Below are 57,671 nucleotides of genomic sequence, written 5' to 3' on the forward strand. Positions count from 1 at the left end.
TTCGCGGCCATGGCGTTTTTCCAGGCGCTGCCCGCGCAGAAGGGGGTCGAACTGCTCGACGGGACGCGCGGCACCTATCGCTTCGTCGGGACGAGCGGCGGATCGTCGATGGTGCGCGACTATCTGTGCCAAACATCGTCCGTGATCCTGCGCAGGTCGGCGGTGGGATCGCTCCGGTTCGAGGAGAGCCTGCGCTATGCCGGGGAAGACTGGCTGATGTGGGCGCGGATCGCGCATCGGGCGCGGGGCATCTGCTTCTCGCTTTCCGCCAACAGCCTGCGCGGCGAAGGCATCAACCTGTATCGCGACGCGCATGAGCGGCTGGGCGGGCGCAACCTGCGGCGCATCCTTTCCATGATCCGGGCGAACGAGCTGATGGGGGCGATCGACGGCATCGATGCGCAAAGCCTGATGCTGACGCAGCAGCGGCGACGCAGCTTCCAGATGGAACTGGCGGCGATCCTGATGCATCCGCGGCTTTACCTGGGCCTGATGGACCGGCTGCAGCGGGCGATGATCGCAAGGGCCTACCGGCACCTCTGGCGTGACCTGCCCGGCTGTTGGACGGAAATCCTGCGCCGCAAGCTGCGCCCGGCGGCCCTGCGGGAGATGCCTGCGTGAAGCTTTATTATTACCGGGCGCCGCAGGGGAATTTCGGCGACGACCTGAACGGCTGGCTATGGGAAGAACTCGCGCCGGGCCGCTGGTCGGACGAGGATGATGGCGAGCTGTTCTGCGGCATCGGCACGATCATCGGCAACGACATGCCGCAGGCGAAACGGATCAGGGTGTTTTCCAGCGGCATCGGCTATCGTCCCGTGCCCGCCGATTTCGACAGCGGGCGGTGGAAGGTGACGGCGCTGCGCGGGCCGCTGACGGCGCAGGTGGTCGGGCGGCCAGAACGGGCGGTTGCGGATGGTGCGCTGCTGCTGTCGACCCTGCCGCGGCTGAAGCCCCTGGCAGAGGAAGAACGACACGGGACGATCTTCATTCCCCATTATGAGGCGATGGACGAAGGCCCCTGGGAAAGGGCGTGCAGGCTGGCGGGCGTGGAACTGGTCGATCCCCGGCAATGCGCGCATCGGGTGATAGAGCGCATCCGATCGGCGCGGCTGGTGATCGCGGATTCCATGCATGCCGCGATCATCGCGGATACGATGCGGGTGCCCTGGGTGCCCGTTGCGTCGTCCCGGCGGATCAACAGCTTCAAATGGCTGGACTGGACCCTGTCGCTGGACCTGCCCTATGAGCCGGTGGCGCTGCCTTCGATCAGCCTGCGGGCCTATTATGAGGGGCAGGTGCAGCGCTGCATCGGACAGGATTTCCGCCTGCCGCGGCCGGACAGGGATAGCGCCATGGCGCATTATCGGCGGATGATGCGGCGGGAGGGCAATGCGCTATGGCAATCGGTGCGCCCCAAGGTGAAGCATCACCTGCGCGCGCTGCCGGGGCGCCTGCCGGCGCAGCGTGCCGCGCGGGGCGCGATGGCGCGGTGGGACAGGCGGCGGACGGAGCGCATGGCGACGGTTTTGCATCGGCTGGTGGGCGCGCCCGCTTTCCTGAGCGGCGATGCGATTTTCGCGCAGAGGGTCGAACAGTTGAGCCGTGCGCTGGATGGCATTGCGGGGGGCCGTGAAGGCTGAATATTGCCTGCGGGGGCCTTAACGCGCCAGCGTCCGCGCCCTGTGCCGCCGGACCAGGTGACGGGCCAGCATCGGCCAACTGCGCCGGTCGCGCAGCATTTCCATCAGCAGCGCCCCCGGCCGGCGGGCGCGCAGGTGCGGATAGGCGCGGTTCCAGATCGCCTGGTCGCGGATCGCGTCCGCCCGTTTCGACAACAGCCCCGCCAATGCCCTGTCCGCCCGGATGCGCGGGCGGGCGAGCAGGCCCAGCGTATGGTCCCGCATGGCCTGGAGGTTGAGGATGGTGCGCGACTGGCCCGAACTGTCCGAGGAGATCGAACCGATGCGCTGCGTGAAGAGGTAAAGCCCCTCCCCCATCAGCATGAAGCGCGCGCCGGCCAGCAGCCAGTCCAGAACGAAGGCGAAATCCTCGCCATGGCGGAGGTGAGGCGGATAGTGCAGTCCGCGCGCATGGAGGAAACGGCGGCGGAAGATCGGCTTTAGCTGGCCATAGTCGAAGGGGGAACGGCCGGTCATGCACTGGCCGACGAAATCCGCCGCGCCGACCTGCTGCACATGATCGTCCGCCAGCCTGAGCGCCCGGCCCGCCACGGCCTGTGCCTGCCAGTCGAAGAACAGCAGATTGTCGGCCACCAGATCGGCCTCATGCCGCCTCGCCACCCCGGTCATGCGTTGCAGCCGCCCCGGCAGGAACGCATCGTCGGCGTCGAGTATCGCGATCCACTCGCCCTGCGCCGCGGCCAGCCCCCTGTTGCGCGCGACCGAAGGTCCGCCATTTTCCGCGCTGACGATCAGGCGGACATTGTCGTGCATGCGCGTCAGGCCCCGCGCCACCCGCAGCGTGTCGTCGCTCGACGCATCGTCGATGATCAGCACTTCGACCGGCACCTGCTGCGCCAGCGCCGAATTGACCGCGCGAACCAGCGTATCCTGCGCATTATAGGCGGCAATTATCACCGAGACACAAGGGGTTAGGTTCCGCTGCATAGGTGTTATGCCTTACTCGAAACAGGGGTGGGCTTTGGATATAACAGCCGCACAAGCAGCAGCGAATTGAGGGAATACCCCTAGGATATGTCCCAAGGGTCCGAACCCGATCTTCCCAGTGCGGACAGACAATATGCCGATGGTCGCCATTTACAGACGCGGTTTCCTGCCCTTGTCGGAGACCTTCATTGCGGACCATATCCGGTCGCTGCGCCGATACCGCCCCTTCGTCATGGCCGACGACATTGTCGGCGGCCATTATCGGGACGGACAGCAACTGCATCTGCTTCATGAACCCGGCGCCGGAAAGTGGAAAAGGATCAGCAGTCGGCTGACCGGACATTACGACCATCTGGACGGACAACTGTCCTCACGCTCCGCCGGCCTGATCCACGCGCATTTCCTTCAGGACGGCGCGGGCATCCTGCCGCTTGCCCTGCGGCGGCGCATGCCGCTGGTGGTGACGGCCCATGGCTATGACGCGACCGTCACCGCCCGCGAACATGCGCGGCGCACGGAAGGGCTCTGGTACCTGATGCTGAAGCCCGTCCTGATGCGCTATGTCGACGGCATCATCTGCGTGTCGAACTGGATCAGGCAGTGTCTGCTGGAGGCCGGCTATCCCGAAGGCAAGCTGCGGGTCATCCGCCTGGGCATCGACCCCGCCGCATTGCCGCAGGTGGATTCCCCCTCGCTGCGCCGGGGCGCGCTGTTCGTGGGCAGGCTGGTCGAGAAGAAGGGCGTCAACTTCCTGCTCGACGCCTGGGCGAAGCTGCCGCCCCGCCTGCGCGAGGAGCCGCTGACCATCATCGGGGACGGCCCGATGAAGCCGGCGCTGATGGATCAGGCACGAAAACTGGGCATCCAGCCGGTATTTGCCGGCCCGCAGCCGCGAGAGGCGGTGTTCGCCGCCATGGCCCGGCACAGGATCTTCGCCATGCCCAGCATCCGCGCCGCGAATGGCGACAGCGAAGGGCTGCCCATCGTGCTGATGGAGGCGCAGGCCCTGGGCATGGCTGTGGTCGCCTTCGACGACGGGCCGATGCGCGAAGCCATCCGGCCGGGGCAGAGCGGCCTGCTGGCGGAGCGGCGCGACACCGGCAGCTATGCCGCGCATCTGGAACGGCTGCTGCTGTCGGCGGACCTGTGCGAAAGCTTCGGCCGGGCGGGACGGGAATGGGTCAACAACAGTTTCCACATCCGGTCCAACATGGCGGAACTGGAAGATTATTACGACGAAATCATCGGCCGCAGGGAGAGACGCCATTGAACATCCCCATTTCGGCCGCCCTCGCACCCCATGGCGTCACCAACGCCCGCATCCTCATCCTGTCGCGCCACGATTATCGCACGGCGCGCCGCGCCAGCGTGCATTTCATCGCCCAGAAACTGGCCGAACGGGGTCATGACGTCGCCTTCCTGTCCATCGGCTACAGCTGGCTGTCGCGGCTGCGCGGCGACAGCCGGGCGGCGCTGGACCCGCGCGCCAACCGCTGGGAAACGGTGGACGGCCTGCGCGCCTATCTGTGGCGGACCCGCTGGCATCCGGTCAAGATGCCGGTGCCCGATGCGCTGACCGGCTGGCTGTTCCACCGCTGGGCGGGCATGGCCTGCCCCGCCCTGGACGAGGCGGCGGCGACGGCGGACCTCATCCTCATCGAATCCGGCATCGCCCCCGCGCTGATCCGGCGGGTGCGGGCCATCGCCCCGCATGCGCGGATCGTCTATCGCGCGACCGACCTGCTGGCGACCGCCGGCGTGCCGCCATGCATCGAAACGACGCTGCACAGGCAGGCGCGCGACATCGACATGGTCGTGGTCGTCGCCCGCAGCATGCTGCCGCATTTCGACAGCTTCGACTGTCCGCGCATCTTCATTCCCCATGGCGTCGACCTGCGAAACCTGCGCCGGCCGACCGTCAGCCCCTATGACCGGCCGCATAATGCGGTGGCGGTCGGATCGATGCTGTTCGACGAGGGCGCGATCCGCACGCTGGCGCAGGCGGTTCCCCATTTCACCTTCCACATGATCGGAACGCCCAGGCACGCCTTCCCGTCCAATGTGGTGCTGCACGATGAGATGCCCTTCGAACGGACGCTGCCCTATATCCAGCATGCCGATGTCGGGATCGCGGCCTATCTGCCGGCGGAAGCATCGGCCTATCTGGCGGATTCCAGCCTGAAGCTGATGCAATATGGCGCCATCGGCCTGCCCGCCGTCTGCCCGGATTTCGCGGTGGGCGAACATGGGCTGCGTTTCGGCTATCGGCCGGGCGACGCCGATGGGATGGTGCAGGCCTTCGCCAGGGCCGCCCAGACGCGCCGGCGGCCAGCGCCGACGCAGGATTGGGGCGATGTGGCCGACCGGCTGGTGGAGGTCGCCCTTGGCTGAGCTTGTCCTGCAAAGAGACGTCCGGATGCAAGGCGCCGGGGACATGCTGCGCGCGGTCGTGCCGGTGGCGGCCATGGCGCTGCTGGCGGCGACGGTCCTGTTCAACCCGTTCCTCGCCTGGGTGAACAGCCATGTCGCGCCGATGAACGGGTCGATCGTGTCCGTGATGCAGGGCGGCATCGTCATCTCTGCATTGCTGCTGGGCCTGTTCCAGCCGGTCGCGCTGGCGGCGCGATGGTGGACGCTGGCCGCGCTGCTGGTGATGGCCGTGCTGCTGACCAGCGCGATCCGGGCGCAGTTCAATCCCAAGATATTGGGCGACGTGCTGCTGATCCCGGCCTTCATCCTGCTGGGCACGGCGCTGCGCGCCGACCTGTTCCGCCGGTCGGTCCTCGTCATGCAGGCGTGCATCCTGCTGGTGGGCATGTGGGAACTGGCGCGGCCGGACCAATATGGCGCCTTCTTCAACGTGGTCGATTATTATGTGAACACGCGCGGATATGACGCCGACGCCTTCTGGGCGGGCGGATCGCTGTTCCTGAGTTCGGAACGGCCGGGCGGGCGGCTGTTGCTCAACGGCTTCGGTTTCCATCGCGGGTCGTCGCTGTTCCTGGAGCCGGTGTCGCTCGGCAACTGGGCGGTCGTCGTCACCATCTTCACGGCGGCCTGCTGGCGCGAACTGTCGCGCTGGGGCCGGGCCTTCATGGTGGCGTCCACCTTCGCGCTGCTGGTGATCTGCGACGGGCGGCTCGCGATGACGGTCATCCTGCTCTTCTGCCTCTATCTGCCGCTCTGCCGCTATCTGCCCGACCGCTGGAGCGCGATCTACCTGCCTGTCATGCTGGGCCTGCTTTGGCTGGGGGATGCGTTCGGCCTGCTGATGCCCAATGGCGACAATTTCGCCGGGCGGCTGGGCATCGGCCTGCATGCGCTGGGGACGATGGATGCCGCCGCATTGCTGGGGGTCAGCCCCGAATTCGCGCGGCTGGACGATGCGGGATGGGCCGATTTCATCCAGTCCCAATCCGTGCTCATCGCGCTCGGCCTCTGGCTGGCGCTGTCGCTCACCGGGTTCGGCAGGGCGCCGGGCGACCGCATGGCGAAACATGGCACCATGCTGTTCCTCATCCTGTGCCTGCCGATCAGCAATTCGCTGCTCTCGATCAAGACGGCGGCGTTGATGTGGGCGCTCTACGGCTTCTGCTTCGCACGCGGGCGGAGGGCAGCGGACAGCACGCCCCCGGCATGAGCGGGCGGCATATTCCAGCGCTGGACGGGTTGCGCGGCTTTGCGGCGCTGATCGTGATGCTGTCGCATTTTCCCGATGTCGGGCTGCCGCCCTGGGTCAATCACCGCCTGGGCGATTATGGCGTGATGCTGTTCTTCGTGCTGAGCGGTTTCCTGATGGGCCATCTCTATCTGGGGCAGAAGCCCGACGTCGCGGCGCTGCTGCGCTATGGCGCGGCGCGGGCGGGGCGAATCCTGCCGCTTTATCTGGCGGTGTCGCTGCTGTCCTTCTTCCTCTTCAGCTATGCCGATCCGGCCTTCATCTATCGCATAGACGGCCAGCAGCTCCTGCGGTTGCTCAGCTTCACCAGCGCGCAGCCGATCTTCTGGTCCATCGGCCCGGAATTCCAGTTCTATTTCCTCTTTCCGCTGATCTGGATGGCGTTCCACAGCAGCCGCCCGAACAGGCCGGTCGCCTTCCTGGCGCTGGCGACCGCGATCTGCCTGAGCTATGCGATCAGCAGTTGGACGCCGGGCTTCTCCGTCTTCGCAAAGCTGCACATCTTCATCGCCGGGATCGGCACGGCATTGCTGATGAAGGCGGCGCCGCCGCGCCCGCCGCTCGCCATGCTCGTGCTGGGAAGCGCCCTGGCCTTCCTGGCCGCCATCCTGCTGTCGCCGGCGTGGGCCGAACCCTTCCTCTTCCCGTCGACGCGCGGCGACCCCAAGCATATCGGCTATTATGGCGATCTGGCGAAGGTCCTGCTCTGCGCCTGCGTCATCCACAGCGCGACCATCGACCATCGGCTGAACGACTGGCTGTGGGGCAATGGCGCGATGCGGCGGCTGGGGGCGTGGAGCTTCTCGCTCTATCTGCTGCACATGCCCGCTTTCTATCTGGCGGGATATCTGCCGGTGCCGCCGGCGCCGCGCGCCGTGGCATCGCTGCTGCTGGCGGTCGGCATCGCGGCGCTGTCCCATCGCTTCGTCGAAGGGCCGGCCAACCATTGTTTGCGCCGCCTGCTTGCAAGGCTGTTCGACCGGCAGCCCAAGGTCATCCTATTGCCCGATCTCAGCCGGGCGGAGGTTCGAAGGTGAGACGATAAGGATAAAGCCAGATGCGCAAGGAAAACAGGGTCGCGCACGGGTCGGTGAAGGAGGATGAGGGACGCATAGACTGGCTGGACGTGGCCAAGGGCCTGTCGATCCTGCTGGTCGTCTTCCATCATGCCGCGCTGACGGGTGCTTCCATCGGCCATGGCTGGGCGGTCTTTTCCACGCTCGATGCGTTGGCGAAGCCGGTCCGCATGCCGCTGTTCTTCGCCATAGCGGGGCTGTTCGCCGCCGGGGCGCTCAGCCGGTCCTGGGGCCGGCTGCTGACCGGCCGGGTGGCCAATCTCGTCTGGCTCTACAGCCTGTGGACCGTGATCTACTGGCTGTTCTTCCGCTATTTCGACCCGACCGACGGGCTGAAGCCGCTGGGCCTTTCCAAATGGCAGCTCATCTATATGTGGATCATCCCGCCCAGCGGACAATGGTTCCTGTGGCTGATGGCGATCTATCTGGTCCTTGCCAAGGCGATTGCCCGCTTCCGAAGTCCCGTCCATCTGTCGGCGATCTTCCTGCTTTGCGTCCTGTCGGCCGGGCCGGTGGCGGAACTGCCCCATTATCCGTGGCGCAACGGCCTGCTCTATGCGCCCTTCTTCATCGGCGGGGCATGGTATGGCCGGGCGCTGGCGGAGCGGGCGCCGCGCCATGCCGCGACGCTGATCGTGGGCGGAACGGCAGGCTTTGCGGCCCTTTCGATGCTGACGTGCCATCCCGGCGCGCAGATCGGCCTGTCCATGGCGGGCCTGATGGCGGCAGTCGGCGTCGCCCTGTTGCTCAGCCGGATTTCGTGGCTGAAGGGGCCGCTGATCTTCTTCGGGCGGCGAACGCTCAGCATCTACCTCGGCCATGGGCTGGTCATCGCCGCGCTGTCCATGCCGCTGTCCGTCCTGCCGCTGGGGGATCATGCCTTTCTATGGGTCACGCCCTTCCTGATGCTGTTCTCCCTGTTCGGATCGCTGGTCCTTCACGACCGGGCGGGAAGTCTGGGCCGGATGTGGCTCTATAGCGACGAAGGCATGCGGCAGTCCTTGCCGAAGCGGTTCAGCATCTGACTCAGATGCCGGATGCGCGGCCATGCTGCTTGTCCAGGGCAATCTGGTTGGAAAGCTTCGCCGCGGTCAGAAACTGCCGCTCATTATGGATGGAACCGACGGCGATGAAGAGGATCAGCGCGCCGACGACTGCCTTGCGATAGGGGGAGAACCATCCCAGCGCCGCGAAAGCCAGCGCGGCAACCGCGATGTCCGCCGCGTAAAGGAAGGTGATTTCTCCATAGACGCTGTGGAAGAGTATCTTCGAAGCCAGGAACAGGCCCAGCGCCAGGCCGATGGGCCGCCTCTGCCGGTCGGCCAGCGTTCCCGCGACGCCTCCGGCCAGCAGGACCAGCCAGGCGGCGGCGGCGATGCCGCCCGCGACGCCCCACTGGCCGAGCGGCGCGAACTGGTTGGTCACGACCGTCGAGGAGCCGATCTCCGTCTGCATGTCGGCCCGCTGCGGCGATGGCACGACGCCCGGCATCAGCAGGGCGTTGCGCGCGCTGATGGACGGGTGCCATGCCATGCCGGCGGCGTGCATCTTCGGTCCGGCATAGGTCTTTTCCTTGACGATGATGCGCGGGTCGAGCCAGAAGGCGGCGCGGTGCAACAGCTTCATCTGGACCGCGGAGACCGCCGACACCAGCAGGAAGGCGCCCCCGCTGACCAGCAGGAACTGGCGGAACGGCAGGCGGAAGAAGGCGGCCGCCAGCCCCAGGCCCCAATTGGTGATCAGCATCGCGACGCTTGCCGCCGAAGCGACGATCCAGCCGGCGCGGGGCAGGCTCCGCATCGAACAGGTGAAGATCAGCATCAGCACGATGCCGGTCGCGCTGAATGCATAGGTTTCGATAAAGGCATACCAGTGGAGGAAACCGGCGCTGGCGAGCAATGCGAGGGTGAAGCCGGCGGCCGCCGCGGGGGCAAGGCCCATCAGCCGCATCGCCACATGGAAACCCCCCGCGCTGACCGCGGCGGCGAGCATCAGCAGCAGGCCGATCGCCTGCATCGGCGGCAGGCCCAGCAAGGCCAGCGCCTTGACCGATGACAATGCGGTTATGGAAAAGAGCGGATGGGCGACGGTGCGGTTCTGGTACGGGCTCCAGCGCTCCGTCATGTTGGAGATGACGCGGGGCGGATCGGCCTGGAAATAGATGTTGAACGTGTCATAGACCTGCGGCGACAGCGCCTTGCCGTTGAACAGGCAGATCGCCATGGCCGTCATGCTGAGCAGGATGACCAGCACCAGGTCGACGCGGCCGACGCCGATCGGCCAGATGCGGCGGGCGGGCGCGCCAAGCGCGGTCGCGGCCATCTCAGCTCAGCCCCGTCACGAGCACGCCCGCCACGATCAGCCCGATGCCCCCGAGACGCGCCGGCGAAATCGCCTCCCCCAGCAGCCAGAAGCCGCAAATGGCGGTGACCACGATGCCGAGCGCGACGCAGGGATAGGCCTGCGACAGGTTCATGCGGGACAGGACCATCAGCCACGCCCCGGCGCTGAGGCCGAACATCGCCATGCCGACGATCACCAGGGGGGTGGTCGCGATGGTGGTCGCGATCTCGATCGCCGATCCGCGCGCCAGCGCATTCTGCACCGGGACGCCGTTCATGCCGATCTTCATCAGCACCTGCGATCCGGAGGACAGCAGCACGCAGGTCAGGACCAGAAGCGGCCACAGCAGGCCGGCGGCCGCGCGATGTTCAGCCAGGGCTTGGGCAGGCAAGGTTTTCCTCCGGGGATGGGATCAGTGCGCCGCGAACATGATGAGCAGGACCAGGCAGACCATGCCCGAACTCATGCGGTCGCGCAGGGCGAAGACGACCGGATCGTCGTGGATCAGGCGGCGATGCGCCAGCATCAGCATCCGCCCCACCCAATAGAGCATGATCGGGCAGATGATCCACAACAGGTCGGGATGGCGATAGGAGCCGTTGACGGCCGGCGAGGTGAAATAAAGCGCCAGCACGGTGATGGAGACATAGGCGGAAGCCACCGCCATCGACATCACCATGGTCATGTCGCTGACCTTGTAATTGCGGTTGCTGGCGTCGCCCAGATCGGCGTCCTTGCGCTTGGCGAGTTCGGTGTAGCGCTTGATCAGCGCCAGGCTGGTGAAGAACATGACCGCGAAGGCGAGCAGCCAGTCGGACATGACGATCCCCGTCGCCGCGCTGCCGCCGATCACCCGCACGGCGTAGAGCAGGGATAGCGCCAGGACATCGATCAGGAATTTCCGCTTGAGCACGAAGCTGTAGGCGCTGGTAAGCGCGAAATAGCCGAACAGCACGCCCAGCAGCGGCAGCGACACCATCGCCCCCGTCAGCAGGCCGAGAGTCAGCAGCAGGCCCGACACGATCAGCGACGCCCCGATCGGCAACTGCCCGCTGGCGAGCGGACGGCCGCGCTTGCTGGGGTGCCGCCGGTCGGCATGCAGGTCGACGATGTCGTTGACGATATAGATGGACGACGCGATCAGGGAGAAGGCGACGAAGGCGCAGAGGCTTTGCAGCAGGGCCAGCCGGGTGATCTCATTGCCGATCAGCGGCGGCACGAAGACCAACGCATTCTTCACATATTGGTGGACGCGCAACTGACGCAGCCAGAGCCCGGGGCTGGCCCCTTCCTCCGCCAGGGCCTTGAGCGGGCGGCCCCTGCGCTGCATATGGCGGAAGGCGGCGGTGGGCGCGCGCACGGCATAGCCTTGCGCGGCATGCTCCCAGACCGGGACGTCGACCATGGCATTGCCGATATAGTCGAAGCCGCCCTCCCCGAATTCCGCGACCAGCCGGTCCCGCTTGGCCCTGCCCGACAGGTTGGTCGTCCCGTCGGACGCGAACCAACCGTCGAACAGGCAGAGATGATCCGCGATCTGCGACACCAGCCGGGCATCGGCCGCCGAGGCGAGGTAGGTCGGCCTTCCCTCCGCCCGCGCCGCGCGGATCAGGGAGAGCACCTGATCGTCATAGGGCAGGTAATGGGGATCGAAATCGGGGCTGTCCGCCAGTTCCGCCTTGATCGCCGCCTTGTTCCATCCCATGCGCAGAAAGGACGAGAGGATGGTGCGGGGTCTGTCGTTGAAGGCCGAGATCAGGCATTCGACCAGCAAGTCCCCCTTGATCAGCGTGCCGTCCAGATCGACGACAAGCGGACGGCATTGGGTATTCACCTGCGGCTTCGACTGGACAGCAACTTGCATGGCTTCCCCTTCACTTCATCCAAACTGATTAGATGTGAGGCGAGGAAGCGAATCAATTAAGGGGAAATTGCTAAGGGTTTTCGCGGTGCGCGGGAAGGAACAGCCTTTCCTGTCACTCCGCGCTTCGGCCGGGCCTGGCGATGCGTTTCACGTCCGCTTCCGTGACGGGTTGGGGATAGGCGTTGCCGAAATGGGTCCGCACATAGGTGATGACCGCCGCCACCTGCGCTGGCGAGAGCATGTCGCTCATCGGCGGCATCGCGCCCTTGCCCTTCGTCACGATGGTGACCGGATAGGCGGGATCGGCCAGCTTCCTGTTCTTCGCCAGAGCCGGAATGGCGCCGCCGCCGCTGCCCATGGCATTGGGCATGTGGCAGGCGGCGCAGATCTGCCTGTAGACCTTCTCCCCATCCACCGCCTTGTTCTTCGCCTGCACGCCGCCGGGCGTGTCGGCATGGCCCGGCGCGGCGAGAAGGGCCAATAGCGGCGGGACGAGGATCAGGGCGCGGCGCGGGCTCATGCCGCCTGCGTCCGCTGGTGGATGCGCGTGATCGCGTCGAGGCCGGAGAGCAGCGATCCTTCCATCCAGCCACCATAATAGCTGGCATGTTCGCCCGCCAGCACCACGCGCCCGTCAATGGCGACCAGATTCTGGTAATGCGCCTCCCGGTTCTCCTCGCTCCAGCGCGATGTGCATCCCAATATCCAGGGCACGCGGCTCCAGGGCACGGAAACGCCGTTCAGGAATTCCTTGCGATATTGCGGATGGAAGATTTCGCCCTGCGCCAGCGCCGCCTCTATCCGTTCCTGCGGCGTCATGCCGGTCAGTTCGAACGCACCCGCATCGCGGGCGAACGCGCCCAGCAGCACCGCCGGTCCCGGCGCGAAGAAGCGGTCGTTGGGATAGGATAGCTGCGCGATCGGCTGGTCGGTGAAGCTGTGGCCGCCATAGATATTGTCGTCCTCTTCCCAGAAGCGGCGCTTGAATTCCATTCCCATCTTGAGTTGGCCGGCATAGGGCACCGCCTTCATAGCCGCCGCCAGTTTCGGCCCCACTTGCATCTCGACCTGGCTGATGATCGACAGCGGGATGGTGCACACGCACCAGTCGGCGCTGACGCTGTTCATCCTGCCGCTCGGCACGTCCCTGTAGCTGACGGTCACGCCCTTGCCGTTCTGGGCGACCTTCGTGACCTTGGCATTATAGGTGATGAGCTTGCCGACCTGCTTGGCGAAGGCCTTGCCGATCATGTCCATGCCGCCCACCGGCTGGAACATGGTCGTCTGCATCACATAGTTGAAATAGAAGCTCATCGCCGTCCAGACCTGCGGGTCGAGCACGTCGCCCAGCTTCGCGATCTGGGAGGGCGTGGGAGCACCGCCGACGCCGCCGCCGGGCGGGCGGTCATAGCCCCGCTGGGCGGAGACGGCCACGCTGCTGGTATAGGCCATATTGTCGTCGAGCACGCCCCAATGGCGCAGCGCCTCCAGCAGCTTCTCCTTGTCCTCCGCGCTCACGCTGCCGTCCAGCGCCTTGGCGTTCGCGGCCTTGGCCAGCAGTTCCGATGTGTGGCCCCGGAAGTCGGTCGCCACCGCCTTGTAGCGCTGCGGCTTGCCGTCAAAGGCTTCGCTGGAATGGATGAAGCCATTATGGTTGAGCTGGATGAACGGCTCCAGCGCCACGCCGAACTGCCGGCAATAATGCAGCAGGCAGTTGTGATGATGCGGGATGCGCCAGGGGCCGGGATTGATGTAGTTGCCCGGCGCGAACTGCACCTTCTGCACAGTGCCGTCGCTTTCGGTGAAGGTGTCGCCGCCGCGCAGCGTATAGTTGCGGCCGCCCGGACGGTCCTGAAACTCCAGGACTTTGACCTGATAGCCGGCCTTTTCCAGTTCATAGGCGGCGACCATGCCGGCCAGGCCCGCGCCCAGCACGACGACCGACGCGCCCGGCTTCGCGCCGGAGAGGACGGGGGGACCGTCGAACTGGGTTTCGGCGGCATGGCCCAGCGCGGTCATCGCCTGGTACATGGCCGCCGCGCCACCCGCCTTGCCGATCAGGCCCAGAAGCTGGCGGCGGCTCGGCTGCATGCTATTCTCCATAATACCCCCTGTGCGCGGCGGCGGAAGTTCAGTTACCCCTGGCAGCGATCGCCTCGATCTCGATCAATTGCTGCGGCCGGGCGAGGCCCGCGATCTGGAAGGCCGAGCGCGTCGGCAGGTTGGGCTGCTCCGCCGTGCCGAAGAATTTCTTGTAGGCCCGCGTCATGCCGTCGCGGTCCATCTTACCGCCCAGCTTGGGGTCTCCCACCAGGAAGACGGTCAGCTTGACCACATCGCCCATGGTGAGACCCATTTCCGCAAGCTGCGCCTTCATCCTGGTGAAGATCGACATTGCCTGCGCCTCGGTATCGCCAAAGGCGCCGGGGCTTTCCGTATCCTTGGGGTCGATGGGCGCGCCGGTCGCGCCGGAGAGGAAATAGAGCGTGCTGCCGGGCGGGACCACGGCGGCGCTGGCGATCATCGCGCCGGGGGCCTGTTTATGCTCCACCGGCGCGGCATGGGCCGTCGATGACAAGGAAGCGGCGGCAATGATGCCGACAAGAGAAAGCCTGAACGCCGACGGATTTGCCATGAACGCCCCCATTCCCATATTGCTGATGCCTGTATCCCGATGAACGAGGCGGGAAGGAAAATCCTCCATGCCTATGTTGCGGTATCATTGCCCGCCGGAAACAAGTTCTGCGACGTCATAATATTTTCCGTTGGCGATCACCTTCCTCACATTGAAAGTGTTCGCGATATTCTCCCGCGGATCGCCCGCGAGGAGGGTAATGTCCGCCAGCTTGCCAGCCTCCAGCGTCCCCGCGTCCAGGTTGAGCGACTTGGCCGAATTGACCGTCGCCGTCTGCAAGGCCTGGAAGGGCGTCAGCCCCGCATCCACATAGGAGGAAAGCTCCGCATGCAGGTTGGTCGCGATCATCGTGTCGGTGCCCGCCGCGACCAGCGTGCCGGCATCGAACATCTTCTTCAGGCTGGTCAGGCTGCCCGCCATCATCGGCCGCAACAGCGCCGCCATCGGATCGCTTTCCGTCACCGTCTTGCGCGCCCAGAGCGGATAGAGGTTGATGCGCGGATCGTCGCGATAGGACGGGTTCTTCTCCAGATAATTGGTCAGGGCGCCGAAATTGGTGGGTGTCAGCGTCCGGCCGCTCCTGCCGAAAAGCTGGATCACATCTTCATAGGCCATGCCCATCGGCCCCTGCTTGGGCGAATAACCGCGGCGGCTGGTGGCGCCCAGATGCTCGGTCGCGTCGACGCCTGTATAGGCGGCGGGGAAGATTTCATGGCCGGTGACCGGCACGCCCATCTGGTGCGCCGCCTCCACGATGCGCCGCTGGTAGATGTCGGGCATGCGGACATAGCTTTTCAATATGTCATATTTCAGGATGCGGGCGCGCTCCAGCTCCCGCTCCAGATGGGCCGGGCCGGAAACGGCGACGCCCATCTTGTAATAGACGCGCTGCCATTCGAACAGCGGCCCGTTGACATAGAGGCGCGGGCTGATGCGCACGCCCGCTTCGGCTGCCTCCCGGTCCTCTATCGCGTCATAGACCTGATTGCCCGGATCGCGCACGGTGGTGATGCCGTAGGCGAGCCATGCGCGTTCCAGATTGGAGCCGAAATCCTTTTGCAGATGGGCGTGATGCTCGATCAGGCCGGGAATGGCGGTCAGGCCGGTGCCGTCGACAAAATGCTCCGCCTGATGCAGCGCCGGATCATGATCGCGGATCGCGGCGATGCGGTTGCCCTCGATCACGATGTCCTTGTCATGCTGGGTCTCGTCGCGGACGGAGTCGACCAGATTGCTGACGTGGATCACCATCCGCCCGGTCGGATTGGCGAGGCGGTAGCTGAGGTCGACCGGAATCTCCCGGATCACGCCGGTTTCGGTATCGATCGCCTTCAGCTTGTCCGACGACTGGTAGAGGATGGTGCGGCTGTCAGCGGTCCAGGTCGGGAAATAGGAGATTTCGGAGGTGTAGCTGCGCGGCGGACCCATCGGCTTGCCGTCGGCGGCGACGGGCCAGATCTTGAGCAGGCCTTCGTAGATCGCCGCCATCTTCGTGCCGTCAGGCGACCAGGCGGGACCGCCGCCGCCCCGCGTGTCGGTTCCGGCATTGTCCTGCGGCACCTGCCAGAAGGGCTCGCCCTTGCCATCGGCGGGGATGACGTAGATCTGGTTGGTGCCCTCACGGAAGCTGTTCGAATATTTGTAGGAGAGCGCGATGGCGACATATTTGCCGTCCGCCGACCAGGTGGGGCTGCCCGGCTGGCCGAGCGATGCCTGAAGCCGCGTCACCTTCCCGCTCGCCACGTCGACGACGCAGACGCCCGCGACGCCCCAGCGCCCGTCGACGTCGAGGAAGGCGATGCGCCCGCCGTCATGCGACCAGGTTGCGCCAAGCGGCTGGGTGTCCATGTCGGTGAGCTTGCGGTCCTTGCCGGTCCTGAGATCGCGTATCCACAGTTGCGGCAAGCCGCCGCCCTTGTCGGAGGTATAGACGATGCTCTGCCCGTCAGGCGACCATGCGGGATCGGCGTCCAGCGCGGCGTCCTTGGTGAGGTTCTCCGGCACGCCGCCCTTGGAGGACATAAGGTAGAGATCGCCCAGCGCCACGAAGGCGATGCGGCTGCCGTCGGGCGAAATGGTGGGATGGACGATGCCCAGCGCCTTGCGCGGCGCGGTGGAATCCCAGTCGCGCTTCGCCCGCGCATAGCTGGGCTTCACCACCTCCAGCGTGGCGGCGAAATCGACGGTGGAGAGGCGTCCGCCGCTCCGGTGCCTGATCTTGCCGTCCGAGACGTAATAATAGCCGCCCCTCCCCCAGCTTATGCGGAAGGGAAAGACATTCTCGGTCCCGCTGACGGCCTTGCCATCGACCTCCAGGTGGCTGCCCTTCGCGTCCTGCACTACATAGGCGAGTTCGCCGCCGGGGCCGAAGGAGGGCGCATCCACCCTGCCCTCGACCTGCTTGAGCAGGCTTTCCTTGCCGTCCGTCAAGGCGGTCGAATAGAGCGCCGTCCTGCTGCCCTCTATCCCCGCATAGGCGATCCTCGCGCCATCGGGCGACCAGCTCGGCATCCGGTCCTCGCGCGGACTGCTGCTGATCTGCTTCACCGCCCCGCTGGCGACGTCCAGCGTCCAGATGTCGTAATTGCCGCTGCGGTCGGAGGAGAAGGCGATGGTCTTCCCATCGGGCGACCAGGCCGGTTCGCGATCATCCCACGCGCCCAGCGTCAGCTTGCGCATGTCGCTGCCGTCGGGCTTGATCGTCCAGAGATCGTAGCCGCCGTCGCGATAGGCGAAATAGGCGAGGCGCGATCCGTCGGGCGACCAGACCGGCTGGCGCGCATCGTTGAAATAGTCGGTGATGCGCTTCGCCTTGCCACCCCTGGCGGGGATGATCCAGAGGCTTCCCTGAAGGTCCACCGCCAGCCATTTGCCGTCCGGCGATACGGAGACGGCCATGGAGGTGCCCTCATGCACGTCGAAGGCGATGGGCTTTTCCCCACCCGGCGGGGGCAGATTGGCGGGCTGGGCATAGGCCTGCACGGCGCAGGCCGAAAGCAGGGCGATGGAAAACAGCTTCAGCGGAGACTTCATGTACGCGCCCTCTTACCAACCAAAGACATAGCGTTCGCGGCGCACGTCCGCCCCGCCGCGCAAGGTGCCGCTGCCAGGCACGACGCCCGCCGCGACGATGCCGGTGGAGACGGCGAACGGCCCTAGCACGTCGAGCTTGTGCCCGCGCGCGGCCAGATCGTCGCGGACCGATTGCGGCACGCGATTCTCGATCTCCAGCACGCCCGGTTCATCCTTCTTGATCGCGAAGGAGGCGTGGAAATGGTTGCTGTTGATGCGCGGCGCCTCGATCGCGGCCTGGAGCGGCTGGTCGAAGGCCAGCACGCGCAGCAGCACGTTCATGATCTGCTGGTCCTGATTGTCGCCGCCCGGCGTGCCGATGGCCAGATAGGGCGCGCCGTTCTTCAGCACCATGGAGGGCGAGAGCGTCGTGCGCGGACGCTTGCCAGGGACGAGCACATTGGGGCTTTCGGGGTCGAGGTCGAAGACGGTCAAGCGGTTGCTCATCGGCACGCCAGTGTCACCCGCGATATAGGCGCCGCCCAGCAACCAGCCCGAACTGGGCGTGGCGCTGAACAGATTGCCGTCCTTGTCGACCACTTCGATGGCGGTGGTGTCGGCGGTCGGGCGCGGCGGGGCCTTCAGCATATGCGGCGTAAAGGCGGGCGTTGTCCGAGCCTTGCCCTCGAACGCCCAGGGGTCACCATAGCGATGCTCCAGCGAAGCCTTCGGCCCGATCTGCTTCGCGCGCTCTGCGGCATAGGCCTTGGACAAGAGGCCCTTCATCGGCACGGTCGCGAAATCCGGGTCTCCGAAAAAGGCGTTGCGGTCGTCGAAGGCGAGCTTGATCGATTCCGCGACGATGTGGAGATAGGGCGCGGACCCCGGCTCCATCGACGCGATGCCCGCCGCCTCCGCAATGTTGAGCGCCATCAGCATGGCCGGGCCCTGGCTCCAGAAACCGCCCTTATAGACTTCATAGCCGAAGACGCTGGTCATCGTCGGGGTTTCGACCTTGCCCTTATAGGCGGCGAGGTCTTCATAGCGCATCAGTCCGCCGTCGCGCTCCATCGCCGCGCCGATCCGCCGGGCGATGTCGCCCTTGTAGAAGGCGTCGCGCCCGGCCTGGATCGCGGCCTTGCGGTCCTTCGTCTTCTTATAGGCCGCCCGGTCCGCTTCCGCGATGATGCGAATGGTCTTCGCCAGATTGGGCTGGCGGAATATCTCGCCCACTTTCGGCAAGGCCCCACCCGGATAATAGGTGTCATAGGCGTCCTTCCACTTGGACGTCGCCTTCTTCTGGCTGGCGAAGACTTCGGCCAGGAAGTTATACATGACGAAACCGTCGGCCAGTTCGATGGCGGGTTGCAGAACCTGATCGAGCGTCATCGTGCCGTTGAGCTGCAAGGCCAGTGCCATGGCGTCGACCATGGCGGGCACCGTGCCGCCATTGGGGCCGTTGCCGGGGATGACGCCCGCCCTGGCGAACCTGTCCGGCGTGGCGAGCATGGGCGCGACGCCCTGCCCGTTCACCAGCGAAACCTTCTTCGCCTTCGCGTCGTAGATGATGGTCGGCGCTTCGCCGCCGAAGCCGAAATGCGAAATCTCCGTCACGGCGGCCGCGAACACCGCCGCGACGCCCGCGTCCGTCGCATTGCCGCCCGCCATCAATATGCGCGTCCCCGCCGCCACCGCATAATGACGCCCGGCGGCGACGATGCCGAAATTGCCGACGATCTCCGGCCGCAGCGTTTCGCCGGCGCTCACCAGCCGGGTCGGCTCCAGCGGCGCCCTGGCGGCGGGCGCCGCGTCCTGCGCGGAGGCTCCCGTCTGGGCCAGGGCGACGCCCCCCACAGCCAATGCCGCGAAGTCGCGACGGCTCAATCCCTGCCCTGCAGTATCGGTCATGAACGAAGATCCCCTGTAATCGGCATAGTCAGCGCTACCCGAGGGAAAGCAGGCATCTGCCTTGCCGGTCGTTTCCCTGTAACGAGAATGATCCCGCTTTCCACTATGCTTCAGGAAATTTCATGGAATTTTAAAAATATTCATCCGGCCATGGCGGAAATCATGTTCTGATCAGTTCTACTCTCCCGAACGGATGCGATAGTGGGCGTTTCGTCCGTCAATGCATGCTGCCGGCGTGGGGCCGGAAACAACATGGTCCACAGGGGATGATGCCGGAACTCCAGCTATCGGGGGATCCGCGAATGCACAGTCTGGGCCAATTCCCAATATATAAGAACAACCGCCTGTCGTGCACGGGATTCATCGGCGCGCACCTGCCCGATAGCTGAACCGCGCAAAGCCCGTCCGCCGAAGGGATCGGCGGACGGGCTTCATCACAGGGGAACAGCAAGATGAGGGTGAGTAGGAACAGCATTTCGACGCTGGCGGGAGCCAGCCTTTGGGCATTGACGGCAGGGGCGCTTCACGCGCAGACAGCAGCCGACACCGCTCCGCAGGACAGCGGAGCAGACGCCGAGATCGTCGTCATCGGCACCCAGATCAGGGGCGCGAACACGACCGGCGCGCTGCCCGTCAGCGTGGTGGGCGAACAGCAGATCGAAGCGGTGGCCGCAGTGTCCGGCGCCGATCTTTTCCGGTCCATCCCGCAATTGGGCGGCGTGACCTTCAACGAACAGGTGCTGGGCGGCGGCAATGCGAACGCGGCGCGCGGCGACGTTTCCACCGTATCGCTGCGCGGCCTGGGCCAGGGCAACACGCTGCTGCTGATCAACGGCCGCCGCACCGTGCTGCACCCCACGTCACAGGCCATCACCGGCGTCATCGATTCCGGCGTCCCGACTTTCGGCTATAACGCCAACACAATTCCCGTCGGCAACATAGCGCGCGTCGAAGTGCTGCGCGACGGCGCGGCGGCTCTCTACGGTTCGGATGCTGTTGCCGGCGTCGTCAACAATGTCCTCAATTCCGATTTCAACGGCGCCAAGTTCGACGCGCAATATGGCGGAGCGGAAGGTACCAATCTTCGCGAGTTCACCGTCAACGGCCTGATCGGCAAGGATTTCAGCGAAGGACGCGGCAACATCACCCTGTTCGCCGGCTATGCGCAGAAGTCCAAGCTTTATCTCAGCGATCAGGATTATACCGCCAATGTCGACCGGCGCGGCTATGTGGCGGGCACCAGCTTCGCCGGCGTCTCCGCGTTCAACGGCACCAGCACCAGCACGCCCTGGGGCACGTTCCGCGCGCTCAGCCCCGCCGCCAACGGCACCTTCCTCAACCGGACGATCACCAGCAACGGCGTCGCCTTCACCAACAGTTCCAGCCAGTTCCACATCCAACCGAGCACCAACAGCGGATGCCGCATCCCGTCGGGCACCACCGGCACATGCTATGATGACGGCAACGGCGCGACGGAAATGGCGAACGTCGATTCCAACCTGCGCTTCAATTCGCCGGCGACGTTCGACGACCTCACCACCCAGCCTTCGGTCAAGCGCATCAACCTGTTCGCCAACGGGCATTTCGACCTGACCGACAACCTGACCCTCTATGGCGAAGCGGGCTTCTATCGCGGCAAGACGGAAGCGATCATCGGCGCGCCGGGTTCGCTGGCGAACATCCCGATCACCGTCGCCGCCAACGCCTATTGGAATCCGCTTGGGCCCATCGGTTCCCCCAACCGCCTGCCCGGGCTCAGCACCGCCGTCGTTCCGGCGACGGGCCTGCCCGTCCAGATCACGTCCCTCAGCTATGTCGATGTCGGGTCGCGCAGCGTGGAGGTGACCAATTATCAATATCGCTTCCTGGGTGGCCTGAAGGGTAATATCGGCAATTGGGACTGGGATACGGCCGGCCTCTATACATGGGCCACCGCCGCGGATACGCAGGAGAACTTCTCCAACACTTTGCTGCAGGCCGCGATCAACCGCACGACGCCCGACGCCTACAACCCCTTCAACGGCGGTTGCGTCGACGCGCCGTCCATCGGCGACTGCACGCCCAACAGCGACGCGACCATCGACAGCTTCCGCATCAAGGCGACGCGCAAGACACGCACGTCGCTGGCCCTGTGGGACTTCAAGATTTCCAACGCCCATCTGCTGGGCCTGTGGGCGGACAACAGCATCGGCATCGCGGCAGGCGTCGAATATCGCCGCGAAACCTATCATGACAATCGTTCCCCCTATCAGGGCGGCATTCGCGGGGTCGACACCACCTATACCGATGCCGTCACCGGCATCTTCTACGGTTCCGACCTGGGCGGCGCCAGTCCCAGCCCCGACGTGCGCGGCAAGCGCAACGTGAAGTCCGCCTATGCGGAACTCGCCATCCCGATCTTCAGTCCGGAAATGGAGGTTCCCTTCTTCCGCAGCCTCGATTTCCAGATCGCCGGACGTTATGAAGACTATAGCGACGTCGGATCGGTCGCGAAGCCGAAGATCGCGGGAAGCTGGGAACTGCTTCAGGGCATGCGGTTGCGCGGTTCCTGGTCGCAGGGCTTCCGCGCCCCGAACCTTGAGGTGATCAATACCTCCACGCTGGACCGCGTGAACACCGGCATCGACTATGTGCTCTGCGAAGCGGACCTGCGCGCCGGGCGGATTGCCAACTTCTCCCAGTGCAACCGCAGCATCTCCGTCCTGCGGCGCAGCGGCGGCAATCCCAATCTGAAGCCGGAGGAATCGGAAAGCTGGAGCTTTGGCGCGGTCATTTCCCCGCCGCTGGGCGACGGCTGGGGCAAGGTGACGTTCACCGTCGACCGCTGGCGCATCAAGCAGAAGAATGTGGTCGGCCTGCTCGACTATCAGAACGGCCTCAACCTCGATTATCTGCGGCGCGTGCAGGGCAGCAGCAATCCCAATGTCGTGCGCCGCGATCCCACGGCGGACGACGTGGCGCTGGTGGCGGGCACCGGACTCGCCCCGGTGGGCGAGCTGCTCTATGTGGTCGCCAATTTCGAGAACCTGCTGCCGGTGACGGTGCAGGGCATCGACTTCAACCTCGACTATCTGCTGCCGACCGCATCGATCGGCACCTTCTCCCTCAACGTCAACGCATCGCGCCTGATCAGCTATTATGTCGATGCTCCGGCAGGGGTGACGGCGGTGATCGACGGGCGCTCCGCGGGCCTGGTCAATGCGGGCGTGCCGATCCAGGGCGGCGGCGACGTGGTGGGCCGCGACGGCCAGCCGCGCTGGCGGATCGCGGCGACGCTCGACTGGACGCTGGGGCCGGTCAAGATCGGCGCCTATACGCAGTTCATCGACAGCGTATATGAGAATGCGGTACGCGATGGCTCGACCAATCCCTGGATCGTGAAGGGACAGACGACCGTCAATCTCTATGCCCAATATACGTTCAAAAATGGCGGGCCGCTCAACGACACGAGCATCCAGATCGGCGCGCGCAACATCTTCGACAAGGACCCGCCATTGGCGTCGGGCGGCTATCTGTCGAACCTCTACCAGCCGCAGGCGCGCTACTGGTACACCAGCATCAAGAAATCCTTCTGATGCGGCGGGATGCGGCGCCATGCTCCCGGCGCCGCATCCCCTTTTCCCTTGCCCCCAGGATCGAAGGTTGACCCATGTCCGCTCCCGATAAGCCCCGGCGCCCGGAAGCGCTCGACCGTCGAGAATTGCTGGCCGCCGGGCTTGCGGGACTGGCGCTCACGGGCCTTCCATCCGCCGCCCGCGCGCAATCGGGCGCCCGCGCCCCCGACGCGCCCCGCTCCGGCGGAACGAGCGTCGCGGCGCACCGTGTCGAAGTGCCGATGCCGCATGGCGGCGTCACCGCCGGTCATCCGCTGGCCGCCATGGCCGGAACCCGCATGCTGATGCAGGGCGGCAGCGCGGCCGACGCGGTGGTGGCCGCCATGGCGGTGATGAATGTCGTCGAACCCTGGGCATCGAGCGCGGGCGGCAACGGCTTCGCCACCTGCCTCGACCGCAAGGCGGGCAAGGTCCACTCGCTCGCCTTCACCGGCGGCGCGCCGCGCCTGCTCGACCCGCAGGTCGATCCCAAGGCGCTGGACCATGGCCCGAAGGCGTTGACGGTGCCCGGAGCCTTTGGCGGCTGGATCGCGCTTGCCCGGCGATTCGGCAGGTTGCCGCTCGCCACATTGCTGGAGCCGGCGATCGGCTATGCCCGCGACGGCCACCCGCTCGACCCGTCCATCGCCCTGTTCATCGGCCGGGCGCAAAAGACGCTGAGCCTCTATCCGACCAGCGCCGCCCTGTTCCTGCCGGATGGACAGCCGCCTGCGGCCCGCTCGATCTTCCGCAATCCCAATCTCGCCCGCACGCTGCAAGCGCTGGCCGATGCCGAGACGAAGGCGCTGAAGGGCGGCGCGGACCGGGATCGTGCCCTGCAAGCCGCCTATGACTATTTCTACTCAGGCCCCATCGCGCAGGAATTTGCGCGCTTTTCGACCGAAACCGGCGGCTGGCTGCGCCTCGACGATCTCAAGGCCTATCAGCCGCGCTGGAGCGATCCGGTCAGCACCCATTATCGCGGGCTGGACGTCTATAGCAGTCCGCTGACCTCCCGCACCGGGCTGGAACTGTGCGAGCAGCTCAATCTGGTCGAGGGTTTCGACCTGGCCGCCCTGCCCGCCGAGGGGCCGCAGCTCACTCATCTGCTGATCGAGGCGATCAAGGTCGCCAAGGCGGATGTCTATCGCTACGCCGCCGATCCCCGCTTCGCCCAGACGCCGGTCGAGGGCCTGCTCTCCAAGCGTTTCGCGGCGGAACGGCGCAGGCTGATCGATCCCGCCCGGGCGGGTCTCTATCCGGAGGGGGGCGATGCCGCCGCCTTCGACCGGGCGGCGCTGGAACAGGCGCGGCCGCGCTTCGCGGCGCGGGGCGACGACCGCACGCGAGGGGGCGACACGACCAGCCTGTCCGCCGTCGACGCGGACGGCAACGCCATCGCCGTCACGACCACCATTGGCGGCGGCTTCGGCACTTTTCTGGTGATGGGCGATACGGGCATCCTCTTCAACAACGGGTTGAGGCTGGGGTCCACCGCACCCTATGACGGGCACCCGAACAAGGTCGCGCCGGGCAGGATCGCGCTTTTGGGCAACGGCCCCACCATCGTTCTGGACAAGGGCCGGCTGCACCTGGTGTTCGGATCGCCCGGCGGCGAAACGATCGGCCAGACACAATTCCAGTTCCTGGTGAACATGGTCGATCGCGGCATGCCGATCCAGGCAGCCATAGAGGCGCCGCGCTTCGCGCTCGATGCCGATCCGAATTTCTACAGGCCCGGCGCTGCCATTACCGTGCAGGCGGAGGGCCGCTTTGCCGATCCGGTGCTGCAAGGGCTGACCGCCATGGGCCACCGGATCGAGAAGGTCGGCCCCTATGCGATCGGCAGCGTCCAGGGCATAGCGGTCGATCCATCGGGCGCGCGCATGGGCGGGGCGGACCCCCGCCGCATGGGCTATGCGGTCGGTTATTGAGGCGACCCGCGGGGCGCTTACCGCTTCCTGAGGGCATCGGGCTTGTGCGCAGCCCGCTTGCCCTCGTCCGTTTCCACGATGAATTCGGGATTGCCCGGCGTGGCGGCCACCTTGTGGCCCTTGATCCGCGTGGTTTCGGTGACCTTCTTCACCACCTTGCCATGGGCCTGTCCGCCATGGCTTTTCCACGTCACGGGATCGCCTTTCCTGAAGGTGCCCGCCATCATGCGCCTCCCGGATCGACGGAGAAGGCGATCTTGCGCCGATCCATTTCCTCGACCACGGCCTGAAGGAAGGGGGACAGATTCTCCGTCTCCTTGTCCGAGGCCGTTTCCCAGCTGTCGATCAGTTCCTCATCGGTCATGTTCCCGACCTCGGCCCTATGATCGCTTTGCGCATCCGCAGCCATGACGATCCTCCGCTCTACGGCCTGGGTCAGTTGCCGTCGTCCATGATCGCTTCGCCGCCTTCCTCCTCCTCCAGGAGAACCGCTGCGGAACCCGACGCCGAAAGCCTGACCTGGTTCCCTTCCACCGCGGCGACCAGCCCGCCGGCAATGAAATGATGATGGTCCCCATGCGATCCGCTGTCGGCCTTGACCATCTTGATCCGGTCGCCTTCCACCTTGTCGACCGTGCCGATGTGCACGCCGTCGGCGCCGATGATGTCCATATGTTCCTTGATTGCACTCAGCTCTGCCATGTCCGTCTCCTTCTTCCGCCCTGAACGCATGGAGCCGCGCGAGAGATGCGCCGGGCGCCGCCGACTGGCGCGCCGGAGCCACGACTTCACGCAAAAGCGCCCCTCTGCCCAGATGGGCCCGGCACCGGGCCGCATGCCTTCGGCGCGGCCGATCGACGACGAAAGTATCGTCCCGGTCCCGATGCGGACATTGCGACGAATCTCCTGAAAGCTTACGGTTTCAGGCAAGGCCGTCTGCCCGGCCGTCGGCGGTTCAAGGTCGACGCGGCCGGAAAGTCATACTCCGGAGGTATCATCATGTTGGACATGCGCCTTCTGCGCTACTTCGTGGCCGTGGCGGACGAGGGCAATTTCAACCGCGCGGCGGAACGGCTGCACATCGCGCAGCCGCCGCTGTCGCGCGCGATCCAGCAGCTGGAGGCGCATGTCGGCGCGCCCCTGCTGGACCGCGCCAGCCGTCCGCTGCGGCTGACCGGCGTGGGGCGCCTGCTGCATGCGCAGGCGGTGCAGGTGCTGAGCCGCATGGAAGATGTGGAGGCGATGGTGAAGGCGGCGGCGACCAGCCGGCGGCGGCGGCTGGTGATCGGCTTCGTCGCCTCGACCATCTATGCGCGGCTGCCCGAATTGATCCGCGCGTTCCGCAAGGTCGCCGACAATGTCGAACTGGTCATGGTGGAAAGCACCACGCTGGACCAGATCGCCGCGCTGAAGGAAGGGCGGATCGATGTCGGGTTCGGCCGCATCCGGTTCGAGGACCCGGGCGTGCGCCGCATCATCCTGCGCGATGAAAAGCTGGTCGCCGCCTTTCCGATCGACCATCCCCTGGCAAGCGGCGAAGGGCCGATTTCGCTGCGCGAACTGGCGGACGAACCGCAGATCGTCTATCCCCGCGCGCCCCGCCCCAGCTATGCCGATCAAGTGATTTCCCTGTTCCGCGACCAGGCGATTGAGCCGCGCATCGTCCATGAAGCGCGCGAGCTTCAGATCGCCATCGGCCTCGTCGCGGCGGAGGAAGGCATGGCGATCGTTCCCGAATCAGTCCGGCGGGCGCGCAGCCACGACGTCGCCTTTCGCGAACTGGCCGAACCCGCCACGTCCCCCATCATCTTGAGCCATCGTCCCGGCGACCGCTCCCCCGAACTCGCGCTGATGACATCGGTCGTCGCCCGCAAATATGCGGAGTGGGGCTATGACGTGCCCGCCGCGCTGAGCGAGGAATCCTGAGCGGGCTGCGCGAAACGGCGGTTCCGCCAGTCCACCCCTGCCATTTTTCACGGAGATATGGCGTGCGCCTTCCGCCTCGCTTATGCGGGTAGGAAATCGAAGCGAGGAAGAGAGTTACCCATGGCCCTGGTGAAAAAGGCTGCGCTCGGCAAGGCTGGCCGTGGCAGATCGGTCGCATCCTCTCCTGACGACAGGCCGGCAATGGACAAGTCCGTGGCCCCCATCGGGTCCAGCCCGCCCAAACGGCTCCCTGCACGGCCGGGACGCAGGCGCAAGCCCCTGACTGCGGTCGAGCGGCTCGACCAGGCGACGCAGGAACTCGCCAGCGGGTTGGGGGAATCGGCGTCCGCCGCGGCCGAACTCCAGCGCAATGTCGAGCAGATGGCGAGCGGCGCGGAGGAGGCGGCCAGCGCCGCGCAGGAGTCGCTCGGCCTCGTCGGCCATCTGCGCGCCAATTTTCGGGAAGCGAGCATCCGCGCCGCCGCATCGCGCAGCCAGACCGAAAGGCTGGAGGCGTCGTTCAAGGAAATCTCCGAACAGATCGATGCTTCCGTCGCGGCGATAGAGTTGAACGCCCGCCGCCAGCTTGGCTCGGTCACGGTGATAGAGCAGTTGGAACTGGCCGCCGGCCGCATCGGCGCGGTGGGCGACGCCATGGGCGACCTGGCCGAACAGACCGGCATGCTGGCGCTGAACGCGTCGATCGAGGCGACCCGCGCCGGGGACAGCGGCAGGGGCTTCGGCATCGTTGCCGACGAGGTTCGCGAACTGGCCGAAGCGTCGGAGGCCAGCGCGACCGACATCCGCGCGATTGCGACGGGCATCGTCGCGGAGGTCCGCGCGATTGCGGCGCGGGTCCGCGCGGCCAGCGAACGCGCCAGCGGGGAGGCGCGGAGCGGCAGCCATGTCAGCACAGCCCTGGAAGAAGCGCGGGACGCCCTCGCCACCGTTCTGGGCGGCGCGCAGGAGATCGCCGCCGCCGCCCTCCAGGCCGAGGTCGCCGCCACGGAATCGGAACGCGGGGCCGAGCAGGTCGCTAGCGCCGCGGAGGAACAGTCCGCCGCCGCGGCCGAGGCGCAGCAGGCGATAGAGCAGCAGGCCGCCTCGCTGGAGCAGAGCCAGCAGACGGCGGAAGCGCTGGCGGCGCTGAGCGGCGCGCTGGGGACGGAACGGGCCGGTTCGCAGGAGGTCGAGCAGATCGCCGTGGCCGCCGAACAATTATCCGCCACGGTGCAGGAGCTGTCGGGCGCATCCAGCCAGATCCAGATCGCCATCGAGCAGATTGCGCGCGGCGCACAGCTTCAAAGCGCCGCCACATTGCAGGCCAGCGCCGCCATGGGGCAGATCGAAACCAGCGCCACCATTGCAAAGGACAGGGCGGCCGGCGCGGTCGAAAGCCTGGACGGGCTGGTCGCGACGGTCGGGGAAGGAAGCGCGAAACTGACCGGCCTGATCGACGGCGTGGGCGCCGCCGTCGAAGACACGCGCGCCGTGCTGGACCTGCTCGGCAGGCTGAACGAAACGGCGCGGCGGGCGGAGAAGGTGGCCGACACGCTGGCGCTCGGCGCGCTGCAGACCAACATGCTGGGGGTGAGCGGCGCGGTGGAGGCGACCCGGTCCGGCGAAGCGGGCGAAGGCTTCACGACCGTCACGGCCGACATTCGGAAACTGGCGCGCAGCCTGGCCGCCAATGCCGAAGAAGGCAAGGATGTCGTGCGCGCCATCCAGGAAGGCATTCAGATCGCGCAGCGCACGCTCGACCAGATCGCCGCGGCGGGGGAGACGGAAACGACGCGCAACGAAGCGCTGCTTGCCCGCTTCGCCGGCATGGCTGCGGAGCTGAACGCGACCCGCGCCGACAATGGCGTGATCCTCGATGGCGCGGAGGCGATACAGCACGCCGCGCGAGAGGTGCGAAGCGGCTGCGAGCAGATCGCCAAGGCGGCCGAACTGGCGGCCGAAGCAGCGCGGGAGGCGGGCGCTGCCGCTCACCAGCAGGCGCAGAGCGCGGAAATGCTGGCTGCGGCCATTGAAGACATCGCCTCTCTCGCCGCCTCGCTCAACAGCGGAGAGTCCGGCGCATGACGGCGGGCGACCGGCTCGTCTTCCGTGCCGGTGACAGGCGCTATGCCGTGGCGGCGGGCCGCGTGCGCGAACTCGCCCGATTGCCGCGGCTGACGCCGGTTCCACTGGCGCCGCCGGGTCTGCTGGGGCTGGGCAATGTGCGGGGAGAGACGATCGCGGTGCTTTCCCCGGCCGCGATGACCGGCGGCGAAGCGCTGGGCGCGGCGCGCCATTTGCTGGTGCTGGGGGGCAGCGATCCCATCGCCCTGGCCATCGATGCGGTGGAAAGGTCCGACGGGGACGAGGCGGGCAGGATCGAGGATTTCCCCCTCGACCAATGGATCGCACAGGCCTTTCCCCTGCGCGCGAGTGCGCGACGCGCCAGCGCAGGCGGGGCCATGGCACGACCTGTCCGGCACGCCATGCGGGACGACCGGCTGGCGCTGCTGCGCGTGGCGATAGGCGATCAGAGCTTCGCCCTGCCCCTGGAGGAGGTTGCGCAAGTGCTGCGCATGCCCCGCGACGTGGCGCTGCTCCCCGGCGCGGATGCAGCCGTGGTGGGGACGATCCGGTGGCGCGACCGGTCGCTGGGCGTGCTGTCGCTCCCGGCGCTGCTGGGCCTTTCCGGCGATGATGGGGCGGAGACGGACCGTGCCCGCCGCCGCATCGTCGTGGTGGCGCTCGGCGGGCAGAATCTGGGACTGCTGGTCGATCATGTTGAAGGACTTTTGCGCGTGTCGCCCGGGCGGATCGACAGCCTGCCCACCGCCCTGTTGCGGACGGAAGGCGAGGCGCGGATCAGCGCCATTTGCCGTCCGGAGGGCGGCGGCCGGCTGGTGTCGATCCTGGCGGTCGACGAACTGCTGCGTGATCCCGCCGCGCGCCTGCCGGTGACGAAGGATCAGCGAAGCGGCAAAGCCGCGCCTGCATCCTCCCCCTCCAGCGAGCGGATGTCCCTGCTGCTCGTCCGCATCGGTCCCCATGACCTTGCCCTGCCGGTCGGGGCCATCGACAAGGTGATGGGGCCGCCGGAGCGGCTGACCACGCTGCCCGGTGCGCCGCCGTGGCTGGCGGGTCTGGCGGCGGCTGGCGGCGAACCGCTCTCGGTGGTCGATCAAGTCATGCGCCTGACGGGTTCCCCGGCCAGCGGAGCGCGGCGACGGCTGATCGTGCTGCGCACCGACGGCCGGCGCGTCGGCTTTCTGGTCGACGAAGCGCGCACCGTCCTTGCCGTCGAACGCAGCATGCTCGTTCCCGCACCCCTTCCCGATGCGCTGGCCGACGGGATTTTCGGAGAGGTGCTGCACGCTTCGGACGGTGGCGGCAGAACGCTGCTCGTCGTCCAGCCGGCAGCGTTGCTTTCTTCAGCCGAGCAAGCCCTTATGGCCGAAATCGCCCGCCGCCAGCCGACGCCAGCGCCATGATCCGACTGCTGATCGTCGACGACAGCCCATTGATGCGGCAGCTTCTGACCGAAATCTTCGCCGAAGCCGGGGATTTCGAGACAGGCACGGCCCGCAACGCCGACGAAGCCCTGGCACAGCTCAGCGCGTTCCAGCCCGATGTCGTGACGCTGGACATTCACATGCCCGGAATGGACGGACTCGCCTGCCTGGACCGCATCATGGTCGAGCGGCCCACACCGGTCGTCATGCTGTCCTCCCTCACCGAAGCCGGGGCGGACGAGACGCTGGAAGCGCTGGCGCTGGGCGCGGTCGATTTCATTCCCAAGCCGCGGGGACCGCTGTCGATCGAGATCGAAGGAATCGCGGCCACGCTTGTCGCCAAGGTCCGCGAGGCCGCCAGCGCCCGCATCCCGCGCAGCGCCCGGCTGACCGAGCGGGTCCGGCGGCGCGCCGCCGCCACGCGCCTTGCGGGCGGCTCCGCTGCTCCCATCCGCCCGTCCATGCCCAGACAGGCCGCGACAGCCATTCCACCCCGCAGGCGGCCCGCCCGCCTTCCTTCGCACGGGAAAGCCGAGGCGCTTTCAGGGATAGAGGCGGTGCTGGTGGGCGTCTCCACCGGTGGGCCGTCGGCGCTGGACGCGCTGCTCGGTCCGCTGCCTGCCGACTTCCCCTGGCCCATCGTCATCGCCCAGCACATGCCGTCCAGCTTCACCGGGCCGCTGGCCCGCCGCCTCGACCGGGGATGCGCCATCGCGGTGGAGGAGGTGCGGCAGCCCCGCCCCCTTCGCCCCGGCACCGCCTATATCGGGCGGGGAGACGCGGACCTGATCTTCTCCCGCCGGGATGGCGTGCCCCAGATACTGGCCGCCCCGATGCGGGCGGATCGGCTATGGCATCCCAGCGCGGACCGGCTGGTCGAAAGCGCGCGCGTGCTGTTCCCGCCAGGGGCGCTGGTCGCCGTGCTGATGACAGGCATGGGGCATGACGGGGCGGAGGCGATGGCCGCCCTCCACCGGGACGGCGGCCATGTGCTGGCGCAGGACGAGGCAAGCTCCGTCGTCTGGGGCATGCCCGGCGCGCTCGTCGCCGCGGGCGGCGCCGATCTGGTCCTGCCGCTGGAAGAACTGGCGGCGCAGCTCCTCGCCTGGGCGCAGGGATGACGCAGGCGCCCGAAACGCTGCTTGCGGGATCGTCGCTGACGCGGCTGACGGCGCTGCTCTACCGCCTGACCGGCATGAAGTTCGACGAGAAGAAGCGCTTCTACCTCGAACGCCGGGTCGCGCACCGCATGGACCGGACCGCGACAACCGACATCGCCCGCTACCTCCTGCTGCTGGAGCGCGATGCGCACGAGCGGCAGATGCTGATCAACGCCGTCACCATCAACGAGACCTATTTCTTCCGGGAGGAGCATCAGCTCACCGCGCTGGCGGACGAGATCCTGCCCAGGATCGCCGCGGAAAAGCGGCCCGGCGACCTGATCCGCATCTGGTCCCTTCCCTGCTCGACCGGGGAGGAAGCCTATTCGATCGCGCTCTGGCTGCTGGAGCGATGGCCGCTGGTCGACGCCTATCATGTCGAGATCGTCGGGTCGGACATCGACACCCACGCGCTCGATGCCGCGCGGGACGGCCAATATGGCGCGCGCGCCCTCGCCCGGCTGCCGGCGGACATGCTCGCGGCCTATTTCGAACGCGAGCATCAGCACCGCCGACGGATCGTCCAGGACCTGCGCGAATCCGTGCTCTTCACCCAGGCGAACCTGAACGACGCGGCTTCGGTGGCGAGCCAGGGCCGCTTCGACATCGTGCTTTGCCGCAACCTGCTCATTTATTTCGACGACGAATCGCGCATCGCCGCCGCCCGGCATCTGCACGAGGCGCTTCTTCCCGGCGGCTATCTCCTGCTCGGCCATAGCGAATCCATGGCCCGGATCGACGAGCGCTTCGATCTGGTTCGCTTGCGCCAAGCAATCGTCTATCGTCGGCGCTGATGGACGAGCTGCTTCAACAATTCCTGCTCGAAGGACGCGATCTGGTGGCGGATGCGCATGCCGCCCTGGTAGCGCTTGGCCGCGACGCACGGGATCGCCCGGCGCTCGACCGGCTGTTCCGCGCCACCCATACGCTCAAGGGGTCGGTCGCCCTGTTCGACATGGCACCGGCGGAACGGCTGCTCCACGTCGCAGAGGCCCGACTCGAAGGCGCGAGGAAAGGCGACGGGGCGCTGGACGAAGCCATGCTCGACCTGTTGATGCAGGCGATCGACCAGACCGACCGCTGGATCGACGCCATGGAGGGCGCCGCTTCGCTGGACGCCGACGCCACCGGCCTTTCGGACCGCCTGATCGCCCTGATCGCAGGGGACGGGGAAACCGGTGAAGCTGACCTTCCCCTGCCTGTCTCACCGCGGGTCGCGGCTGATCAGGACTGGATCGCCGCCCTGCGCAGCCGCGCCGAACTGGCCATGGTCGACCCCGGCCGGGCGAGAACGGCCTTCCGCTATACCCCCGATCCCGACTGCTTCTTCCGGGGCGAGGACCCGCTGTCCATGGTCGAGAATGTGCCTCAATTGCTGGGCATCGCCATATTGCCCGCCGGCGATGCCTGGCCGGACCTCGCCACCTGCGAGCCGTTCCGCTGCATGGCCGCCATAGAGGGGTTGAGCGCCGCCGACGAAGCGCAGGTGCGCGCCGCGTTCCGGCTGGCGCCCGATCAGATTGCGGTCGCGCCGTTCAATCCGTCGCCAGCGGCAAGCGATTCTGCCCCCTATGCCGCCGAACTTGCGGCCACGCTCAGGGTCGAGGCGGCCCGGCTCGACCGGCTGGCCGACCAGAGCGGCGAACTTGCCGTCGCGATCCGTGCGCTGCAACCGATAGCGGCCCGCCTGCGCGCCATCGATCCGCTGCTCGCCGCCGAACTCCGTGCCGCGGAGGACGAGATCGCCCGCGTCGCCGGACAGCTCCAGCGCTCGGTCGCGCAGGTGAGGCTGGTGTCGCTCGAACCCGTGCTGCGCCGCCTGCCGCGGCTGGCGCGGGAGGCCGCGGCCATGGTGGACAAGGCGATCCGCTTCACCATCGAGGGGGAGACGGCGCAGGTCGACAAGCAACTGGCCGACCAGTTGTTCGAACCCCTGCTCCATCTGGTGCGCAACGCCGTCGACCACGGGCTGGAGCCGGCCGGGCAGAGGGTGGCCAGCGGGAAACCCGCCGAAGGGCGGATCGGGCTTGCCGTCCGGCAGGATGGCGGCCATATCTCCATCGTTCTGACCGATGACGGGCGCGGGATCGATCCGCAGGCGATGCGGGCGGCAGCCGTCGCCAAGGGCCTGATGAGCGGCGAGGCGGCGGCCGCGCTCAGCGACGCGGAAGCCTTGCATATCGTCTTCCTCCCCGGTTTTTCCACCGCCGAAAGCGCGACCATGCTGTCGGGCCGGGGTGTCGGCATGGACGCCGTGCGGGCGGCGGTCGAACGGCTGGCGGGGACCATCGCGATCCAGAGCGATGTCGGCCGGGGCACGCGCATCACCCTGCGCCTGCCGGCCAATGCGATCACGACTCCGCTTCTGGTCGTCGCGGCGGGGGACCGTCAGCTCGGCGTCAGGCTGGATCAGATCGTTGAAACCGCGCGGATCGACGCCAGCGCGGTCCAGCCGGTCGGTCAGGCGCATGCCTGCATATTGCGGGACAGGACCGTGCCCGTTCTGGACCTGGCGGCGCTGCTGGGGCTGGAACCCACGAGCGGCGCGCTTGCCCGGCTGGTGGTGACCGATGCCGGACCCTGCCGCACCGCGCTGCGCGTGGCTGCCTTTGGGGAGCGGTTCGACGCCGTCGTGCGCGAAAGCACGGGATTGCTGGCCGCCATGCCCGCCGTGGCGGGTACGGCGATGATGTCCGACGGCAGCGTGCTGCTGGTGCTGGACCTGCCGGAGCTGGTGGCATGAGCGTGGTCGTGGAGGAGGACCGGATCATCCTCTCTGGCGCTGCGACGGTGGAGGACGCCGAACCGCTGCTGGCCGCGCTGCTGGAGCATCCCCATCACAGGATCGACATTGCCGGGCTGGCGCGGGCGCATCTTGCCGTGGTGCAGTTGGTCCTCGCCGCCGGCCGGCCCGTCATCGGCCCGCCCGAAAGCGCGTTCCTGCGGGAAATCGCCTTTGCATCGCCAATGCGGATCAAGGTGTAACAATTTCATATCTGCGGTTGCGGTTCCTTTCTATAGAAGAAGCTGAAGGCCCGACCGGGTCGAGATTGAGTGGAGTCATGAATGCCCGTTACCGTGTTGATCGTGGACGACAGCAAACTCGCGCGGATCGTCGCGGGAAAGGCATTGGCGGAACTTCAGCCCGACTGGCAGAAAATCGAGGCCGGCAGCGGGGCGCAGGCGCTGGAACTGCTGGGCAAGGAGCGGATCGAAGTCGCTCTCATCGATTTCAACATGACCGAACAGGATGGGCTGGAACTTGCAGGTGAGATACGCGCTTTGAGGCCGGACATGCCGATCGCGATCATCACCGCCAACATCCAGGACGAGATCATCGCGCAGGCGCGGGCGATCGGCGCCGCCTTCATCGCCAAGCCCGTCACCAGCGAGGGCCTTGCCGGCTTCCTGACCGGCGCTGCGCTCAAGCTGAGGTCCAGCCAGGAATGATAACGGGCCACGTCGCGCTGAGCGAACTCGAACAGGACGCCCTGACCGAGATCGTGAATATCGGCGTGAGCCGCGCCGCCTCTTCCTTGAGGAAGATGATCGGGGACCAGGTCGTCCTGTCCGTCCCTTCGGTGGAGGTCGTGAGCCAGCGCCGCGCCGCCCGCCTGATCAGCGAGCGCGAAGTGGTCGACCTGATCGCGGTGCGGCAGGATTTTTCGGGCCCCTTTTGCGGGCGGGCCTTGCTGATCTTCCCCGAAACGAACAGCCTGGAGCTGGTTCGGGCGGTGACGGGCGGCGCCCTTTCGGCCGAGGAAGCGGTCGAGATGGAGCAGGAGGCGCTGGCCGAGACGGGCAACATCATCCTCAACAGCTGCCTTGCGACCATGGCCAACATGCTCAAGCGGTCGCTGTCCATGACCATCCCCGAAGTGCTGCGGGGCAATGGCGCGACCCTGTTCGAAATCGACGAAACGACAGGGTCGGAAGGGCTGGTCCTCTTTCTCTACATCGACTTTGCGGTGCGCCAGCGCGACATTCGCGGCTATATCGCGATGCTGATGGACATTCCTTCGCTCGCGACGCTCAAGCAGTTGCTCGACGAGTTCATCTCGCGCATCGTGGGCGAGGATGGCTGACGAAGCGATCATCGGAAACGCGGATCAATTGCGCGCCGTGCTCGCGGCGGCGGGGGCCAGCGGCGCCTGGGACTGGGACATCGTCCGGGACCGGCTGACCGTCGATGCCCGTTTTGCCGAGCTGTACGGATTGGGCGCCGATGCCGCCGACCAGCCATTGCCGACCGCCGCCTTCTTCCGCGCCATCCATCCGGAGGATCGCGCCCGCATCCGCATCGCGGTCGCTGGCATGCTGGCGGGCTCCGAATTCTTCTCCAAGGAATTCCGCATCATCGCTCCGGACGGTGCGATATTATGGATGCACGGCCGGGGCCGGAGCCAGCTCGACGATCAGGACGAGCCGATACGTTTCACCGGGCTGCTGGTCGATGTGACCGACCGCAAGCGCACGGAGGAGCGGCTCCGCATCGCGCAGAGCGCCGGCGGGATCGGCACGTTCGAATATCGGGACGGCTTCGCGACAGTGTCGGTCTCCAGCGAATTCTGCCGGCTGCTCGGCCTCCACCCCGCCGACCGGCTGCCGGTCAGGACGATCAACGCGGTCGTGTGCGAGGACGAGGAGCCGTTGATACCCGAAGACGGTGCGGAACCTGCCAGCATCGACAGCGTGTTCCGCATCCGCCGCAGCGACGATGGCGCAGACCGCTGGATCGCCCGCCGTGGCGAGGCGATGCGCGACAGCGAGGGTAGCGGTTACCGGCTGCTGGGCGTCATCTATGACGTGACCGATGCGAAGCTTCAGGAAACGCGGCTGCGCGAATTGAACGACACGCTGGAGCAGCGCGTCGCGCAGGAGATAGACGAACGCCTGCGGGCGGAGGATGCGCTCCGCCAGGCGCAGAAGATGGAGGCCGTCGGCCAGCTTACCGGCGGCATCGCGCATGATTTCAACAATCTGCTGACCATCATCACCGGCAGCGTCGACATGGCGCTGCGGCGGCTCGACAATTCGGCCGATCCCAGGGTGGGCCGCGCGCTGGACAATGCCATGCGCGGTGCGGAACGGGCAGCGGCGCTGACCCAGCGCCTGCTTGCCTTCTCCCGCCGGCAGCCGCTCGACCCCCGTGCCGTGGAGGTGCCCCGCCTGCTGGCCGGCATGTCGGACCTGCTCACCCGCACCATCACCGAAGTGGTCGCCATCGCCATCGAGGCGCCGGACGACGTCTGGACCATAGAGGCCGATCCGCACCAGCTTGAAAATGCGATCCTCAACCTGGCCGTGAACGCCCGCGACGCCATGCCGCAGGGCGGATCGCTGACCATCGCGGCGGGCAATCGGCAGGTCGCCGCGCACCAGAGCGACGAAAGCCATGTCAGTCCCGGCGATTATGTGGCGATCACGGTAAGCGACAACGGCACCGGCATGGACGCAGACACCCTGACCAAGGTGTTCGATCCCTTCTTCACCACCAAGGAGGTCGGGAAGGGCACGGGCCTTGGCCTGTCCATGGTCTATGGCTTCGCCAAGCAATCCGGCGGCAGCGTGCTGATCGACTCGGCATTGGGGGAAGGCACGACCGTGACGCTGCTGCTGATGCGCAGCGTCCAGAGCGCGGAACCGCCCGCCGATGCGATGGACGAGCGCGAACCCTTCGGCAGCGCGTCGGAAACGATCCTGGTTGTCGAAGATGACGACGATGTTCGCGCCTATACGGTGGGAACGCTGCGCGAGCTGGGTTATCGGGTGGTGGAGGCGCATGACGGTGCCTCCGCCCTTGCCCTGCTGGACAAGCAGGACCAGCCGATCAAGCTGCTGATCACGGACGTCGTCATGCCCCGCATGTCGGGCAGCGAACTCGCCGCCGCGGCCCGCGCCCGGCAGCCCAGGCTGCGCATCCTCTACACATCGGGTTATCCCAGGGATGCGATCATGCGCGACGGACGGCTGGACAGCGGCGTCGAACTGCTGGCCAAGCCCTTCACCTTCCGCAGCCTGGCGGAACGGGTACGCGAGATCATCGACAAGGGCTAGGACGCGCTGCGTCGAACGCGGGCGCAGGTCGTCGGTGGCGCCTCATTCCGCTGCGTTGAACGCCACCTGCTCGATCTCCCGCGCTGTGGCGTGCAGCAGTTCGATCACCTCGTCATGCCCGATCTTCCTCGCGCTCATCGACTGCGATATGGATATGGCGGCGGGCACCATGCCGTCCGGCCTCCGGATCGGGACGGCCGCGCAGGTCAGGTCTTCGGCAATTTCTCCATCGTCGATCGCATATCCCTGCCGCGCCACCAGATCGAGTTCGCATGCCAGAGCGCCAGCATCGACGATGGTGCGCGGGGTAAGGGCGACGAAGGGGCCGTTGGCGAGATAGGCATCCCGCTCGCCGCGGGGAAGATGGGCCAGCAGCACCTTGCCCATGCCGGAGCAATAGGCCTCCAACTGCATTCCCACCCGCGTGAACAATCCTGCCGCCCCCTGGCCGATTTTCAGGCGGTAGGTGACCATGTCATTTTCCAGCGTCCCCAGCTGCACGATCGTCCGCGCCTTCACGGCCAGCCGGTGCATGGCGGGCGCGGCGACGTTGACGATCAACTGCTTTTCGTCGAGCCGCTGCAAGAGCCGCAGCAGCCGCGCCCCCGCGACATGCCGCCCGCGCCCGACCGGCGTCAGATACCCTTCCTCGACCAGCGTCGTCACCTGCCGGTGGGCCGTCGCCACGGGCATGTCGATGGACCGCGCCAGCGCGGAAACGCTGTTCTGCCCGCCATCGGCCACAACCTCCTCCAGCATGGCCAGGGTCCGCTTGAGCGAACTGATTTGCGGCGTCCTGTTTCTCATGATGTGAGAAGATCACAGCTTGGCCCGGTGGCGTCAAGTACAAAGCTCCCTTATTCTCATGCGCTGTGAGGCGGGCCGTACCCGGCGCCGGCGACATGCGTTTCCTTTACGAAAAGGCTTGAAGGATATGGCCAAAACCAAGGTTGCGATCATCGGATCGGGAAATATCGGCACCGACCTGATGATAAAGATCATGCGTCTTTCGGAGACGCTGGAAATGGGTGCCTTCGTCGGCATCGATCCGGAATCGGACGGGCTGAAGCGCGCCGCCCGCATGGGCGTGCCCATCACGGCGGAGGGCATTGACGGCCTGATCGCGCTGGAGGGTTTCAAGGACATCGCCATCGTGTTCGACGCGACGTCGGCAGGCGCGCACAAGCGGCACAATGAACTGCTCCAGGCGCATGGCAAGCGGGTGGTCGACCTGACGCCCGCGGCCATCGGCCCCTACACCATTCCGCCCGTCAACGGCGAAACCAACCTGGACGCGTCGAACGTCAACATGGTGACCTGCGGCGGCCAGGCGACCATCCCCATCGTCCATGCCGTCAACCGCGTCGCGAAGGTGCATTATGGCGAGATCGTCGCCTCCATCGCCTCCAAGAGCGCAGGTCCCGGCACGCGCGCCAATATCGACGAATTCACCGAGACCACCAGCCAGGCGATCGTCGACGTCGGCGGGGCGAGCCGCGGCAAGGCCATCATCATCCTCAACCCCGCCGAGCCGCCGCTGATCATGCGCGACACCGTTTATTGCCTGTGCGACGACGCCAGCCAGGACGAGATCCGCGCCAGCATCGACCGCATGGTGGCCGAAGTGCAGACCTATGTGCCGGGATACCGGCTGAAGCAGGCGGTGCAGTTCGAACATATCGGATCGAACCGTCCCCTGCGCATTCCGGAGATGGACGGGGAATTCACGGGCCTCAAGGTCAGCGTCTTCCTGGAGGTCGAGGGAGCCGCCCATTACCTGCCCGCCTATGCCGGCAATCTCGACATCATGACCTCGGCCGCGTTGCGCACCGCCGAAAAGATCGCCGTCCGCATGCATGAAGGAGCCGTCGCATGACCTTCGATCCGACCCAGACCAAGCTCTACATCCAGGACGTCACGCTGCGCGACGGCATGCATGCCGTCCGTCACCAATATAGCATCGACCATGTGCAGAAGATCGCCCGGGCGCTGGACGACGCCAAGGTCGACGCCATCGAGGTCGCCCATGGCGACGGCCTTAGCGGGTCGTCCTTCAACTATGGTTTCGGCGCGCATACGGACCATGACTGGATCGTCGCCGTGGCGGACGTGCTGGAACATAGCGTCCTGACGACGCTGCTGCTGCCCGGCATCGGCACGGTGCACGATCTGAAGCATGCCTATGATCTGGGCGTGCGGTCGGTGCGCATCGCCACCCATTGCACGGAGGCGGATGTTTCGAAGCAGCATATCGAGGCGGCGCGCAACCTGGGCATGGACGTGTCCGGCTTCCTGATGATGAGCCACATGACCGATCCGGATGCGCTGGCGCAGCAGGCCAAGCTGATGGAAGATTATGGCGCGCACTGCGTCTATGTCACCGACAGCGGCGGCGCGCTCAACATGGAGCAATATGCGGCGCGGCTTCAGGCCTATGATCGCGTGCTGAAGCCCGAGACGCAGCGTGGCGTGCACGCCCACCACAATCTTTCGCTGGGCGTCGCCAATTCCATCGTCGCCGTGCAGAACGGCGCGGTCCGCGTCGACGCCAGCCTGGCCGGCATGGGAGCCGGCGCCGGCAATGCGCCGCTGGAGGTGTTCATTGCCGCAGCGGACCGCTATGGCTGGAACCATGGCTGCGATCTCTATGCGTTGATGGACGCCGCCGAAGAACTGGTCCGCCCCCTGCAGGACCGGCCGGTGCGCGTGGACCGCGAAACGCTGACCCTCGGTTATGCGGGCGTCTATTCCAGCTTCCTGCGCCATGCGGAAAAGGCGGCGCAGGACTATGGCCTCGACACGCGCAGCATCCTTGCGGAAGTGGGCCGTCGCAAGATGGTCGGCGGTCAGGAGGATATGATCGTCGACGTCGCGCTCGATCTCAGCGCGAAATAAGCGGCGGGGCGGCTCCGCCTCTTCGCCCGTGAGCACGCCCCTGGCCTGACGGTTCGTCCGTCAGGCCAGGGGCGAGCCAGGCCTCACACTCGTTCCCAGATGGCCGCGATGCCCTGGCCGCCGCCTATGCACATGGTCGTCAGGCCCAGGCGGGCGCCGGTGCGCTGCAGTTCATAGACCAGCTTGGTCGTGATGATCGCGCCCGTCGCCCCCACCGGATGGCCCAGCGAAATGCCGCTGCCATTGGGATTGACCCTTGCCGGATCGAAGCCCAGCTCCCGCGAGACGGCGCAGGCCTGCGCTGCAAAGGCTTCGTTGGATTCGATCACGTCCAGATCGCCCACGCCGATCCCCGCCCGCTCCAGCGCCTTGCGCGTGGCGGGCACCGGGCCGATGCCCATATAGGCCGGATCGACCCCCGCATGGCCATAGGCGACCAGTCGCGCGAGGGGCTTCAATCCCTGCGCCTTCACCGCCTCCCCGCTTGCCAGCACCACGGCGGCGGCGCCGTCGTTGATCCCCGACGCATTGCCGGCCGTCACTGTCCCATCCTTCTGGAAGACGGGCTTCAGCTTGCTGAAATCCTCCGGGGCCGCATCGGCGCGCACGAATTCGTCGGTGTCGAACGGCACCGGCTTGCGCCGCACCGTCACCTCCACCGGCACGATCTGCTCCCTGAAATAGCCCTGCGCGATGGCGTTCGCCGCCCGCTTCTGGCTTTCATGGGCGAGCGCGTCCTGGTCTTCCCGCGAAATGCCGTAGCGGGCAGCGACATTCTCCCCCGTGACGCCCATATGGATGCCGTGGAAGGGATCGGTCAGCGCGCCGGTCAACCCGTCCTGCACCACCGCATCGCCCATCTTCTGGCCCCAGCGGGCGGCGGGCAGGAAATAAGGCGCACGGCTCATGATCTCCACGCCCGCGCCCAGTGCGATGTCGCAGTCACCGAGCATGATCGACTGGGCTGCGGTAAGGATCGCCTGCAAACCCGATCCGCAGAGGCGGTTGACGCTGTGCGCCGGAGTTTCCTGCGGAATGCCCGCGCCGATCGCCGCTATGCGCGCGGCATAGGCGTCGCGCGGCTCGCAAGGGATGACATTGCCCAGCACGACATTGCCGATCAGGCTTGCGTCGAGCCCCGCGCGCTCGATCGCCGCCCGCGCCACATGCGCACCCAGTTCGCCCGGCTTCTGATCCTTGAGCGAGCCGCCGAAGCTGCCGATGGCCGTCCGCGCCGCCGATACCAGAAAGACATCCGTCATATGCTGTTCCTGTCCTGAATGTTGAGATCCCCGAAGCGCCCACCCTCGGCAGCGAGCCGCTCGATCAGCGGGGCGGGCGTCCATGCCCAGCCGTTACGGCCGGCGGCAAGGGCGCGAAGCCGGTCCAGAACGGTGGACAAGCCCATGATGTCGGCCTGGAACATCGGTCCGCCGCGTTCGCGGCCGAAGCCATAGCCATGGATGTAGATCATGTCGACGTCGACGGGACGATAGGCGATTCCCTCCTCCACGATCCGCGCGCCTTCATTGACCAGGGCCAGCAGGCAACGGCCGACGATTTCCTCATCGCTGAACGCGCGCCGCTCAAGGCCTGTCTCGGCGGAGTAATCCTCGATCAGCCTTGTGATTTCCGGATCGGTTTCCGCCGTCCGGCCATCTGGATAGGCGTAGATGCCCTTGCCCGTCTTCTGTCCGAACCGCCCCAGTTCACAGATGCGGTCTATCACGCCCGAATAGGGCCGGTCGGGCTGTTCCGCCATACGGCGCTTGCGGATCGCCCAGCCGATGTCCTGTCCGGCCAGATCCATCGTCCGGCACGGTCCCATCGCCATGCCCCACCGCTCCATGGCGGCGTCGATCTGCTGCGGCAGCGCGCCTTCCTCAAGCATGAACCAGACCTGGCGCAGATATTCCTCGAACATGCGGTTGCCGATGAAGCCGTCGCACACGCCCGACACGACGCCGACCTTGCCGATCCGCTTGCCCAGCGCCATCGCGGTCGCCAGGACATCCGGCGCGGTTTCCCTGCCGCGAACCACTTCCAGCAACCGCATGATATTGGCGGGCGAGAAGAAATGCAGGCCGACGACCCGCGACGGATCGGCCACCAGCGCGGCGATGGCGTCGAGGTCGAGCGTCGATGTGTTGCTCGCCAATATCGCATCCGGCCGGGCGATCGCATCGAGCGCGGAAAAGACCTGCTTCTTGACGCCCATATCCTCGAACACCGCCTCGATCACCAGATCGGCATGCGCGAGCGCCTCCAGTTCGGTCGCAGCCGTGAAGGCGGCGATGCGCGCATCGGCCACGTCCTGACCGATCCTGCCCTTCTCCACATCGCGCTGGATCGTCTTGCAGATGGTGGCTTCCGCCTTGGCGAGCGCCTCGGGACGCAGTTCGGCCACCGTCACGGGCAGGCCCGCGTTCAACAGCGCAAGCGCGATGCCCGTGCCCATCAGGCCGCCGCCCACAACACCGACATGACCGACGTCACGGGGGCGCACGTCCGGCGCCAATCCGGGAATGCGCGCCACAGTCCGCTCCCCGAAAAATGCGTGACGCAGGCCGCGAGAGGCCTCGGAGCGCAGCAATTCCCCGAACAGCGCCGCTTCCAGCGCCAAACCGGCGGCCAGATCGCCGGACAGCGCCGCGACGCAATCGACGATCCGGGCAGGCGCCTGGCTCAGCCCGGCCCGCAGCTTCGCCCGGCGCGACGCGACGGCCCCGGCGAGGTCGGCAGGCACCGGCAGCGTGCCCGAACGGCGCAGCGGAGGCACGTTGCGCGCCACCTCCAGCGCCGCCTCCACGACGTCGCCGTCCACCAACTGATCGACCAGTCCCGCCGACAATGCGCGCTCCGCCGTCACGGGCTTGCCCGACAGCATCATGTCGAGCGCGGCGCCTGCCCCGATCAGGCGCGGCAGGCGCTGCGTACCGCCCGCGCCGGGCAGCAGGCCCAGCGTCACTTCGGGCAAGCCAAGGCGGCTTCCCGCCTGGGCAACGCGGTAGTGGCCCGCCATGGCCAGTTCCAGGCCACCGCCCAGCGCCATGCCGTGGATCGCCATGATCACCGGCTTGGCGCACGCCTCGACCGTCGCAATCAGATGCCGCAGCCGGTCGACCTGCTCGGGATCACCGTCGAAATCGCCGATGTCGGCGCCGCCACAGAACATCCGGCCGGCGCCGGCGATCACGATGGCGCGGCAGGCGGGATCGCTCGCCGCTTCCCCGACTTTCGCCCCCAGTTCCTCGACAAAGCCGTTGCCCACCGAAAGGGCATTTACCGGCCCGTTGGACAGGCGCAGGACGATGGTCGCACCCGCCCGGGTCATCTCGACGGCCATGATGATCCTTTCGTTCAGAAGGCGTCGGCGCCAAGCGCCATGATCGTGGCCTCACCCGCCGCGATGCCGGCTGCCAGCCCCTGGGCCTGCGGCAGCATCCGTTGCGCGAAATAGTCGGCCAGCGCGCGCTTCGCCGCATGCAGCGGCGCATCCCCCCGCGCGGCGGTGGCCATGCGCGTCCACATCCAGCCCATGGAGACCAGCGCGAAAAGGCGCAGATAGTCGACCGCCGCCGCTCCGGCTGCGTCGACCCCCGCGCCGCGCAGCGACGCGGTTACGCCGCGCAGAAGGGTGAGCGCGTCGCCCGTCTTCGCTGCAATGTCCAGCCCCGCCCCAGCTTCCAGATCCGCGTCCACCAGGGTGAAAAAGCCATCGACCACCGCGCCGCCCGCCATGGGAAGCTTGCGTCCGACCAGATCCATCGCCTGCACGCCATTGGTGCCCTCATAAATCTGGGCGATGCGGGCATCGCGGACATATTGCTCCATGCCCCATTCGCGGATGTAGCCATGCCCGCCGAACACCTGCTGCGCCTGCACCGCGCTTTCGAAGCCGAAGTCGGTGAAGGCCGCCTTCACCACCGGCGTCAGCAGCGCGACCAGGGCATCCGCCTTCGCCCGCTCAGCGGCATCGGGATGATGATGCGCCCGGTCGAGTTGCAAGGCCGTCCACCCGGCCAACGCCCGTCCGGCCTCCACGAAACCCCGGATATTGAGCAGCATGCGCCGCACATCGGCATGTTCGATGATCGCCACCGGACCCCGCGCGCCATCGGCGCTGCGTCCCTGGAGCCGCTCCTTCGCATAGCCGGCGGCCTGCTGATAGGCTGCGCCGGCAATGCCCAGCCCCTGAATGCCGACCATCAGGCGCTCGGCATTCATCATGGTGAACATGGCGGCCAGGCCCCTGTTCGGTTCCCCCACCAGCCAGCCGGTCGCGCCGTCATAGTTCATCACGCAGGTCGGCTGGGCGTGGATGCCCATCTTCTTTTCCAGCGCGCCCACCGACATGGCGTTGCGGATCGTGAAGCCGCCATCGGCGTCGGGCAGATATTTGGGCACCAGGAACAGGCTGATCCCCTTCACCCCCGCCGGGGCATCGGGCAGGCGCGCCAGCACCAGATGGACGATGTTGCCGCCGAAATCATGATCGCCCGAGGAAATGAAGATCTTCTGCCCGGTGACGGCGTAGCTGCCGTCGGCGCCGGGCGCCGCCTTGGTCTTCAGCAGCGCCAGGTCCGTGCCCGCGCCGCTTTCGGTGAGCGCCATGGCGCCGGTCCATTCGCCGCTCACCATGCGCGGCAGATAGGTGGCCTTCAGCGAATCGCTGGCATGGGCGATGATCGCCTCGCACGCGCCGCGTGTCAGGCCCGGGAACAGGCCGAAGGACAGGTTCGCCGCCGACAGCATCTCGTCCAGCCAGAGCTGGAGGATGAAGGGCAGCCCCTGCCCGCCATATTCCGGCTCCGCCGATAGCGATGCCCAGCCCGCAGCCGCGAAGTCCCGCCAGGCGTCGGCAAAACCCTCCGGCGTCTTTACCGATCCGTCGACGAGATGGCTTCCCTCCTCATCCCCATGGCGGTTGAGCGGGTGCAGCCGGTCGGCGCACATCCGGCCCGCTTCCTCCAGGACGGCCACCGCCAGGTCGGCATCGACCTCCTTTCCAATGTCCGCCATTGTCCGGTCGAAGCCGAGAACCTCCGTCAACAGAAAGCGATAATCGTCTATCGGGGGAACATAGCTGAACATCGGGACTCTCCTGGAAATCGCGGGCCTCTGCTATACCAAACATCTGTTACAGTCAATCGCGGCGCATCCCCTGCCATTCGGCAATCCCCAAGGTCCACGACCGACTTATTAACATTCCGGAAACCCGCCGGTGCGAATAGTCGGAAAATGCCCATACCAGCGATCGTCGACCAGCCACCCGAGTCCGAAAACAGGCGAGACGCCGCGCGTTGGCGCATTCGCCTGGAACTTCCCGGCACGTCCGACGGCGCGAGCACGAATGTGGTGATCCACGACATCTCGACCGCCGGCATGCTGATAGAAACCAGGTCGACGCTGGAGATCGGGCAGAGCATCATGCTGTCCCTGCCCGATGCCGACCGGGTCGTGGCCCGTGTCGTCTGGCAGAACGAGACCCTGTTCGGCTGTCGTTTCGAAACGTCGCTGCCCCAGGGCGCGGTAAGCGCGATCAGGCTGCGCAGTCCAGGGCGCGACGATGTGGAGCCTGCCGCCGATCCGCCGGAGGAAGCCGCCGCCGAAGGATTGGGCGAACGCCTGCTGCGGCTGCGGCATGAAAAGGGGCTGAGCCGCACGGCATTGTCCGAGCGGACGGGGTTCAGCAAGCCCACCATCTGGGGATGGGAGACAGGCAGGACGACCCCGAGAAGGGAAAATCTGCGCATTCTTGCGGCGGTCTTCGGCCTGTCCGAGCAACAGCTGCTGTACGGCAAGGGGCGTCCGCCGCTCCGGGAAACCGACGCATCGGGCGCGGAGGCCTATGCCCGGTCGCTGAAGGAGGTCATCGATCAGGCGAAGACGCGCATTGCCGAAGCGGCCGGGGTGAGCAAGCTCAAGGTGCAGATTTCCATCGAATTTTAGCACGCGGACGCCCTCCCCCGGCGGGGCAGAGATCATTCATGCCGAAAGACGGCGACGATCTGCGCCGCAATCTCCGCCGGAGCAAGCTTGCCGGGACGGTACCAGTCGGCGGTGGCGTTCAATTGCGCCAGAAGCAGGTTGCGATAGATCGACCGGTCGATAGGGGCCGGCAGCGGCAGTTCCTCGACCAGCGAACGAAACAGCCCTTCGAACCGGTCGCGCCGCGCGATCAGCTGTTCGCGGACATCATCCGGCACTTCCCGAAAGTCGTTCATCATCGGCGTGGTGAGGGAGCCGGGGGCAAGCTGGATGTCCAACAATGTCGCGCAGGCCGCGTACAGCCGGGCCCAAGGATCGGATTGCGCCCGCACGGCCGCGGCTATGCGTTCTTCCGCCCTGTCGAGCGCGGCATTGTGCAGTTCCACGAACAAGGCGTCCTTGGACCTGATATGATGGTAAAGCGAACCGCCCAGCACGCCCGCCTGCTCGCCGATGTCGCGCATGGAGGTGCCGCGATAACCCTTTTTCGCGAATAGCTGGGCGGCGATCTCCAATATCTGGCGGCGGCGCGACGATGGCTCGTCATTCGGTCCAGAAGGCGGCACAGGCTTTGTCATCGTGGCGGCGCTAGCACATCCTTAAATGCCCGCGAAGCCTCCGTTCCCGATGAAGGGACCGGCGCTTCATCTTTGCCCGAGCCGGCCTCCTCAGATGGCCGCGTCGAGTTGGCGCATGATCTCCCGTCGGCGCCGTTGCGCTTCGAAGCGGGCGCGCTCCGGATCGCCGTCGAGGATCGCGGCGATGATGGCGCGTCTTTCCCGCTTCCAGCGCTGCTTGCCCTCGCTTCCGCCATAGACCGGCCCGCGCGGATATTCGGCATAATGGTGCACGGCCACGCGGGAGAGCAGTTCCATCAGCGGGCGGTCGACCATCAGGTAGAGAATGTCCAGCATGCTCTGGTCGAATGCGCCGCGCTGCCGCGCCGTATTGCGCCCGTCGATGGATTTGACCAGCGCCGCAAGCTCCTGCCGAAGCGCCTCGTCCGTGGCGCGCGCCGCCGCCGCCATCAGTTCGCAGTCGAGCAGGGTGATGATGTCGATGGCCTCCGGATGCGCCGAATGATGCAGCGCCAGGAAGCCGGAAATCGCCTGGCTCAAACCCTCCGCATCGGGCCGGGTGCCGTAATAGCCGCCGCCGGGGCCGCGCCGAACCTTCAGGAAACCCTCATGCTCCAGCACGCGCGCCGCCTGCTGCACGGTGACGATGCCCACGCCCAGCGCCTTCGCCAGATCGGGCAGGGATCCGATCTGCGCTTCGGGCGGCTGGGCGACGATCATGTCACGCAGCTTCGCCACGGCCGCCGTCACCAGTCCTTCGCGGGAATTCTGCTTGCGGATGCTCATCTTACTCCTCGTCTGGGGTCCGACCGCCCATAGCGAATTTGCCGGCAAAAGGGCACTCCTCATACATCCTGTCCTATTATGTGCATATTATTTGTTTGATTCTTTCCGGTTTGGCGGTATTGCGATTCATAGGGGTCGATAATGGGCATATTAGTATGGGCTGAGGATAGGACGGCTTTTGGCCGCGCCAGAGCCCTGCCAACATGGGACGAGGGTGGATGCAGTGAAGATCGGCATAGTGAAAGAGATGGCGCCCGGTGAGCGCCGCGTTTCCGGCACGCCGGAAACGGTCAAGAAATTCAAGGCGCTGGGCGCGGAAGTCGCGGTGGAAGCTGGAGCGGGCCTGTCCGCCGCCATATCCGATGCGGACTATGCCGCCATGGGTGCGACGGTGGCGGATCGCGCCGCTACTGTGGCGGATGCCGACATCATCCTGGGCGTGCAGGGGCCGGACGTGGCCAGCATCGCGGGCGCCAAGCCCGGCGCGTGGATCGTCGCGGGCCTCAATCCCTTTGTCGAGCGGGCGCGGGTCGACGCCTATGCCGCCGCCGGTTTCGAGGCGCTGGCGATGGAGTTCATGCCGCGCATCACCCGCGCGCAGTCGATGGACATTCTCTCCTCCCAGTCCAACCTTGCCGGCTACAAGGCGGTGCTGGACGCGGCGGCCGAATATGGCCGGTCCTTCCCGATGATGATGACGGCGGCGGGCACGGTGTCGCCGGCAAAGGCGTTCATCATGGGCGTCGGCGTCGCGGGCCTGCAGGCGATCGCGACCGCGAAGCGGCTGGGCGCGCAGGTTTCCGCCACCGACGTGCGCTCCGCGACCAAGGAGCAGATCGAGAGCCTGGGCGCAAAGGCGATCTTCGTCGAGAGCGTCGCGGGCATCGAGGGCGAGGGCAAGGGCGGCTATGCCACCGAAATGTCCGAGGATTATCAAAAGGCGCAGGCCGAGCTGGTGTCCGGCCATATCGCCAAGCAGGACATCGTCATCACCACCGCGCTGATTCCGGGCAAGCCCGCGCCGCGCCTGATTTCGGACGCGCAGATCGCGTCGATGAAGCCGGGCAGCGTGATCGTCGACCTGGCCGTCGAGCAGGGCGGCAATGTCGAGGGCGCGGTGCTGGGCGAAGTGGTCGAACGGCACGGCGTCAAGATCGTCGGGCACAAGAATGTGCCCTCGCGCCTCGCCGCCGACGCATCGGCCCTGTTTGCGCGCAACCTCTATAACTTCCTCTCCGCCTTCTGGAACAAGGACCGGAACGCGCCGGTGCTGGACGAGGAAATCGGCAACGCCATCCGCGTGACGCAGGGTGGGAAAGTCGTCAGCGAAAGGCTGCTTCAATTGACGGGGGCACTGTCATGAGTTCGCTTAATCCCGATTATCTGTTCGTCTTCATCCTGGCGGCCTTCGTCGGTTTTCAGCTCATCAAGAAGGTGTCGCCGCTGCTGCATTCGCCCTTGATGTCGCTGACCAACGCCATCGCAGCGGTGGTGATCGTGGGCGCGATCAGCATCACGGGCGAGGAAGGCGCGACGCCGCTGGCAAAGACGCTGGGCTTCGTCGCGGTGTTCTGCGCCACGGTCAATCTGGTCAGCGGTTTCATGATCACCGACCGCATGCTCAAGATGTTCAAGCCGCGGGGGAAGTGAGATGAACGCATTCGTACCCTTTGCGGCGATCATCGCATCGTCGCTGTTCATCCTGGCGCTGATGTGGATGAGCCACCCGTCGACGGCCCGCCGGGGCGTGCGCGCGGGCGAGATCGGCATGCTGGTCGCCATCGTCGGCGCGCTGGTCCAGCATGAGGTGGTCGATTACAACCTGATCCTCATCGCCATGGTCGCGGGCGCGGCCGCCGGCATCCCGATGGCGCTGCTGATGCCGATGACGGCGATCCCGCAGCGGACCGCCATCTCCCACGCCTTCGGCGCGCTTGCCGTGGGCCTGATCGGCGCGGCGGAATATTACAAGCACGCCCATGGCGAATATGCCGGCAGCTTCATCATGTGGGCGCTGATGTTCGAGATGCTGCTGGGTTTCCTGACCTGCACGGCATCGGTCATCGCCTTCGCGAAGTTGCAGGAGATCATGGGCAGCCGTCCCGTCTCCTTCGTCGGGCAGCGGGTGGTGAACGGCGCCGTGGCGCTGGCGGCGCTGGTGATCGCCGCGATGCTCGCGCTCGATCCGACGCAGACCTGGCTGTTCCCCGCCTTCGTGGCGCTGGCGCTGCTGTTCGGCATATTGCTGGTGATCCCGATCGGCGGGGCGGACATGCCGACCGTGATCGCGCTGCTCAACAGCTATGCGGGGCTTGCGGCGAGCGCCATGGGCTTTGCCCTGGGGAACAAGCTGCTGATCGTGGCGGGCGCGCTGGACGGTGCGTCGGGCTTCATCCTGGCGGTCATCATGTGCAAGGCGATGAACCGCAGCTTCGCCAATGTCATGTTCGGCGGCTTCGGCAAGGTCGTGGCCGGCGCGGCGGGCGGCAAGGACGACCGCGTTGTCCGTTCGGCCTCGGCCGAGGAAGCGGCGTTGCAGCTTGAAAACGCCAGCAGCGTCGTCATCATTCCGGGCTATGGCATGGCGGTGGCGCAGGCGCAGCACAAGGTGAGCGAACTGTATCAGGCGCTGACCAAGAAGGGCGTCGATGTGAAGTTCGCGATCCATCCGGTCGCGGGCCGCATGCCGGGACATATGAACGTGCTGCTGGCCGAAGCGAATGTGCCCTATGAGCAGTTGATCGAGCTGGACGACATCAACCCCGAACTGCCGCAGGCCGACGTGGCGCTGATCATCGGCGCCAACGACACGATCAATCCGTCGGCGCGCGACGATCCGCAGAGCGCGATCGCGGGCATGCCGATCATCGAGGCGGATCGGGCAAAGTCGGTCTTCGTGATCAAGCGTTCGATGAATGCCGGCTTCGCCGGGATCGACAATCCGATCTACTATAACAGCAACACCCAGATGCTGTTCGGCGATGCCAAGGACATGGTCGGCACCATCGCCAAGGAACTGGCTGGCGGCGGTTCGGGCCTGCATTGAGCGACGGACTGGCGCCTCCCTCCGCGGCATCCGAACGGATGGAAGGGCGGCGGGCCGGGCGCGGGCTGGACGCCTTCGCCAGCGGGGCGGAAGAATGGCGCAGTCCTGTCCGCCCTGCACCACCGTCATCTTGAAAGGCGACAAAGGTCGTTCCGGGATTATGCCTCTGGAACGACCTTTGTTTTTGCGGCATGTCTTGCAGGATTGGCGGAGGGGGGCTTCATGCGTCTGATATGTCCTGCGATAATCTCGGTTGCGGTCCTGGCTCCCCAGGCGCTCTTTGCTCAGCCTTCCGCGCCGAATGCCCAGGGCGACCTGTCCGTCACCATTTACAATAACGATCTGGCGCTGGTGCAGGACGTCCGCCGCATCACCCTGCCCTCCGGACGCTCCCGGCAGGAATTTCCCGATGTCTCCGCGCGCATTCGCCCGGAAACGGTGACATTGTCGGGAGAAGGCATCGGCATTGTCGAGCAGAATTTCGACTATGACCTTTTGTCGCCCGCATCGCTGATGGAAAAGGCGGTGGGCCAGACGATCACCCTGCTGCGCACCAACCCAGCCACCGGCGCGGAAACGCGGGAACAGGCAATGGTGCTCGCGGCCAATGGCGGGGTGGTGCTGAAGATCGGTGAGCGGATCGAGGTGCTGCGCGACGACGGTCTGCCTGTGCGGGTCATTTTCTCCTCCATTCCGCCCAATCTGCGCGCGCGCCCGACGCTGAGCGTCACCATGGATGCGCCGCAGGGCGGTGCAAGGCCGGTGACGCTGAGCTACCTGACGCCGGGCATGAGCTGGAAATCGGACTATGTCGCCCTGTTCGACGAGAAAGCGGGCAAGCTTGACATGCAGGGCTGGATCACGCTCAACAACAGCACCGGCACCACTTTCGCCAACGCCCGCGCCCTGCTGGTCGCGGGGGAAGTGGGACAGGTGCAGCAATCTTATGGCGGCTATAATGGCGGCCGGCCCCAGCCCCGCGGAAACCGGCCCGGCACGGAGAGCGGCGGCGAGCAACTGGGCGACTTCCATGTCTATCCGATCGAGGGTCGCACGACGATCGCCAATGCCCAGACCAAGCAGGTGAGCTTCCTCGACGCATCGGGCGTGCCGGCGGAACGCGGTTACGAGTTCCGCAGCAACTGGATGGAAAGCAAGGACCAGGCGGAAAGCGCCGCATCGGTGCTCAAATTCTCCAATGCCAAGGCGTCCGGAATCGGCGCGGCCCTGCCCGCGGGCACGGTTCGCGTCTATATGCGGGATGCGCGCGGGCAGGCCCAGTTCATCGGGGAAAGCGGCATTCCGCACACGCCCGGCGGCTCCACCCTCGCCCTGCGAACGGGCGACGCCTTCGACGTGAAGGTGCAGCCGGTGGTCGAGCAGCGCGACACGATCACGACGGACGAATGGACGAAGACCGAGCGCTGGCGCGTCGCCTATCCCGACGGCACAAAGGCGGAAGGCTATGTCGAGCGGCCGCAGAAATATTTTCGCACGCGGATGCGCTACATCGTCACCAATGCCAAGCCGGTGCCGGTGAATGTCGACGTGGTTCAGTCCGGCCTGTCCCAATGGTGGTGGTGGCGCGACCTGCGCGTGCCGGAGGAGAGCATTCCCGGCGTGCAGGAAACGGCGGACCTGCGGCGCTGGGTGGTGCCGGTGCCCGCCAATGGCAAGGTCGAACTGACCGCCACTTTCCTCACCCCCTGGTAAGCGCGGCCATGCCCCGCCTGTGGCTGTGGCTGATGATCCTGCCGCTCTGGGCGCCCCTGGCCGCGAGGGCGCAGTTGCCGGTCGTGATCTCCAGCGGTCCGGACAAGGTGGCGGTCACGCTCTACCGCGATCCGGACCGGGGAGAGGCTCCGCTCGACCGCGATCAGCCCGGCGCCTTCGCCCTGATCGCGGAGACTCGCACGGTTATGTTGCCGCCGGGCGAAGCCGTGATCCGGTTCGAGGGGGTGGCGAGCGGCATCGTGCCGCAATCGGCGATCCTCTTTGGCGCGCCCCCGCGGGAGCGCAATCGCGACGCGGCGCTGCTGTCGCAAAAGGGGCTGGTTGACGCCTTTACCGGGCAACGGGTGATCCTTCGCCGCACCGACCCGGCGAGCGGCAGGACGGTCGAGGAAAGCGCGACCGTACGATCCGCCGCCGACCGTCTGGTGGTGACGACCATGCGAGGCGTGGAGGCGCTCTATTGCTCCGGACTGCACCAGACGCTCCTCTATCCGGGGGCGCCCGCGACCCTCTCCGCAAAGCCGGTGCTGACCATGACGACCAGGGACCAGCCCGGCGGCCCTGCGACGATCACCCTGGCCTATATCGCCACCGGCTTCGACTGGGATGCGACCTATGTCGGCACATTGGCCCCGGACGGGCAGTCGCTGGACCTGCTCGGCTGGCTGACGCTGGCGAGCGCGGACGACACCAGCTTTGCCGATGCAACCGCTTCCGCCATAGCCGGAAGGGTGAACCGTTCGGAGGACAGCCGCGACGACAGCGGCGAAAGGGCGCGTGAAGAAGCCCGCTATCTGAACAGGTTCAGCGCCTGCTGGCCCGCCGGGACGACGAGCGACCTGGGCAGCGGCACGCCGCCGCCGCCGCCTGCACCGCCGCCCATGGCCATGATGATGGCGGGCGAAGACATTGTCGTGACGGCCCAGCGGCGGCAGGAAGGCATGCTGTCGGCGCCCGCTCCTGTCGCCGTGGTCGCCAGGGCGGAAAATCTGGGCGACCTAAAGCTGTACCGCATTCCCGTTCCCGTCACCGTCGCCGCCCGTGCACAGAAGCAGGTGGCGTTTCTGGTGAAGCAGAAGGTGAAGGGCAGCCTGGTCTATCGGACGGAGATGAGGTGGGAAGAGCCGGACGATCCCCGGATGCTGTTCCGCTTCCGCAACGGCAGGAAGGATGGCCTGGGCGATCCCCTTCCGGCGGGACGCGCGGTTCTCTATCAGGACAGCCCCTGGGGCCGCATGTATGTCGGGGAAAGCACCACAGGCGACAAGACCGTCGACGAGGAAGTCGAATGGTCCTTCGCGCAAGCCAGCAACCTGACACTGGAGCCGGAACAGGAAGAGGCGGGCAAGGGCATCCTCCATCACAACCTTGTCGTGCGCAACGCCAATCCCTTCCCCATCCGTTTCGAGATCGACTTTCCAGCGAACGGCGGACGGCTATTCAGCGGCTTCAGCGGTCGCCTGACGAAAAAGCCGGGCAAGCAGGTCTGGGCCATGACGGTGCCGGCGAACGGGACGATCCGCCTGCGCTTCCGATCCGCCGGGCAGCCGAATTAGCGCCCGGCTCTGGAGCGCATCCGGATTACCGCGAAACCAGTATCCCGGCAGAAGCCCTGCGGTCCTTTACTGCTCCAGGCCCAGTCCCCCTTCCCCGAATAACAGGATGGAGTCAGCGCGCGCCAGCGCCACCAGAGCCAGCCCCGCCCCCGCCGCCCGTTCGGCTGCAAGGCGCGTCGGCGCGGAGATCGTCACCAGCAGGGGGCAGTCCGCCAGCACGGCCTTCTCCACCAATTCATAGGAGCAGCGCGAGGAAAGCAGCGCAAAGCCGCCATCCCATGTCCATCCACGCCGCCACATCGCGCCGATCAGCTTGTCGAACGCATTATGCCGCCCGACATCCTCCCGCGCCAGGCGGATCGTGCCGTCTGCCGCCACCAGGGCCGCCGCGTGGGCCGCGCCGGTTCTCGCATTGAGCGGTTGATGTCCCTTCAATTCCCCCAGCGCCCGAAAAACCGCCTGTTTGTCGGCCCGTGACGAAACCGTGACGGAGGGCAGGGGCCGGATCGCCTGTTCCAGATTCTCCACCCCGCAAATTCCGCAGGACGATTCCGAGGCGCGATGCCGCACCCGGCTCAGCAAGGCCTCCGTTCGCTCCTCCGGCAGGGTCGCCCGGGCAATGATCCCTTGTTCGGTCGCATGCACATCCACCTCGAACGGCGCATCTTCCCGGCCGATCAACCGCTCCGCCAGCGTGAAACCCAGCACCAGTTCCTCGACATCGGCGGGCGTGGCCATCAGCACGGCATAGCCGATGCCGTTGAATTCGATGGCGATCGGCACTTCCTCTGCCAATTCCCGCGTCACCGGGGTGATGGGGCCTGCCGGCGTTATGTGCCTGAAGGTGAAGGGCCGATCTTCGGGCGCGGCGCTCAAGGCGCCACGACCCAGCCGACAGCGGCGGCGGCTATGGGAGACAGTGCGCCGGGACGCGCAGCCGCCAGCAAGGCAATGCGCTGCTTCATCGCCGGATCCCAGAAGGCGCGGATATGGTCCGCCGTCATGGCGACAGCTTCCGCCTCGCCCAACGCCGCGACATTGCGGGCGATCTGGTTCGCCATGTAGATCAGGCGGTCCTCGGTCGACATGACTTCATTTTCATCGCTCATGCGCCCGATCCTATTCGGCCGCTTCCAAGGGCGCAATGCGCCTGCTGTGCCGTGCCTGCTCCGCATAGTCGCGCTGCCAGTCGCTCGGTCCGTTGGAGCGCATGACCTGGACCGCCGTCACCTTATATTCCGGGCAATTGGTGGCCCAGTCCGAATAGTCGGTGGTGATGACATTGGCCTGCGTGTCGGGATGATGGAAGGTCGTGTAGACCACGCCCGGCGCGACCCGCTCCGTGATCAGGGCGCGCAGGCTGGTTTCCCCGGCCCTGCTCTTGAGCGAGACCCAGTCGCCATCGCTGATCCCGCGATTTTCGGCGTCGTTGGGATGGATTTCCAGCCGATCCTCCGGATGCCAGGCCGCGTTCGCGGTCCGCCGCGTCTGCGCGCCGACATTATATTGGCTGAGGATGCGCCCGGTGGTCAGCAACAGCGGGAAGCGCGGCCCGGTCTTCTCATCGGTCGGCACATAGTCGGTGACGACGAACTTGCCCCTCCCCCGCACGAAGCCGCCGATATGCATGGTCGGCGTGCCGTCGGGCGCTGCATCATTGGCAGGCCATTGCAGCGATCCCTCTGCATCCAGCCGGTCATAATGCACGCCCGCGAAGGTGGGCGTCAGCGCGGCGATCTCGTCCATGATTTCGGAAGGGTGCGCATAGGACCAGCCCAGCCCCATGGCCTGCGCGACCAACTGGACGATCTGCCAATCGGCATGGCCGTTGAGCGGCGCCATCACCCTGCGCACGCGCTGGATGCGGCGTTCGGCGTTGGTGAAGGTTCCATCCTTTTCCAGGAAGGTCGATCCGGGCAGGAAGACATGGGCATAATTGGCCGTCTCATTGAGGAACAGGTCCTGCACGACGACGCATTCCATCGCGGCAAGCCCCGCCGCGACATGATGGGTGTTGGGATCGGACTGGAGAATATCCTCGCCCTGGATGAAGATGCTCTTGAACGTGCCGTCCGTCGCTGCATCGAGCATGTTGGGGATGCGCAGCCCCGGCTCCGCATCCAGCGTGACGCCCCAGGCCTGTTCGAACTGGCCGCGCACCGCATCGTCGGAGACATGGCGATAACCCGAAAATTCGTGCGGGAAGCTGCCCATGTCGCAGGCGCCCTGCACATTATTCTGCCCGCGCAGGGGATTCACGCCCACGCCTTCGCGCCCGATATTGCCGGTCGCCATGGCGAGATTGGCGATGGCCATGACGGTGGAGCTGCCCTGGCTGTGCTCGGTCACGCCCAGTCCGTAATAGATCGCGCCATTGCCGCCGGTCGCATAAAGCCGGGCGGCGGCGCGGACCTCCGTCGCCTCGACGCCGGTAAGGGGCTCGACCGCTTCGGGCGAGCGCTGCGGTTCGGAAACGAAATCGGCCCACTCGGCAAATTCATCCCAATCGCAGCGATCGCGGATGAACGCCTCGTCATAGAGCTTTTCCGTCACGATCACATGCGCCAGCGCCGTCAGCATGGCGACATTGGTGCCGGGCCGGAGCGGCAGATGATGGGAAGCCTCGACATGGGGCGACTTCACCAGATCGATCCGCCGGGGATCGATGACGATCAGCTTGGCGCCCTGCCTGAGCCGTTTCTTCATGCGGCTGGCGAAGACCGGATGGCCGTCGGTCGGATTGGCGCCGATGACCAGGATCACGTCGGCCTGCATCACGCTGTCGAAATCCTGCGTGCCCGCCGAGGTTCCGAAGGTCGTCTTCAGCCCATAGCCGGTGGGAGAATGGCAGACCCGCGCGCAGGTATCGACATTATTGTTGCCGAAACCCTGGCGGATCAGCTTCTGGACGAGGAAGGTCTCCTCATTGGTGCAGCGGCTGGAGGTGATGCCGCCGATGCTGCGCGTGCCATATTTGGCCTGGATGCGCCGGAACTCGCTGGCGGTATGGGCGATGGCCTCCTCCCACGACACTTCGCGCCAGGGTTCGTTCACGGAGGCGCGGATCATGGGTTTGAGGATACGGTCGCGGTGCTGGGCATAGCCCCAGGCGAAGCGGCCCTTGACGCAGCTATGCCCGCGATTGGCCTTGCCGTCCTTCCACGGCACCATGCGGACCAGTTCCTCGCCCCGCATCTCCGCGCGGAAGGTGCAGCCGACGCCGCAATAGGCGCAGGTGGTGACGACTGCGCGATCCGGAGTGCCGGTCTCCACCACCTTCTTCTCGGTCAGGGTCGCGGTCGGGCATGCCTGGACGCAGGCGCCGCAGGACACGCATTCGGACGAGAGGAAATCCTGCCCCTGCGATGGCGAAACCCTGGAGTCGAAGCCCCGCCCTTCGATGGTCAGGGCGAATGTGCCCTGCACCTCGTCGCAGGCGCGCACGCAGCGCGAGCAGACGATGCATTTGCTGGGATCGAAGTCGAAATAGGGGTTCGACTGGTCCTTCACCTGCCCCATATTGGTCGCGCCGTCATAGCCGTAGCGCACGTCGCGCAGGCCCACGGCCCCCGCCTGCTCCTGCAATTCGCAATCGCCATTGGCCGGGCAGGTCAGGCAGTCGAGCGGATGGTCCGAGATGTACAGCTCCATCACCCCGCGCCGCAACTGCTTCAGCCGCTCGCTCTGCGTCCGCACCACCATGCCCTCGGCAATCGGCGTGGTGCAGGATGCGGGATAGCCGTTGCGTCCTTCCACTTC

At 66.4% G+C, this 57,671-nt stretch carries 48 protein-coding genes (2 of these 48 only partly in view); 27 read left to right on the forward strand and 21 right to left on the reverse strand.

What is annotated here, in order from left to right:
* Both EGM87_RS21365 and EGM87_RS21370 read left to right on the forward strand, forming a co-directional pair.
* A protein-coding gene (locus EGM87_RS21365; RefSeq protein ID WP_244309838.1) for a glycosyltransferase family A protein crosses the window boundary here: on the forward strand, window positions 1-621 show its 3' portion. The gene continues 396 nt to the left of window position 1, outside the view; the window shows 621 of its 1,017 coding nt (coding positions 397-1,017); its start codon lies beyond the left edge, outside the window; its stop codon occupies window positions 619-621.
* Complete coding sequence (locus tag EGM87_RS21370) at window positions 618-1,643, forward strand: polysaccharide pyruvyl transferase family protein (RefSeq protein WP_137708877.1); 1,026 nt, start codon at window positions 618-620, stop codon at window positions 1,641-1,643. The genes EGM87_RS21365 and EGM87_RS21370 overlap by 4 nt, the downstream gene beginning before the upstream one ends.
* 18 nt (window positions 1,644-1,661) lie before the next feature.
* On the opposite strand, the gene EGM87_RS21375 is transcribed toward EGM87_RS21370, so the two are convergent.
* Window positions 1,662-2,630: a glycosyltransferase family 2 protein gene (locus EGM87_RS21375; protein WP_244309839.1), complete on the reverse strand. Its 969-nt coding sequence runs from the start codon at window positions 2,628-2,630 to the stop codon at window positions 1,662-1,664.
* Window positions 2,631-2,763: 133 nt separating this feature from the next.
* Here EGM87_RS21375 and EGM87_RS21380 point away from each other — a divergent pair, with 133 nt between their 5' ends.
* Genes EGM87_RS21380 through EGM87_RS21400 form a run of 5 tightly spaced genes read left to right on the forward strand, consistent with a single transcriptional unit; the run spans window position 2,764 to window position 8,410 of the window.
* The gene (locus tag EGM87_RS21380; RefSeq protein WP_025547684.1) at window positions 2,764-3,900 is read left to right on the forward strand and encodes a glycosyltransferase; all 1,137 of its coding nucleotides are present in this window, start codon (window positions 2,764-2,766) and stop codon (window positions 3,898-3,900) included.
* Complete coding sequence (locus EGM87_RS21385; protein ID WP_044661107.1) at window positions 3,897-5,021, forward strand: GumK N-terminal domain-containing glycosyltransferase; 1,125 nt, start codon at window positions 3,897-3,899, stop codon at window positions 5,019-5,021. Before EGM87_RS21380 ends, EGM87_RS21385 begins: the two co-directional genes overlap by 4 nt.
* A gap of 25 nt (window positions 5,022-5,046) precedes the next feature.
* On the forward strand, window positions 5,047-6,270 hold the full coding sequence (locus EGM87_RS21390; protein WP_044661106.1) for a hypothetical protein: 1,224 nt from the start codon (window positions 5,047-5,049) through the stop codon (window positions 6,268-6,270).
* Complete coding sequence (locus tag EGM87_RS21395; RefSeq protein WP_025547688.1) at window positions 6,267-7,346, forward strand: acyltransferase family protein; 1,080 nt, start codon at window positions 6,267-6,269, stop codon at window positions 7,344-7,346. Before EGM87_RS21390 ends, EGM87_RS21395 begins: the two co-directional genes overlap by 4 nt.
* Before the next feature lie 20 nt (window positions 7,347-7,366).
* The gene (locus EGM87_RS21400; protein ID WP_137708876.1) at window positions 7,367-8,410 is read left to right on the forward strand and encodes an acyltransferase family protein; all 1,044 of its coding nucleotides are present in this window, start codon (window positions 7,367-7,369) and stop codon (window positions 8,408-8,410) included.
* Between the two features lies 1 nt (window position 8,411).
* Here EGM87_RS21400 and EGM87_RS21405 read toward each other — a convergent pair whose 3' ends face one another.
* From EGM87_RS21405 to EGM87_RS21440, 8 genes are all read right to left on the reverse strand, one after another.
* Complete coding sequence (locus EGM87_RS21405) at window positions 8,412-9,707, reverse strand: hypothetical protein (RefSeq protein WP_025547691.1); 1,296 nt, start codon at window positions 9,705-9,707, stop codon at window positions 8,412-8,414.
* A 1-nt stretch (window position 9,708) separates the two neighbouring features.
* Entirely contained in the window at window positions 9,709-10,119 is a 411-nt protein-coding gene (locus tag EGM87_RS21410; protein ID WP_025547692.1) for a DMT family transporter, read from the reverse strand.
* Window positions 10,120-10,140: 21 nt separating this feature from the next.
* Window positions 10,141-11,592, reverse strand: a complete 1,452-nt coding sequence (locus EGM87_RS21415) for a UbiA family prenyltransferase (RefSeq protein ID WP_025547694.1) — start codon at window positions 11,590-11,592, stop codon at window positions 10,141-10,143.
* 112 nt (window positions 11,593-11,704) lie between these two features.
* Window positions 11,705-12,112 (reverse strand): c-type cytochrome, encoded by a 408-nt coding sequence (locus tag EGM87_RS21420; RefSeq protein ID WP_025547696.1) that lies wholly within the window; start codon window positions 12,110-12,112, stop codon window positions 11,705-11,707.
* Complete coding sequence (locus tag EGM87_RS21425; RefSeq protein ID WP_025547698.1) at window positions 12,109-13,695, reverse strand: flavin monoamine oxidase family protein; 1,587 nt, start codon at window positions 13,693-13,695, stop codon at window positions 12,109-12,111. Before EGM87_RS21425 ends, EGM87_RS21420 begins: the two co-directional genes overlap by 4 nt.
* Before the next feature lie 28 nt (window positions 13,696-13,723).
* Window positions 13,724-14,227, reverse strand: coding sequence for a RidA family protein (locus EGM87_RS21430; protein ID WP_025547700.1), 504 nt, complete (start codon window positions 14,225-14,227; stop codon window positions 13,724-13,726).
* Window positions 14,228-14,311: 84 nt separating this feature from the next.
* Window positions 14,312-17,260, reverse strand: a complete 2,949-nt coding sequence (locus EGM87_RS21435) for an amidohydrolase family protein (RefSeq protein ID WP_137708875.1) — start codon at window positions 17,258-17,260, stop codon at window positions 14,312-14,314.
* A gap of 12 nt (window positions 17,261-17,272) precedes the next feature.
* The gene (locus EGM87_RS21440) at window positions 17,273-19,147 is read right to left on the reverse strand and encodes a gamma-glutamyltransferase family protein (protein ID WP_044661104.1); all 1,875 of its coding nucleotides are present in this window, start codon (window positions 19,145-19,147) and stop codon (window positions 17,273-17,275) included.
* A 452-nt stretch (window positions 19,148-19,599) separates the two neighbouring features.
* Between EGM87_RS21440 and EGM87_RS21445 the strand changes: the two genes are divergently transcribed.
* Together EGM87_RS21445 and EGM87_RS21450 are read left to right on the forward strand one after the other, a co-directional pair.
* The gene (locus EGM87_RS21445) at window positions 19,600-22,722 is read left to right on the forward strand and encodes a TonB-dependent receptor domain-containing protein (RefSeq protein ID WP_171009941.1); all 3,123 of its coding nucleotides are present in this window, start codon (window positions 19,600-19,602) and stop codon (window positions 22,720-22,722) included.
* 74 nt (window positions 22,723-22,796) lie between these two features.
* Window positions 22,797-24,674: a gamma-glutamyltransferase family protein gene (locus tag EGM87_RS21450; protein WP_025547705.1), complete on the forward strand. Its 1,878-nt coding sequence runs from the start codon at window positions 22,797-22,799 to the stop codon at window positions 24,672-24,674.
* Window positions 24,675-24,691: 17 nt separating this feature from the next.
* Here EGM87_RS21450 and EGM87_RS21455 read toward each other — a convergent pair whose 3' ends face one another.
* The 3 genes from EGM87_RS21455 to EGM87_RS21465 are packed head-to-tail and all read right to left on the reverse strand — an operon-like array spanning window position 24,692 to window position 25,376.
* The gene (locus EGM87_RS21455; RefSeq protein ID WP_044662960.1) at window positions 24,692-24,898 is read right to left on the reverse strand and encodes a hypervirulence associated TUDOR domain-containing protein; all 207 of its coding nucleotides are present in this window, start codon (window positions 24,896-24,898) and stop codon (window positions 24,692-24,694) included.
* Entirely contained in the window at window positions 24,898-25,083 is a 186-nt protein-coding gene (locus tag EGM87_RS21460; protein WP_044661103.1) for a hypothetical protein, read from the reverse strand. Before EGM87_RS21460 ends, EGM87_RS21455 begins: the two co-directional genes overlap by 1 nt.
* A gap of 26 nt (window positions 25,084-25,109) precedes the next feature.
* Window positions 25,110-25,376 (reverse strand): DUF2171 domain-containing protein, encoded by a 267-nt coding sequence (locus tag EGM87_RS21465; RefSeq protein ID WP_044661102.1) that lies wholly within the window; start codon window positions 25,374-25,376, stop codon window positions 25,110-25,112.
* Window positions 25,377-25,676: 300 nt separating this feature from the next.
* On the opposite strand from EGM87_RS21465, the gene EGM87_RS21470 reads away from it, so the two are divergent.
* The 10 genes from EGM87_RS21470 (at window position 25,677) to EGM87_RS21515 (ending at window position 37,326) form a co-directional block, all read left to right on the forward strand.
* Window positions 25,677-26,600 (forward strand): LysR family transcriptional regulator, encoded by a 924-nt coding sequence (locus EGM87_RS21470; protein WP_025547710.1) that lies wholly within the window; start codon window positions 25,677-25,679, stop codon window positions 26,598-26,600.
* A 120-nt stretch (window positions 26,601-26,720) separates the two neighbouring features.
* On the forward strand, window positions 26,721-28,685 hold the full coding sequence (locus EGM87_RS21475) for a methyl-accepting chemotaxis protein (protein ID WP_044661101.1): 1,965 nt from the start codon (window positions 26,721-26,723) through the stop codon (window positions 28,683-28,685).
* Window positions 28,682-30,088: a chemotaxis protein CheW gene (locus EGM87_RS21480; protein WP_137708873.1), complete on the forward strand. Its 1,407-nt coding sequence runs from the start codon at window positions 28,682-28,684 to the stop codon at window positions 30,086-30,088. Before EGM87_RS21475 ends, EGM87_RS21480 begins: the two co-directional genes overlap by 4 nt.
* Window positions 30,085-31,230 carry a chemotaxis-specific protein-glutamate methyltransferase CheB gene (gene cheB / locus EGM87_RS21485; protein ID WP_044661099.1) on the forward strand — a complete coding sequence of 382 codons (1,146 nt, stop codon included), beginning with the start codon at window positions 30,085-30,087 and terminating at the stop codon, window positions 31,228-31,230. The genes EGM87_RS21480 and cheB overlap by 4 nt, the downstream gene beginning before the upstream one ends.
* Entirely contained in the window at window positions 31,227-32,063 is an 837-nt protein-coding gene (locus EGM87_RS21490; RefSeq protein ID WP_044661098.1) for a CheR family methyltransferase, read from the forward strand. The genes cheB and EGM87_RS21490 overlap by 4 nt, the downstream gene beginning before the upstream one ends.
* Window positions 32,063-34,012 (forward strand): chemotaxis protein CheA, encoded by a 1,950-nt coding sequence (locus EGM87_RS21495; RefSeq protein ID WP_137708872.1) that lies wholly within the window; start codon window positions 32,063-32,065, stop codon window positions 34,010-34,012. Before EGM87_RS21490 ends, EGM87_RS21495 begins: the two co-directional genes overlap by 1 nt.
* Window positions 34,009-34,254: a hypothetical protein gene (locus tag EGM87_RS21500; protein ID WP_044661096.1), complete on the forward strand. Its 246-nt coding sequence runs from the start codon at window positions 34,009-34,011 to the stop codon at window positions 34,252-34,254. The genes EGM87_RS21495 and EGM87_RS21500 overlap by 4 nt, the downstream gene beginning before the upstream one ends.
* An 81-nt stretch (window positions 34,255-34,335) precedes the next feature.
* Window positions 34,336-34,719, forward strand: coding sequence for a response regulator (locus EGM87_RS21505; RefSeq protein WP_025549511.1), 384 nt, complete (start codon window positions 34,336-34,338; stop codon window positions 34,717-34,719).
* Window positions 34,716-35,354, forward strand: a complete 639-nt coding sequence (locus EGM87_RS21510) for a chemotaxis protein CheX (protein ID WP_025549510.1) — start codon at window positions 34,716-34,718, stop codon at window positions 35,352-35,354. The genes EGM87_RS21505 and EGM87_RS21510 overlap by 4 nt, the downstream gene beginning before the upstream one ends.
* Window positions 35,347-37,326 (forward strand): hybrid sensor histidine kinase/response regulator, encoded by a 1,980-nt coding sequence (locus EGM87_RS21515; protein WP_137708871.1) that lies wholly within the window; start codon window positions 35,347-35,349, stop codon window positions 37,324-37,326. Before EGM87_RS21510 ends, EGM87_RS21515 begins: the two co-directional genes overlap by 8 nt.
* Window positions 37,327-37,368: 42 nt before the next feature.
* On the opposite strand, the gene EGM87_RS21520 is transcribed toward EGM87_RS21515, so the two are convergent.
* Complete coding sequence (locus EGM87_RS21520) at window positions 37,369-38,133, reverse strand: IclR family transcriptional regulator (RefSeq protein ID WP_048576901.1); 765 nt, start codon at window positions 38,131-38,133, stop codon at window positions 37,369-37,371.
* A 127-nt stretch (window positions 38,134-38,260) separates the two neighbouring features.
* Here EGM87_RS21520 and EGM87_RS21525 point away from each other — a divergent pair, with 127 nt between their 5' ends.
* Complete coding sequence (locus EGM87_RS21525) at window positions 38,261-39,202, forward strand: acetaldehyde dehydrogenase (acetylating) (RefSeq protein ID WP_061936050.1); 942 nt, start codon at window positions 38,261-38,263, stop codon at window positions 39,200-39,202.
* The gene (dmpG, locus tag EGM87_RS21530) at window positions 39,199-40,221 is read left to right on the forward strand and encodes a 4-hydroxy-2-oxovalerate aldolase (protein WP_137708870.1); all 1,023 of its coding nucleotides are present in this window, start codon (window positions 39,199-39,201) and stop codon (window positions 40,219-40,221) included. The genes EGM87_RS21525 and dmpG overlap by 4 nt, the downstream gene beginning before the upstream one ends.
* A gap of 83 nt (window positions 40,222-40,304) precedes the next feature.
* On the opposite strand, the gene EGM87_RS21535 is transcribed toward dmpG, so the two are convergent.
* From EGM87_RS21535 to EGM87_RS21545, 3 genes are read right to left on the reverse strand one after another with little or no spacing between them, the layout of a single operon-like run.
* Window positions 40,305-41,483 (reverse strand): acetyl-CoA C-acyltransferase family protein, encoded by a 1,179-nt coding sequence (locus tag EGM87_RS21535; RefSeq protein WP_137708869.1) that lies wholly within the window; start codon window positions 41,481-41,483, stop codon window positions 40,305-40,307.
* Window positions 41,480-43,567, reverse strand: a complete 2,088-nt coding sequence (locus EGM87_RS21540) for a 3-hydroxyacyl-CoA dehydrogenase NAD-binding domain-containing protein (protein ID WP_137708868.1) — start codon at window positions 43,565-43,567, stop codon at window positions 41,480-41,482. Before EGM87_RS21540 ends, EGM87_RS21535 begins: the two co-directional genes overlap by 4 nt.
* Before the next feature lie 14 nt (window positions 43,568-43,581).
* Window positions 43,582-45,315, reverse strand: coding sequence for an acyl-CoA dehydrogenase family protein (locus EGM87_RS21545; RefSeq protein ID WP_065847030.1), 1,734 nt, complete (start codon window positions 45,313-45,315; stop codon window positions 43,582-43,584).
* A 147-nt stretch (window positions 45,316-45,462) separates the two neighbouring features.
* On the opposite strand from EGM87_RS21545, the gene EGM87_RS21550 reads away from it, so the two are divergent.
* On the forward strand, window positions 45,463-46,173 hold the full coding sequence (locus tag EGM87_RS21550) for a helix-turn-helix domain-containing protein (RefSeq protein WP_025549504.1): 711 nt from the start codon (window positions 45,463-45,465) through the stop codon (window positions 46,171-46,173).
* A 32-nt stretch (window positions 46,174-46,205) separates the two neighbouring features.
* Here the strand turns inward: EGM87_RS21550 and EGM87_RS21555 are convergent, their stop codons facing one another.
* On the reverse strand, window positions 46,206-46,790 hold the full coding sequence (locus EGM87_RS21555; protein ID WP_025549503.1) for a TetR/AcrR family transcriptional regulator: 585 nt from the start codon (window positions 46,788-46,790) through the stop codon (window positions 46,206-46,208).
* Window positions 46,791-46,880: 90 nt separating this feature from the next.
* A complete protein-coding gene (locus tag EGM87_RS21560) occupies window positions 46,881-47,576 on the reverse strand; it encodes an FCD domain-containing protein (protein WP_025549502.1) in 696 nt (231 codons plus the stop codon).
* 223 nt (window positions 47,577-47,799) lie between these two features.
* Between EGM87_RS21560 and EGM87_RS21565 the strand changes: the two genes are divergently transcribed.
* The 5 genes from EGM87_RS21565 (at window position 47,800) to EGM87_RS21585 (ending at window position 53,912) form a co-directional block, all read left to right on the forward strand.
* A complete protein-coding gene (locus EGM87_RS21565) occupies window positions 47,800-48,939 on the forward strand; it encodes an NAD(P) transhydrogenase subunit alpha (protein ID WP_137708867.1) in 1,140 nt (379 codons plus the stop codon).
* On the forward strand, window positions 48,936-49,226 hold the full coding sequence (locus EGM87_RS21570) for an NAD(P) transhydrogenase subunit alpha part 2 (protein WP_025549500.1): 291 nt from the start codon (window positions 48,936-48,938) through the stop codon (window positions 49,224-49,226). Before EGM87_RS21565 ends, EGM87_RS21570 begins: the two co-directional genes overlap by 4 nt.
* Before the next feature lies 1 nt (window position 49,227).
* Entirely contained in the window at window positions 49,228-50,622 is a 1,395-nt protein-coding gene (locus EGM87_RS21575) for an NAD(P)(+) transhydrogenase (Re/Si-specific) subunit beta (RefSeq protein WP_044661092.1), read from the forward strand.
* 222 nt (window positions 50,623-50,844) lie between these two features.
* Window positions 50,845-52,335, forward strand: coding sequence for a DUF4139 domain-containing protein (locus EGM87_RS21580; RefSeq protein ID WP_048576895.1), 1,491 nt, complete (start codon window positions 50,845-50,847; stop codon window positions 52,333-52,335).
* 8 nt (window positions 52,336-52,343) lie between these two features.
* Window positions 52,344-53,912 carry a DUF4139 domain-containing protein gene (locus EGM87_RS21585; protein WP_137708866.1) on the forward strand — a complete coding sequence of 523 codons (1,569 nt, stop codon included), beginning with the start codon at window positions 52,344-52,346 and terminating at the stop codon, window positions 53,910-53,912.
* Between the two features lie 66 nt (window positions 53,913-53,978).
* Here the strand turns inward: EGM87_RS21585 and fdhD are convergent, their stop codons facing one another.
* The 3 genes in view from fdhD to fdhF are tightly spaced (at most 10 nt apart) and all read right to left on the reverse strand, a layout consistent with a single transcriptional unit that may run on beyond the window.
* Window positions 53,979-54,788: a formate dehydrogenase accessory sulfurtransferase FdhD gene (gene fdhD / locus EGM87_RS21590; protein WP_137708865.1), complete on the reverse strand. Its 810-nt coding sequence runs from the start codon at window positions 54,786-54,788 to the stop codon at window positions 53,979-53,981.
* On the reverse strand, window positions 54,785-55,021 hold the full coding sequence (locus EGM87_RS21595) for a formate dehydrogenase subunit delta (RefSeq protein WP_082166172.1): 237 nt from the start codon (window positions 55,019-55,021) through the stop codon (window positions 54,785-54,787). Before EGM87_RS21595 ends, fdhD begins: the two co-directional genes overlap by 4 nt.
* A gap of 10 nt (window positions 55,022-55,031) precedes the next feature.
* On the reverse strand, window positions 55,032-57,671 hold the 3' portion of the coding sequence (fdhF, locus tag EGM87_RS21600; protein WP_137708864.1) for a formate dehydrogenase subunit alpha. It continues 207 nt past the right edge of the window; only the last 2,640 of its 2,847 coding nucleotides appear in the window; its start codon lies beyond the right edge, outside the window; the stop codon is at window positions 55,032-55,034.

The organism is Sphingobium sp. RSMS, from assembly GCF_005406185.4.
Taxonomy (GTDB): domain Bacteria; phylum Pseudomonadota; class Alphaproteobacteria; order Sphingomonadales; family Sphingomonadaceae; genus Sphingobium; species Sphingobium fuliginis.

Excerpts from the sequence above, each read along its gene's own strand:
- EGM87_RS21375 (WP_244309839.1), bottom strand. The coding sequence starts at position 2,630 with ATGCAGCGGAACCTAACCCCTTGTGTCTCGGTGATAATTGCCGCCTAT.
- EGM87_RS21575 (WP_044661092.1), top strand. The coding sequence starts at position 49,228 with ATGAACGCATTCGTACCCTTTGCGGCGATCATCGCATCGTCGCTGTTC.
- EGM87_RS21510 (WP_025549510.1), top strand. The coding sequence starts at position 34,716 with ATGATAACGGGCCACGTCGCGCTGAGCGAACTCGAACAGGACGCCCTG.
- EGM87_RS21395 (WP_025547688.1), top strand. The coding sequence starts at position 6,267 with ATGAGCGGGCGGCATATTCCAGCGCTGGACGGGTTGCGCGGCTTTGCG.
- EGM87_RS21500 (WP_044661096.1), top strand. The coding sequence starts at position 34,009 with ATGAGCGTGGTCGTGGAGGAGGACCGGATCATCCTCTCTGGCGCTGCG.
- EGM87_RS21465 (WP_044661102.1), bottom strand. The coding sequence starts at position 25,376 with ATGGCAGAGCTGAGTGCAATCAAGGAACATATGGACATCATCGGCGCC.
- EGM87_RS21585 (WP_137708866.1), top strand. The coding sequence starts at position 52,344 with ATGCCCCGCCTGTGGCTGTGGCTGATGATCCTGCCGCTCTGGGCGCCC.
- EGM87_RS21550 (WP_025549504.1), top strand. The coding sequence starts at position 45,463 with ATGCCCATACCAGCGATCGTCGACCAGCCACCCGAGTCCGAAAACAGG.
- EGM87_RS21525 (WP_061936050.1), top strand. The coding sequence starts at position 38,261 with ATGGCCAAAACCAAGGTTGCGATCATCGGATCGGGAAATATCGGCACC.
- EGM87_RS21405 (WP_025547691.1), bottom strand. The coding sequence starts at position 9,707 with ATGGCCGCGACCGCGCTTGGCGCGCCCGCCCGCCGCATCTGGCCGATC.
- EGM87_RS21595 (WP_082166172.1), bottom strand. The coding sequence starts at position 55,021 with ATGAGCGATGAAAATGAAGTCATGTCGACCGAGGACCGCCTGATCTAC.
- EGM87_RS21480 (WP_137708873.1), top strand. The coding sequence starts at position 28,682 with ATGACGGCGGGCGACCGGCTCGTCTTCCGTGCCGGTGACAGGCGCTAT.
- EGM87_RS21415 (WP_025547694.1), bottom strand. The coding sequence starts at position 11,592 with ATGCAAGTTGCTGTCCAGTCGAAGCCGCAGGTGAATACCCAATGCCGT.
- dmpG (WP_137708870.1), top strand. The coding sequence starts at position 39,199 with ATGACCTTCGATCCGACCCAGACCAAGCTCTACATCCAGGACGTCACG.
- EGM87_RS21390 (WP_044661106.1), top strand. The coding sequence starts at position 5,047 with ATGCAAGGCGCCGGGGACATGCTGCGCGCGGTCGTGCCGGTGGCGGCC.
- EGM87_RS21580 (WP_048576895.1), top strand. The coding sequence starts at position 50,845 with ATGCGTCTGATATGTCCTGCGATAATCTCGGTTGCGGTCCTGGCTCCC.
- EGM87_RS21515 (WP_137708871.1), top strand. The coding sequence starts at position 35,347 with ATGGCTGACGAAGCGATCATCGGAAACGCGGATCAATTGCGCGCCGTG.
- EGM87_RS21430 (WP_025547700.1), bottom strand. The coding sequence starts at position 14,227 with ATGGCAAATCCGTCGGCGTTCAGGCTTTCTCTTGTCGGCATCATTGCC.
- EGM87_RS21420 (WP_025547696.1), bottom strand. The coding sequence starts at position 12,112 with ATGAGCCCGCGCCGCGCCCTGATCCTCGTCCCGCCGCTATTGGCCCTT.
- EGM87_RS21545 (WP_065847030.1), bottom strand. The coding sequence starts at position 45,315 with ATGTTCAGCTATGTTCCCCCGATAGACGATTATCGCTTTCTGTTGACG.
- EGM87_RS21445 (WP_171009941.1), top strand. The coding sequence starts at position 19,600 with ATGAGGGTGAGTAGGAACAGCATTTCGACGCTGGCGGGAGCCAGCCTT.
- EGM87_RS21520 (WP_048576901.1), bottom strand. The coding sequence starts at position 38,133 with ATGAGAAACAGGACGCCGCAAATCAGTTCGCTCAAGCGGACCCTGGCC.
- EGM87_RS21555 (WP_025549503.1), bottom strand. The coding sequence starts at position 46,790 with ATGACAAAGCCTGTGCCGCCTTCTGGACCGAATGACGAGCCATCGTCG.
- EGM87_RS21460 (WP_044661103.1), bottom strand. The coding sequence starts at position 25,083 with ATGGCTGCGGATGCGCAAAGCGATCATAGGGCCGAGGTCGGGAACATG.
- EGM87_RS21535 (WP_137708869.1), bottom strand. The coding sequence starts at position 41,483 with ATGACGGATGTCTTTCTGGTATCGGCGGCGCGGACGGCCATCGGCAGC.
- EGM87_RS21505 (WP_025549511.1), top strand. The coding sequence starts at position 34,336 with ATGCCCGTTACCGTGTTGATCGTGGACGACAGCAAACTCGCGCGGATC.
- EGM87_RS21490 (WP_044661098.1), top strand. The coding sequence starts at position 31,227 with ATGACGCAGGCGCCCGAAACGCTGCTTGCGGGATCGTCGCTGACGCGG.
- cheB (WP_044661099.1), top strand. The coding sequence starts at position 30,085 with ATGATCCGACTGCTGATCGTCGACGACAGCCCATTGATGCGGCAGCTT.
- EGM87_RS21495 (WP_137708872.1), top strand. The coding sequence starts at position 32,063 with ATGGACGAGCTGCTTCAACAATTCCTGCTCGAAGGACGCGATCTGGTG.
- EGM87_RS21560 (WP_025549502.1), bottom strand. The coding sequence starts at position 47,576 with ATGAGCATCCGCAAGCAGAATTCCCGCGAAGGACTGGTGACGGCGGCC.
- EGM87_RS21570 (WP_025549500.1), top strand. The coding sequence starts at position 48,936 with ATGAGTTCGCTTAATCCCGATTATCTGTTCGTCTTCATCCTGGCGGCC.
- EGM87_RS21440 (WP_044661104.1), bottom strand. The coding sequence starts at position 19,147 with ATGACCGATACTGCAGGGCAGGGATTGAGCCGTCGCGACTTCGCGGCA.
- EGM87_RS21400 (WP_137708876.1), top strand. The coding sequence starts at position 7,367 with ATGCGCAAGGAAAACAGGGTCGCGCACGGGTCGGTGAAGGAGGATGAG.
- EGM87_RS21435 (WP_137708875.1), bottom strand. The coding sequence starts at position 17,260 with ATGAAGTCTCCGCTGAAGCTGTTTTCCATCGCCCTGCTTTCGGCCTGC.
- EGM87_RS21475 (WP_044661101.1), top strand. The coding sequence starts at position 26,721 with ATGGCCCTGGTGAAAAAGGCTGCGCTCGGCAAGGCTGGCCGTGGCAGA.
- EGM87_RS21455 (WP_044662960.1), bottom strand. The coding sequence starts at position 24,898 with ATGGCGGGCACCTTCAGGAAAGGCGATCCCGTGACGTGGAAAAGCCAT.
- EGM87_RS21540 (WP_137708868.1), bottom strand. The coding sequence starts at position 43,567 with ATGGCCGTCGAGATGACCCGGGCGGGTGCGACCATCGTCCTGCGCCTG.
- EGM87_RS21450 (WP_025547705.1), top strand. The coding sequence starts at position 22,797 with ATGTCCGCTCCCGATAAGCCCCGGCGCCCGGAAGCGCTCGACCGTCGA.
- EGM87_RS21380 (WP_025547684.1), top strand. The coding sequence starts at position 2,764 with ATGCCGATGGTCGCCATTTACAGACGCGGTTTCCTGCCCTTGTCGGAG.
- EGM87_RS21425 (WP_025547698.1), bottom strand. The coding sequence starts at position 13,695 with ATGGAGAATAGCATGCAGCCGAGCCGCCGCCAGCTTCTGGGCCTGATC.